The following is a 57,671-nucleotide window of genomic DNA, read 5'->3' as shown; positions in this document are numbered from 1 at the left end:
GTTGACCTTATCAAAATGAAGGCTATCAACTGGAGCGAAAACGACATGGGTATGACATTTACCTATGAAGACGTTCCTGCTGACCTTCAAGATCAAGCAGACGAATTGCGCACTGAGTTAGTTGAAGCTGCGGCTGAAGCTGACGAAGAGCTAATGGAAAAATACCTTGAAGAAGGTGAGTTAACTGAAGAAGAGATCAAACGTGGTCTTCGTAAAGCAACTTTGGCAAATGAAATTGTTTTAGTTCAGTGCGGCTCAGCGTTCAAAAACAAAGGTGTTCAGGCAATGTTGGATGCGGTTATTGAATTCTTACCGTCGCCAACAGAAGTTAAGCCAATTACCGGTATTTTAGACGACGATGAAACAGAAGGCGTTCGTAAGTCTGATGACAACGAACCATTCGCAGCATTGGCGTTTAAAATTGCGACAGACCCATTTGTTGGTACATTGACTTTCGTTCGTGTTTACTCTGGTGTTCTAAATCAAGGTGACGGTGTTGTTAACCCAGTTAAGAACAAAAAAGAACGTATCGGTCGTATGGTACAGATGCACGCAAATGACCGTCAGGAAATTAAAGAAGTTCGCGCCGGTGACATTGCTGCACTAATTGGTCTTAAAGACGTAACTACTGGTGACACGCTGTGTGATCCAAACAACAAGATCATTCTTGAGCGTATGGAATTCCCAGAACCAGTTATCTCTGTTGCGGTAGAGCCAAAAACTAAAGCTGACCAAGAGAAAATGGGTATTGCTTTAGGTAAACTAGCAGCAGAAGATCCATCGTTCCGAGTTCAAACGGACGAAGAGTCTGGCCAAACCATTATCTCTGGTATGGGCGAGCTTCACTTGGACATCATCGTTGACCGTATGAAGCGTGAGTTCAAAGTTGAATGTAGCGTTGGTCAGCCTCAGGTTGCATACCGTGAAGCAATCCGTAAGGCGGTTGAAGTCGAAGGTAAATTCGTACGTCAATCAGGTGGTCGTGGTCAATTCGGTCACGTATGGCTGAAACTTGAGCCAATGGCTATCGAAGAAGATGAAGACGGCGAAGACATTACTTACGAATTCGTTAACGAAATTGTTGGTGGTGTGGTACCAAAAGAGTACATCCCAGCAGTTGATCGTGGTGTTAAAGAGCAAATGGAGCAAGGCGTATTAGCTGGCTACCCAGTATTGGGTGTTAAAGCAACCCTATATGACGGCTCTTACCACGATGTTGACTCGTCAGAAATGGCGTTTAAGATCGCTGGTAGCATGGCATTCAAAAAAGGTGCAATGCAAGCTGACCCAGTTCTGCTTGAACCAATGATGAAAGTCGAAGTTATTACTCCAGAAGAGTCGATGGGTGATGTTGTTGGCGACCTGAACCGTCGTCGTGGTCTCATCGAAGGTATGGAAGAAGCGCCAGGTGGCTTGAAAGCGGTTAACGCTCAAGTTCCACTGTCTGAGATGTTTGGTTACGCAACTGACTTGCGTTCACAAACCCAAGGTCGTGCATCATACTCAATGGAATTCTTGAAGTACGGTGAAGCACCAAACAACATCGCTGAAAAAGTGATGGCTGAGCGTAACGCTAAAGGTTAAGTAAGGTCTGGTCCGGTCTTACACAGGACCGGGCTTTCAACTTAAATTTGAGGATATATCATGTCTAAAGAAAAATTTGAACGTTCGAAGCCGCACGTAAACGTCGGCACCATTGGTCACGTTGACCACGGTAAAACTACACTAACTGCTGCTATCACAACTGTTTTGGCAAAAGTTTATGGTGGTGCGGCGAAAGACTTCGCAGCCATCGATAACGCGCCAGAAGAGAAAGAGCGTGGTATCACTATCTCAACTTCTCACGTTGAGTATGACACGCCAACTCGCCACTACGCGCACGTAGACTGCCCAGGGCACGCTGACTATGTTAAAAACATGATCACCGGTGCTGCACAGATGGACGGCGCAATCCTGGTAGTAGCGGCAACTGACGGCCCAATGCCACAAACGCGTGAGCACATCCTGCTTTCACGTCAGGTTGGCGTACCTTACATCGTTGTCTTCATGAACAAATGTGACATGGTAGACGATGAAGAGCTGTTAGAGCTGGTAGAAATGGAAGTTCGTGAGTTGTTGTCAGAGTATGACTTCCCGGGCGACGACCTGCCAGTTATCCAGGGCTCAGCACTGAAAGCGCTGGAAGGCGACGAAGAGTGGGCGAAGAAAATTGTTGAGCTAGCAGATGCGCTTGATAACTACATCCCAGAGCCAGAGCGTGACATCGATAAGCCATTCATCATGCCAATCGAAGACGTATTCTCGATTTCAGGTCGTGGTACAGTTGTTACCGGTCGTGTAGAGCGCGGTATCATCAACACTGGCGACGAGTGTGAAATCGTTGGTATGAAAGAAACGACTAAGACGACTGTGACTGGTGTTGAAATGTTCCGTAAGCTGCTTGACGAAGGTCGTGCAGGTGAGAACATTGGCGCCTTGTTGCGTGGTACTAAGCGTGACGAAGTTGAGCGTGGCCAGGTATTGGCGAAGCCAGGTACAATTACTCCGCATACTAAGTTCGAAGCGGAAGTTTACGTACTGAGCAAAGACGAAGGTGGCCGTCACACGCCATTCTTCAAAGGCTATCGTCCACAGTTCTACTTCCGTACGACTGACGTAACGGGTGCAGTAGAATTGCCGGAAGGCGTAGAAATGGTTATGCCAGGCGACAACCTGAAGTTCGTTGTAGAGCTGATTGCTCCAATCGCAATGGACGAAGGTTTGCGTTTCGCAATCCGTGAAGGTGGTCGTACTGTAGGTGCAGGCGTTGTATCTAAGATCATAGACTAATACGGTTTAAGTATCGTATACAAAGCCCGGCTTTATGCCGGGCTTTTTTATGGCTGTTGAACGGCTCGTCTTTACAGTTCTTGACATTCAAGCCTCAAAAGTGAAAGATGAAATGTCATGATTTTCATCAATAACAGTAAAGTGTGGGGCTTTTGAGTCGTTTTTTACTGCTTTTCGCAGCATTACTCTGTAGTTTTCCTATAGCAGCACAGACAAAGGTCTATGTTGCCGCTTACGACTACCCGCCTTATTTTTCTGATGTTCTGGAAACCGACTTAACCCGCGAGCTAATTAACCGCCTTAATAATCATCAGAGCAATTACGAATTTGTGATTGAAGTGATACCACCTTCTGCGCGTTATGAAGCGCTAAGTAAGGGCGGTTGTTGCGATGTTATATTTTTCGAGTCACCGAGTTGGGGCTGGCAAGGCCGAGAAATAGAAGTTGACGCAACTTTCCCTTTAGTGAGAGGGAAAGAGCGGCTAGTTACAGCGCAAAAAGAGGGGCGTTCACAAAAATTTTTTAATAACTTTAAGGGTAAAAGCCTTGCCGGGGTAAAAGGTTATCACTATCTTATAGCCGGAGAACTCAAAGCCTCTAATGAGCTAAAAGATGATTATACTGTTTATCTAGCGGACTCAAGAATAACAAATATTCGAATGGTTCTAGGTGGACGGGTTGACTTAACAACGGTCAATGATGAGTTGCTTGCTGCTTTGGAAGGTTCACGTCAAATCAATATTGATAACTTATTACTTTCGGAAAAATCAGACTTCACGTATGAACTGCATTTATTGGTCGGTAACACCGGGAAAATTGAAGCCTCAACCTTACAGAGGCTTTTAAGTGAGTTAGGCAGAAAAGGGGAAATTGACCGGCTTTTTCGACGTTTCAATATGGAACGCTTTCAATTATATCGACCGTCCACAATTCGCTAAAGCTTAATAAACGCTTAAACCCAGTTTATTCGCAACTTCTCGCACCATAAACATACCGCGAGCGCTGTTGCCAAACTCGTTTAAGCGCGGACTCCAGGCTGAAATAACTCCAAAGTCAGGCACAATAGCGACTATGCCACCGCCAACACCACTTTTCGCTGGCACGCCAACAGTAAATGCAAACTCACCACTTTGATCGTACATACCGCTGGTGGAAAGTAAGGCATTAATTCGTTGAGAATCACGCTTGGACATAATTTCTTTTTTAGAAAACGGGCAAACGCCGTCATTTGCTAAAAAAGTAAATGATCGCGCCAAATTTTCACACGACATTGACAGCGCACATTGCCAGAAGTAGTGATCGAGCAGCTCGTCGACATCTGAGTCGATATTGCCAAAGCTTTTCATCAGATGGGCTAAAGCGGCATTCCGGTGCCCGTGGTCTTTCTCTGATTCATGTACTTCATGGTCAGCATAGACTTCTTCGTTACCACAAAGACTGCGTACAAAGCTTAGAACCGCATTTTTACTGGCCGAGTAATGGCTAACAAGGACATCGCTGACCAAAATAGCACCGGCATTAATCATTGGGTTACGAGGTATGCCTTTTTCCCACTCAAGCTGAACAATCGAATTAAATGCCTGACCTGATGGTTCCATCTTGACTCGTTCCCATAACTCATCGCCAAGCCTTTCCATAGCCAGAATAAGCCCGAAGATTTTTGAAATGGATTGAATAGAAAACTGTGTCTGAGTGTCACCAAAGGTAAATGTCTCACCATCTAAGGTTGCGACGGTTAAAGCGCACTGCTCAGGGTCAACCGCGGCAAGGGCGGGTATGTAATCCGCCACCTTGCCGGTATTTATAGTCATTGCTTGCTCATGAATGTCTCGCAGCAGGCGGGTTAAATCGTCAGGCGCATGTATGTGCTGCCCGCCGCTGACTATATCACGCGTCACGAGGGTGCTCCGGATGCGTTATTGTAGCCAGTCTGTCCCTTATATCCTGAGGTAGCTTCACTGAACACTCCTTCTGATAATCGAAATAAACCAACACAGACTTACCCTTAGCGCAGAGTTTGTCTTTTTGCCAAACCTCGGTCGTAATATCAAATGAGCTGCCGCCCATTCTGGTGACGTAAGTGTTTACTGTAACCGGGCTGCCAAAGTAAATTGGAAACAAATAGTCTACTTCCAGTCGCGCTACAATTAAGCTTTGAGTTTCTGGCGACATTTCACCGAAAAACTCGAATATCGGTAGCCGGCCGGTTTCAATCCAGCCGGGTATGACCGTGTTATTCACATGGCCTAGCGCGTCGGTTTCATAAAATCGAACTTTAAAGTCTTCCGTTAACATACTGCTTCCTTTTATTTTAGCATCGGCTTTAAAAAACGTGCCGTATGCGACTGTTTATTCTCACAAATGGCTTCTGGTGTGCCTTCGCAGAGTATCTCTCCGCCCCCTGAACCGCCTTCAGGACCAAGGTCAATAATCCAGTCGGCGGTCTTAATGACATCTAAGTTGTGCTCTATGACAACGACCGTATTACCATGGTCTCGTAAGCGATGAATCACGGCTAATAACTGTTTAATATCGTGGAAATGCAGGCCCGTGGTTGGCTCATCCAGAATATACAATGTTTTACCGGTGTCTCGTTTGGATAGCTCACGCGACAGTTTGACGCGTTGCGCCTCACCGCCGGAGAGCGTCGTTGCCGACTGTCCTAAGCGTACGTAAGACAAACCTACATCCATGAGTGTTTGTAGTTTACGTGCTATTGCCGGAATTGGGTCGAAGAACTCACGAGCGTCTTCTATGGTCATTTCCAGCACTTCATGAATGTTTTTGCCTTTGTACTGAATTTCCAGCGTTTCGCGGTTGTAGCGTTTACCTTTACAAATATCGCAAGGTACGTAGACATCCGGCAAGAAGTGCATTTCAACTTTAATAACGCCGTCGCCCTGACATGCCTCACAACGACCACCGCGGACGTTAAAGCTAAAACGGCCTGGTTTGTAGCCACGAGCCCGCGCTTCAGGAACACCAGCGAAAAGCTCGCGAATAGGCGTGAATATGCCGGTATAAGTCGCCGGGTTAGAGCGTGGTGTCCGACCAATCGGGCTTTGATCGATATCGACAACCTTATCTAAATACTGGAACCCATCGACACTTTCATAAGGTGACGGAACATCGGCTGTTGCGCCATTAAGCTCTCTGTGGGCTATTTTAAACAGCGTGTCATTGACCAGAGTCGATTTACCCGACCCTGATACTCCGGTAACGCAGGTCATGATGCCAAGCGGCAGCTTCATAGTGACATCTTTGAGGTTATTACCACTGGCACCCTTTATTACGAGTTGGCGGTCATCAGGCTTATGTCGTTCTGCAGGCACATCAATCACTTTACGACCAGACAGGTAATCCCCGGTTAGCGAGTCCTTACTTTCAATAATGTCGTCAACGTTGCCCTGAGCGATAATCTCACCACCATGAACACCGGCGCCCGGACCTATATCAATGACATGATCAGACTGACGAATCGCGTCCTCATCGTGTTCTACGACAATAACCGTATTACCTAAGTCCCTCAGGTGCGTCAGGGTATTTAACAAGCGTTCATTGTCGCGCTGATGCAGACCAATACTGGGTTCATCAAGAACGTACATAACACCGACTAAGCCGGCACCAATTTGACTGGCTAGGCGAATTCGCTGAGCTTCGCCGCCAGATAAGGTTTCTGCACTGCGAGATAGGCTCAAGTAGTTGAGACCTACGTTCACCAAAAAGCGCAGGCGGTCGTTAATTTCTTTAAGAATTTTCTCGGCTATTTGAGCACGCTGACCTTCCAGGTCTAATTGCTGGAAGAAGGCCATAGCGTCACCAATGGACTGCTCGACCACTTCCGGTAAGGTCACATTGTTAATAAATACGTGGCGGGCCTCGGTGCGCAGGCGCGTGCCATGACAACTCTTACAAGGTTGTGTTGCAACGTACTTCGACAGCTCTTCGCGAACCGCTTGAGACTCAGTTTCGCGATAGCGGCGCTGCATGTTCGGAATAATGCCCTCGAAGGCATGCTCGCGGACGACTTTATCACCGCGGTCATTCATATAAGTAAATTTTATCTCTTCTTTTCCGCTGCCGAACAGAATGATATTCCGAATATCTTCCGGTAAGTCTTTAAAGGGCTCAGATAGCTTAAATCCATAATGCTTAGCCAGTGACTGCAGCATTTGGTAGTAATAAAAGTTACGTTTGTCCCAGCCACGAATAGCACCACCGGTTAAGGAAATCTCGTCGTTAACAATGACCTTTTTCGGGTCAAAAAACTGTTCAACGCCTAAACCGTCACAAGTGGTACAAGCCCCCGCTGGGTTATTGAATGAGAACAGGCGAGGTTCCAACTCCTGCATACTGTATCCGCAATGCGGACAGGCGAAGTTTGCTGAGAACACTAAGGTGTCTCCGTCGCCTTCCATAGGGGCAACCAGCGCAGTACCACCACTTAACTCTAAAGCGGTTTCAAAAGATTCGGCTAAGCGTTGCTCTAAACCTTCGCGAACTTTAAAACGGTCTACAACCACTTCAATGGTGTGCTTTTTCTGCAGTTCTAAAGGCGGCGGATCACTTAAGTCGCAAATTTCACCGTCAATGCGTGCGCGGATAAAGCCCTGTAACGCGAGGTTTTCTAGAACTTTTAAATGCTCGCCTTTGCGGTTTTGAATAATGGGCGCTAATAACATGCGCTTCTCGCCTTCTGGCGCATCAAGCACTTTGTCGACCATTTGCGAGACCGTTTGTGCAGCCAGTGCCACGTCATGCGTTGGACAGCGAGGCTCACCTACGCGTGCGTACATTAAGCGCAAATAGTCATAAATTTCGGTAATAGTACCCACAGTTGAGCGCGGGTTATGAGATGTCGACTTTTGCTCAATGGAGATAGCAGGAGACAGACCTTCAATACTGTCTACATCGGGTTTTTCCATCAGCGATAAGAACTGACGAGCGTAAGCTGATAGTGACTCAACGTAACGGCGCTGACCTTCTGCATAGAGTGTATCAAACGCTAACGACGACTTACCGGAGCCGGATAAGCCGGTAATGACAATAAGCTTGTCACGGGGTATCGTCAGATTGAAATTTTTCAGGTTGTGCGTTCGTGCACCGCGTACTTCAATGTTTTCCATAATTCCCGTCTGTTTTTCAGCAAATCTTCAACTTGTAGGAAGTCGACGACAAAACGCTATTATCGCACAGTGTATGCCTTCTGGTACAATATCAGCATGATTCATTCTGATACTAGCGCAAACGCAGTAACATGACGCAACACTCGTTAAATAAGACCGAACGTAAAGCCGCATTCTCACTGGCGTCCGTATTTGGTATACGGATGTTAGGGCTGTTTTTGATCATGCCGGTATTGGCGGTTTACGCACAAGCCTATCCGGATTATTCACCATTGCTTGTTGGTGTTGCATTAGGTGCTTATGGTCTGACCCAAGCGCTGCTGCAAATTCCATTAGGTATGGCGTCCGACCGTATCGGCCGAAAGCCCATTATTATTGGCGGTTTAGTGGTGTTCGTGCTGGGTAGTATTGTTGCAGCATTAGCCGATAGCCTGGTAATGGTGAGTGTTGGTCGAGCGCTGCAGGGCGTTGGTGCGATAGCTGCTGCTATTTTGGCGTTGGCGTCGGACTTATCGCGTGACGAGCAACGACCGAAAGTCATGGCTATTATTGGTATGTGTATTGGCTTGGCGTTTGCCGTCTCGTTGGTTGTCGGACCGCTGCTCGGCGGTGTTATTGGTTTGTCAGGGCTTTTCTGGTTTACCGCTGCAACCGGAGTGTTGGGTATTGTTGTGCTGGTTATGAGTGTGCCTAAAGTGGTAACAACCTCAGCGAGACGGGAGTCTCTGCCGGTGGCTTCCGAGCTGAAAAAGCTCTTAAAGCATAAACAGCTTTGGTGTCTGAACACGGGTATTTTTGTTCTGCACGCTATTTTAACAGCTTGGTTTGTGACTATTCCCACACAACTGCAAAGCGCAGGGTTTGAGAGTCAAACACACGCTTGGTTTTATTTACCAACGCTTGCTGCATCGGTTGTATTAATGGTGCCTATGATTATTCGAAGCGCCCGAAATAATAGCTCAGTACAGTGGTTACGAGCATCTATCGCTATACTCATTATTTCGCTGGCGACGGTTTTTTACGCCGGTGAGTCAGCCGTTTGGTTGGTCGCAGCGTTAGTCGTATTTTTTACAGGCTTTAATTTTATTGAAGCCAGCTTACCTTCTTTGTTAACCCGCATAGCTCCCGCTGGTAGCAAGGGTAGCGCCAGTGGCATTTATTCAACCAGCCAGTTTTTAGGGGCGTTTGTTGGTGGTGTTGCAGGCGGTTGGGTCTTACAAAACTATCAGACATCGGGCATTGTGGTATTCTGTTTGATCTTGCTACTATGTTGGTTTGTTATCAGCTTCCTGATGAAGAACCCGGAAAGCGTCACCAGCTTGTCGGTAGCAACCCCAAACTTGACGAAAGACAAAGCGATACGTTTAAGTGAGCAGTTACTAACCATTACGGGTGTAAAAGAAGCTCGCTGGGTCGAAGACGATCAGGCAACTTATTTAAAAGTCGATAAAAAAGCGTACGATGAAAAAGCAGTGAATGAACTGCTTAGTGCATTAAGAACAGGAGAGTGAAATGGCCAGCCGCGGTGTGAATAAAGTTATTTTGATTGGTAATCTGGGTGCAGATCCCGAAGTGCGTTATACCCAGAACAGCACGGCGATAGCCAATTTATCGATTGCGACCAGTGAAACCTGGAAAGACAAGCAAACCGGAGAGCCACGCGAGCAAACCGAATGGCACCGTTGTGTGGCGTATCGCCGTTTGGCAGAAATTGCTGGTGAGTACCTTAAGAAAGGTTCTAAAGTTTATGTTGAAGGGCGCTTGCAGACACGCAAGTGGACTGGACAGGACAATGTAGAGCGTTACACGACTGAAATCGTTATAAACGAAATGCAGATGCTTGACTCACGCGGAGGTCCTCAAGGTGGCCCTCAGGGCGGACCTGCTCAAGGTCAGGGTTATGGCGGTGGTCAACAAGGTAACTATGGCGGCCAACAGCAACAACAACGTCCGGCACCACAGCCGTCTCAACAGAGTCAGCAGCCGCAACAGAAACCGGCTGAGCCGGCACCGTTCTCACCGGACACCGACTTTGACGATGACATTCCCTTTTAACGGGAAACAAAAATTAATAGGTAGACATCTAATAAAGAAAGGCTCCCTGCGGAGCCTTTTTGTTAAGGTTTTATTACGCTTTCCTTGTCAGCGCATTGTTTTCCCTCTAAATTTGTCAGTATGAAACTGACAATACAACTTCTGCTTACCTTAGTTATATCACTCGCATTGACGACAGGCGTTTATGCGCAGGACGACTCTATCTCTTTAGAAGAACTAGAGCAGTTGCCGCCTATTCCGGCTGAGTACGGTACGCTGAGTTACCTTGAAAAAGTCAACTGGCTGAATGAACGACTGAATGAAGACATCAATGTTGTAGAAGAATACCGATTGCAACGTATGCTCGCATTTGAATATGACGACAACGGCGAGCCAACGTTAACCAATTCAATTTGTGAGTCTCATCCACCTCAAAGCTTTGACTTTTATTATCGCTATACTTGTTTAGCGGTAGACGACCTTAGTTACGAGCAACGAATTTCCAAACTATTTGAGCTGCACGAAAAGCTTCTTGAAGAAGGATGGGTGGAATTTGCGGTGTCAGTTCTAGCTGAAATTGGTTGGATGCAGTCGAGTAGCGGTAATATTAAGCAAGCCTTTCAGAGTTTTGAACAAGCATTATCACTTGCGAAAGACCAACGTGTACCTTGGCTCGTGTTAAACGGTGTCATGCAGGATACCGCTACGCTTTATATTATGTACGGTGACGCGAACTATCGGCAAAAAGGTATGCAACTGCACAAGCATATCCTGGAACGGACAAAGGCATTAAGGGACGATAACCAGCTACCGCCTGAGCACGCACAAAACACCATTGATTTAACGTACTTTAACCTCGGTGTAGCCAATGCATTGCATGAACGAGACTATGAAAAAGCCTTAGACTGGCTTGGAAAAGTTAATTTGGAACAAGCTGTACAGGCGAAGTCTGCTTTGGTTTTTTCTGCGTTATCCGCAGTTGAATTAGGTAAGGCAGAATTAGCGGCTAATTACCTTGACCAATCCGCACAGCTTGAAGATCAAGACCCCGTTGTTGAACGGTACCTGGCTTGTTATCAACAGTTGGTCAATCATAAGTTGAATAATCAAGATGACGTGCCCGCCTGCCATAACCTGCACCCGGACACTCAATTAGAAGTGAAGCTGGATGTCTATAAGCGGATGTCCGAGTTGGAAAGCTCAGATCTTCGGATTGAAGGGCATGAGAATTTTTACCAGTTGTACAAAAGCACACTGCAAAATCAGTTAAAGCAAAGCAGTAGCGCTATGGCGTCGAGTGCAGAGCTCAGTCGCTTGCAGCTCGAGTCAGAGTTACAGAAAGATTTGCTGGAAAAAGAAGAGCTCTTAAAAGATGCAGAGCGCGAACGACGTGAGACCCAGTCGAATCTTATGTATGCCATTATCGCTATTTTTATACTAGTGGTGGTTTTCGGTTTATTGCAGATACGGCAGAAGCTGCGCCAGGCCAAACGGTTTAAAGCGCTCAGCCAGAGGGACTCTCTTACCGGACTACATAATCGGCTTTATTTCGAAGGCCGTATACAGCGCGAGCTAGACGCTGTTAACTTAGCGAATCGCGAAGAAGACAATAAGCGCCTTGCGGTGTATCTGTTCGATATTGATTACTTCAAAAAGCTGAATGACTCTTATGGTCATGACATTGGCGATGAGGTGTTAAAAGAATTTGCCCGCCGCGTCACGCACGCACTAAGAGAGCAGGATATGCTTGTACGCTGGGGTGGAGAAGAGTTCCTTGTGGTTGCAAAAGTCGATGACGAGGATGACTTTCACAATATTGCTCAGCGCATTCACAAGGCAGTTACGCAAAAGCCGTTTATTCTGCCAAATGGTTTAGAGTTACCTGTTACTTGTACGGTCGGTGGGGTCATTTGTCCGTACTTGACCGATATTGACCAGGTACCGCATTGGCGAACCCTGGTGCAATTGGCTGATACAGCTATGTATTATGGCAAGTCACAAGGTCGTAATAGGTGGGTTTGCATTAACGAAATACCCACGAAAGAGGTGGAAGAAAAGGTGCTTAACGAAGGATTCAAAAGCCTTGATAAGCACCAGGGTGTGAAACTGAAAACATCAAACGACCAGTAACTCGTTAATCGTTTAAACCAAACTGCTCGACCACCTTGTCAAAATACGCCAGGTTCTGCTTGGCGTATTTACGCTTCTCAACATAACGGCCTGGGAAAAAGTTCTTTTTAAAGCCGTAAGCGACAATATCCTTTAAGCGTTTTAACGAAATATCGAAGTTATCCAGTGCTAGTTGGTACTCGTTAGTCACTGTTGTGCGTGACACCAAACGGTTGTCGGTACAAATAATGGTGGCTAAGCGATTATCCAGCATGTGCTTGAAGTTGTGGTTTTTGATATCGCCAATTGCTGGGTTTGTCTGCAGGTTACTGGTCAGGCAAACCTCAACCGCAATGCGTCGATCAGCAATATAAGATGCCAAACTCTCACCGTAGGCTTTTGGATCTTCAATGGATGGGTCTTCCGTCATTTCTGGCGAGAACAATGAATATCCGTGCCCCAATCGGTCTGCATGACATTTGGTTAACGCTTCAAAGATACTCTCCGCGCCATAAGCTTCACCCGCATGCACGGTTTTCAGTAAAAAGTTCTCGTGCGCGTATTCATACACCTCTTTAAATTCGCCCGCCGGATAGCCAATTTCCTGACCGGCAATGTCCAGCCCGACTATCGGCATACCTTCTTCGTCACGCATACGAACGCTGGCACGCACTAAATCCATTGCTGCCGTTTTAATCACTTGCATCGGTTCAAAGTCGCGCATCAACTGAAATATTTGTGTGTAATAGGGCGAAAATCCCTTTTTGCCGAACATGCGCATGGCGCAGTTAATAATGCCGTAGTCAAACGGAGGCTTATCGCCGTTTTTAACGTCCGAACGATTGTTGTACTCTTTCTTCGCCCGCGATAAGCCGTCATTAACTACGTGCATAATGGTATCGAAGGTAACGCCCTTACTCGGATCCATCAGTAGCTGCGGCGCAAACCGAACCTCTATGTAATTAACGCCTTCTTCCTGATTATCAACCGCCAATTCATAAGAGGCTTGCTCTAAGTTTTCGAGGTCACGCAGTACCGCGCAGGTGTACTGAAAGCCGTTGAGATATTCACCCAAATTGTTGTAGTGCGACTTAAATACCTTTTCGAACAAGCCTTCTTCGGTATAGCTGGGAAGTTCAATACCCGAGCGCTTTGCCATATCGACAAGGCTACTGGCACGTAAGCTACCGTCTAGGTGCAGGTGCAAGTCTGCCTTGGGAATGGCTTTAATAAATTCGGGGGAATAGTGCATGGGAAGAGCTCCTGAATTGCGTTGCTTTGTCACATTTTGGCATAAAATCGTGCTAATCTCTGCATCAATTCTGACAGCGTATTAAAAATAACAAGAATAGAAATGGCTTCACTTTATTTCACCTATTCCGCTATGAATGCGGGCAAAAGTACATCCTTACTGCAGGTTGCGCATAATTACGAAGAGCGTGAGCAGCATGTCTTGCTAATGACGCCGGCAGTCGATGATCGCGCGGGGCATGGCAAAATTGCATCGCGCTTAGGCATCGATCGCAAAGCACTGTCTTTTACCCACAAGTGTGATTTAACCGAACTTGTTCGGCAGGAGCATAAGCGTAAAGCTATTGATTGCGTCTTGATTGACGAAGCCCAGTTTTTAACCGAGCAACAAGTTTGGCAATTGACAACTCTGACTGATACCGACGACATTCCAGTTATGTGTTACGGCATCCGCACCGATGCCTTTGGCAGCGCATTTCCGGGCAGTGCTGTGTTGTTAGCCGTTGCCGACAAGCTGGTGGAGATGAAAACCATTTGCCATTGTGGGCGCAAAGCCACGATGTCGTTGCGCGTCGACGAAAAAGGGAATGCGGTGCGCATGGGACAGCAAATAGCCATAGGCGGTAACGACCGCTATGTGTCTTGTTGTCGAAAACATTGGAAAGAGGCTATGCAGCTGCGCTAACAAGCGACTGAATAATACGCTACAATAGGGCATCATTTTTCAGTGGCGTATGACTATGCAAACTTTCACAATTCCAACCCCCGATGACTGGCACTTGCACCTACGTGACGAGGCGATGTTAGCAACAACGGTACCGGCTTCTGCGGCGGTATTTAACCGCGCGGTTATTATGCCAAACTTGGTTCCGCCGGTAACCACTGTCGAAGCAGCTATGGCGTACCGCCAGCGCATTTTACAGCAGCTACCTGAAACCTACCGCTTTCAGCCAATGATGGCGCTTTACCTGACCGCTGAAACTACCCCCGAACTGGTTGCCGAAGCAGCTGCCAACGAGCATATCATTGGCTTTAAACTGTATCCGTCCGGGGCAACAACAAACTCCGCAGCCGGAGTTAAGTCGGTTGATGCGCTGGCGCCAGTGCTAGAAGCCATGCAGCAACACGAGGTGCCGCTGCTGGTGCACGGAGAGGTAACAGACGCTGACGTGGACATTTTCGACCGTGAGAAAGTCTTTATTGACCGCCACTTACGTCCTATTACGGAAAAATTCCCGACTTTGCGTTTGGTACTCGAGCATATAACAACGGCAGACGCTGTTGCCTTTGTTGAAGAGTCGTCTGAGTATGTGGCTGCGACAATGACACCACAGCACTTGCTGATGAACCGCAACGACTTATTGGTTGGAGGCGTGCGCCCTCACAATTATTGCCTGCCCATTTTAAAACGTCGCTCTCATCAAATGGAGCTGCAAAGAGCCGCCCTGTCGGGTAATCCGAAGTTTTTTTTAGGAACCGACTCTGCGCCACATACACAAGACAAAAAAGAAACAGCATGTGGTTGTGCGGGCTGTTATTCCGCACCTGCGGCTATTGAGCTCTACGCTGAGTTTTTCGATGCACATGGTGCGCTGGATAAACTGGCCGATTTCGCCAGTGGCTTTGGTGCAGACTTTTACCGTATGCCAAGAAATACCAACGAATTGACTCTTGTGAAAGAGACTTGGCAGGTACCTGCAACGGTGGATACCGCAAACGGACCTATGGTGCCGTATTGGTCGGGTGAATCACTTAACTGGAAGGTTCAGAGCTAAGAGTGAAAGAGCCCATAGAAATATGGGTTATGATATTAGTTATATTTGAGTGTTTAAAGTGCATTTTATAATGTGCTTTGCAAAGATTCTGATAAGATGCTTTAAAAATAATAAAAAGGTGTTGCCGGGTGTTTGGATTTAAGCAACAGAAAAAAAATGCTCATCACGTTTGCTTCCAAATTACGCAAAAAAGTGTGCGTTTATTAGTCGCAAAGAGTTACGCTGGAAAGTGTGAGCTCATTGTGAACGATCAAGAAGACGCGCAGCCCGGCAACCTCATTGAAAAAGTGGCTCATATTCTAAAAAAATACAAACGGCTGTCATTGAAAGATGCTTCCGTGACACTGGTATTGGGAACTGACTGTTATGAATCTGTGCTAGTTGACCGCCCCATGGTCGACCAGGAAGAAATTGCAGAGAGCCTGAAATATAGTTTAGATGATCTCGTGTCTTTATCAGCAGACGATATTATCGCGGATTACTACGAGTTTCCTGAGCAACCAACGGGACAGGATAAAGTCGTGGCGGTGGCAGCGAGTAAGCAGTTGCTCAAACCATGGGTCGACTTTTTGGAAGACAATGACCTGTCATTGGTGGCTATTACTGTATCTGAGCTGACATTACCGAGCCTAATTAAGCCGGCCTCTTATCCTGAAATGGTTATTTACCAAACTCAGGAAAAGCAGTATTTGGCTCAAATTTACACCTCGAAAGGACTGCTGTTTACCCGTATTTTGCGCGGCGTTGCCGCAATAGATAGGTACACCGAAGAAGAAATAGAAGCAGGCGCGCTGGAGCCATTAGCGACGGAGTTACAGCGGTCAGTCGACTACTTTGAAAGTCATTTACGACAAGCGCCAATAAAACATATCCATATTGCTATTGAGCACGTGAAACAAGATGTCGTAGCAATGAGTTTGGCGCAAATGCTGGCCGTAGAGTGCAGTGTTTATCATTATCCACAGTGGTCACAAGAATTAATAGAGGGTGACTTTACTGACTTGCCAGGTTTAGCTGTATTCGAGGAGTTACCGCAATGAAGCAAAGCGTTAACTTATATCGTGGCGACTTAGTCCCTGTTAATCAGCGCCTAACCCTGGGTAAGTTAACCGTGGGTTTAGTGGTTATTGCGGTAGTGATTCTTGCTTTAGTGACTATTGCGGGGTGGCAACAAAGCCAGGCTCAAGCTAAGAATGAAAGGCTGACCGAGCAGTTAAACACCGCCAATAACCAATTAACGTCGTTGCGAGACCGTTTAAGTAACCGTAAACAAAGCCCCGATTTGGTTGCTAAGAAAACGGAATTACAAACCTATATTCAAGACGCAAGAACGTTTCGACAAAGTATTAGTGACTTTGAAACGTCGGCTTCGTCTGCGGTGGCTTCTTTATTGAGAGAGTTGTCAGAAATCACTCCGCAGGGTATTTGGCTGGAAAACTTCGGACTTAATGGCGAAAAGATTTACTTGCAAGGTTACGCAACCGACACAGAAAAGTTAGTGTTGTGGATGGATAAATTTGAACAGTCTGAGCTATTGGCCAGTAAACGTTTTGCGGTCGTTGAACTGTCACGTAGTGAAGAAGGCTATCAGTCTTTTCAGTTACGCACAGAAAGACTTGAGGAAACTTCAGAAGAATGAGTCGTTGGCAGCAGTTTGAAGATAATTTTGGAGCACTTCCGGCGCGGCAGCGGGTGATGATAGCTATTGCGGCGGTTCTGATTATTGTGCTGCCAATGCTCAGTTATGTGATTATGCCTGACTTAGAGAAGGCATCGACGCTGAACACTGAAAATCAGCGTTTAACTCAACAAATTGAACAGGTCAGTACCGCTGTAGAAGAGCTGAAAGCGGAGTTCGATAAAGATATTAACGAACCTTTGCGCCAGGAAATAAAGCAGCTCCAAACGTCTGCTAATAACGCACAGCAGTCCATTGAGCGTAGCGAAGCATTGCAAGAAGTTGCACAGAGAAAGGCGTTTTTAAATACGGTTTTAAATACTTCAAAATCTCTGAAAATGCAGACTTTAACAGCCAAAGAGCCGCGTAAAGTCTTTGAAACGGGCAGCATTGCTTTATATGAGCACGCCGTTGAAGCGACGTTCGCAGGTACTTACTTTGAAACCCTGGCGTTTGTCAAAGAGCTGCAAAGTAAGCATCCCAATGTCATTTGGGCGCACTTTGATTATCAGGTGCAAAGTTATCCGCAGGGGCAAGTGACTCTGGAATGGCATTTGCTCAGTACTGATAAGGAGTTTATCAGTGGTTAGATGGTTATGCGTTATTTTGACCTTGACCGTGGGCGCAACTGCTAGTGCGTTTGCTCAGCAGAACGATCCAACACGACCGCCTGTGGATGCGGTAACGCCTGTGTCATCGGCTGAAGCTGCTGATATTCAGCTGTCGCAGATAATTTACTCGGACTTGAAGAAGCTGGCGTTAATAAATGATAAACGCGTAAAAGAAGGCGATAGAGTGGGTGGTTTTACGGTGTCAGAAATTTTACCGAATAAAGTGTATTTAAACCGAAGTGGTGAGCGTATTACTTTAAGTGTTTTTCAGCCGCTAACGGAATTGAAGTCGGGAGCTGAACAATGAGAATACTATTACTGGTGATGAGTGTCGCCTTAACGGGGTGTGCGTATCAACCAGGTTATACTCCGAATAAAGAAAAAGAAGCAATGACCCCCGACAATGCAACGAATGAAGCTGCGCCTGAACAATCCGGAGGTATGCCTGCAGCTGTCAGTGATTACTTGCGTCAGGACGTTAGCGCACAAGAGCAGCAGGGTATTGAGCTTTTAGAAGAAGACCGCTTTGTACTGCAGGCGGAAGGCATTGACGCAAAACAGTTCTTTTATGGGCTAGCGGCTGACACGCCTTATAACATGCTGGTGCACCCCGACGTTTCCGGCAGCATTTCTTTGAGCTTAAAAGACGTAACACTGAATGAAACGCTGAGCGCCGTTCAGGATATTTACGGCTTTGAAATTCGCCGTCAGGGACGAACTATTCAGGTGTACCCGGCGGGTGTGCGAACCAAAACATTCTCTCTTGATTACTTATCGCTAAAACGCTTTGGTATGTCGCAGACCGAAATTTCAGGCGGCGGCGTGAGCGAAGAGCGTGACAATAATCGTCTGGGTGGCAGTAATAATAACTCCAGTGCGTACAACTCAACAGGAACACCCTTTACTGGCAATGACAGTGGCCAGTACAACAGAACGAACCAACAGTTGCAGGGCAACGGCTCCAGTATTAATACCCAGTCTGAAACAGACTTATGGGGTGACTTGAAAGAAGTGATAGAGGGTATTATTGGTGGTGGCAATGTTGTTTTATCACCGCAGGCGGGCATCGTCAGTGTTACGGCGTCGCCGGATAAATTACGAGCGGTGGGTGACTTTATTGAAACCCTTGAAAGCCGCTTACAACGCCAGGTGATATTGGAAGCTCGCATTATTGAAGTGACCCTTAATGACGGTTATCAGCAGGGCATTAACTGGAGTGATTTGGCTTCAGGGAATGCAGGTTTTGACGTTGAATTTAATGGTGTTACTCCAAGTAATGCAACGTCGGCAGCTATAGGCGGTTTGTTTGGTCTTAGCTACAGTGACGAAGCGAACGGCTTTAACGGCATGATAGAAATGCTGCAAACTCAGGGAACTGTACAAGTACTGTCTAACCCCCGTGTAAGTGCATCGAACAACCAAAAAGCGGTTATTAAAATTGGTGAAGACGAGTACTACGTAACCAACGTAGATTCCACCACGAATCTTGCTGGTGGAACCGGTGCCGCTGTGTCCAACTCCAATGTCGACTTAACACCGTTCTTTTCAGGGATCTCGTTAGATGTCACCCCGCAAATTAGTGATGACGGTGAAGTTATTTTGCATGTGCATCCATCGGTTGTTGAAACAGAAGAGCAGCAAAAGGTCATTACTTTAACAGACGGAGAACTCGTATTGCCGCTGGCGCGCAGCAATATTCGCGAGTCGGATACTATCGTTAAGGCGCGTAATGGCGAAATTGTTGTACTGGGCGGATTAATGCAAACCGTGAACTCGGAAGAGGTGGGTAAAGTGCCGCTTCTGGGCGATATTCCGCTGTTGGGTGAGCTTTTCACGAATCGTCGTAATCGTCAGGAGAAAAAGGAGTTGGTTATTCTATTGAAACCGACTGTTGTTGGCGTTGACACTTGGCGTGATGAGCTAAAACGTTCCCGAGAACTGTTGAATGAATGGTTCCCGGATATTGAGCAATAGCGAGTATGTACCTTTACCACTACGGCTTACGTGAACTGCCTTTTACTATAACGCCGAACACGCAGTTCTATTACGATCTCAAAAGTCACCATGAGGCTTTTGAGGTGGTTTTAACTGCGCTCAAAACCGGTGAAGGGTTTATAAAAATCACCGGCGAAGTGGGCACCGGAAAAACCTTATTGTGTCGGCGCTTGCTTAATGAAATGCCGGACTTCTTCAAAGCCGCTTATGTTCCGGACTCGTACCTTGACCCTGCCGAGCTTAGGTTGGCAATTGCACAAGAGCTCGATGTAGAGACCGACAAGCTCGGTAATCAGCAGCAGTTAGCCAGAGCATTACAGCAGCGGTTATTGGATATCAGCAAAAGTGACCAGTCAGTGGTTATCATTATCGACGAAGCGCAGGCACTGCCGGAAGAAAGCCTCGAAGCATTAAGGCTATTGTCGAACTTAGAAACAGAGCGCCGGAAACTGGTACATATTGTTTTATTAGGTCAGCCGGAACTCGACGAACGCTTATCTCAAAAAGCTTTTCGGCAACTGCGTCAACGTATCAGCTTTTCCCATAAGCTAACGGCGATGAACGCGGATGAAACAGCGGACTATATTGCGCACCGCATGCAGGTTGCGGGCTACAAAGGTACGCCAATTTTTAACTGGAACTTAATTAAACACATTCATCGGTGTAGCCGCGGAGTGCCACGGTTAGTGAATATGTTGTGCCATAAAATGATGCTACTGGCCTACGGCGAGGGGCGTCATAAATTGACAAGTCGTGACCTTAGGTTCGCTGTGAAAGACACGGAAGACACTCGTCTAGAGTCCGGGCGCTGGCTGCCTTTAAGTATTGGTATTGCGGCAATTTGTTTGTTAATCGCGGTCATGGGCTACTGGCAAATTACTGAGGGTGGGCTATGAGTTTAATTAATAAAGTCCTGAAAGACCTCGATAAGCGCGGGCAGGAGCCATTCGACCGTGACGCAGGCGGCAGTGCTGTTGAACGCTCGGAGCCAAAATCGAAGTTGCCTTGGGTCATACTTGTACTCGCTATTGTGGGCATATCGTTCGGGGTCTTATTGTGGCCAGCGAACGACAACCAGACAATGACGGTTTATGAAGGGGGGCAATCGCCTCAGCCTGAAGCGGCTCAACAGAAGTCGGTGCAATCGCAAAACCAGCCAGATGAAACCAGCTCGGTGGATAAAGCGAATGAGGTTAAAAAGCCTGCGCCTAAGCAAACCAAGCAATTAGCAGAAGCGAAAATAGAGAAAGAGTCGGAAAAAATTAGCAAGGATAGTGACGGCGTCTTCGTAAAGAAGTCTGTTGAGTTAACGCCTGAAGAGATCGCACAACAAAACATTGAAAAGGCAGAAAAGGCCCAGCAGCAAGGGCGTTTGACTCAAGCTGAAGAGTACTGGCGCCAAGCGTTATCGGTAACACCGGACAATAAGCGAGTGCGTAAGCAATTGGCGGCTTTACAATACGGTCGTAATAAGGTGACTGATGCGTTGGCAACGTTGGAAGTCGGTTTTCAGCGCGACAGAACAGATACCGATTTTAGGATGCTGAGTGCGCGTATTTTGGAGCGTGAAGCAAGACCTGGTGCGGCGCTAAACGTCTTGTTAAAGAGCTGGCCTAGCGCGGATAAAAAGCCAGGCTACTCGCAAAAAATTGCTTTGTTGGCGCAAGACACAGGTAATTATGAAGTGGCAGAAACAGCCTATACACGGCTGATAGAAGCGCAGCCCACTGAAGGCCGTTGGTATGTTGGTAAGGCGCTCGCACAAGAGCAACAGGGGAGTAACGCCGCTTTAAGTACTTACCAGCAGGCGCTTCAACGCGTGACTCATGAGCCGACCCGGCAATTTATCGAACAAAAAATAGCTGCGTTGTCAGCACAAGCAAATTCAGCAGGTAAGCCATGAAACGTCCTCGCCTCAAAATGCGGTTGGGTGATTTACTCGTTCATGAGCAAATCATCAGCGAGAAAGAGCTGGAGACAGCACTGGAGAAGCAACGCGAAACCGGGCGTAAGCTCGGTGCGACGCTAATCGACCTTGGCTATATTACCGAGCAGCAACTGTTGGAGTTTCTGGCGCAACAGTTAAAACTGCCGTTGTTGAGTATTACCGAGCGACGTATTCCCCCAGAGGCTTTTAAGCTTTTACCGGAAGTGCAGGCTCGTCGCCACCGTGCGTTAGTTATTGAAGCAGACGACAGTGAAGCCCTAGTCGGAATGAGTGATCCGGCGGACTTATCGTCTATTGATGCTATAAACCAATTGTTGGCACCGCGGCAGGTTGAGTTGGCTGTTGTGCCTGAAGGCGAACTGTTAACCGCTTTCGATAACCTCTACCGCCGCACGAAAGAAATAGAAACCTTTGCCAGCCAGCTGCAGGATGAGTACGAAGAAACCTCAGAGTTTGAACTGGGCCAACTGAGTCTGGACGAGGAGGGTGAAGAAGCAACCGTAGCCAAGCTATTGCAGTCTGTTTTTGAAGATGCAGTTCAGGTTCGGGCATCGGATATTCATATAGAACCCGATGAAAACAAACTGCGTATTCGTCAGCGCATCGACGGTGTGCTGCAGGAAAACGTACTTGATGAAACGAATATAGCCAATGCGCTGGTGCTGCGGTTAAAACTGATGGCGGGGCTGGATATTTCCGAACGTCGTTTGCCTCAGGACGGTCGCTTCAACATGAAAATTCGCAAGCACAATATTGATGTGCGTGTGTCGACCATGCCGACTCAATATGGTGAGTCATGCGTCATGCGTTTGTTGGATCAGTCCGCGGGATTGTTGTCGCTGGAGCAAACCGGTATGCCAGACAATATCTTGAAGCGGGTACGGTCGTTAATTAAGCGTCCCCACGGCATGTTGCTGGTGACTGGGCCTACAGGCTCGGGTAAAACAACCACGCTTTATGGTGCGCTCAGCGAGCTGAATACGGAAGCGAAAAAAGTCATTACGGTCGAAGACCCGGTGGAGTATCGGTTGCCCCGTATTTCGCAGGTTCAGGTGAACAACAAGATAGGCCTCGACTTTGCTCGAGTGCTAAGAACCACCTTGCGTCAGGACCCTGACATTATCATGGTGGGTGAGATGCGCGACCATGAAACCGTAGAAATTGGGCTGCGAGGCTCTATCACCGGGCACTTGGTTCTATCGACGTTGCACACCAATGACGCCATAACCAGTGCCATGCGATTAATTGATATGGGAGCTCCGTCTTACCTGGTAGCCGCAGCGCTACGCGGCATATTAGCACAGCGTTTGGTGCGTCGAGTCTGCGAAAAGTGTGAGCAAAGCTATCAGCCGGATGACGCCGAGCAGCAGTGGCTAGAACATTTATTGGAAGGCAGTAGCAAGTTTGAGTTTAAGCATGGCGTAGGTTGTCAGAACTGTAATCATACCGGCTATCACGGACGTATCGGTGTGTTTGAGCTTCTCGAGATGAATGGCGAAATGATGGATGCGCTGCGAGACAACGACACCAGAGCCTTTGCCCACGCGGCTAAAAAGCACCCGGGGTATCAGTCGATGGCGTCTGTTGCATTAGAGTACGCGCGTCAGGGCGTGACTACCGTCGAGGAAGTCTTGTTCCTGGCGGAAAGTGTTGAGGACAACATTTAATGCAGTTTCGTTACCGAGCCCGCGACAAACAAGGTCAGTTGCAAACTGGCGCGGTGGAAGCCGGTGACGAACGCAGTGCAGCTGATACGTTAATGAAACGCGGCTTAACGCCAATAGCCATAGACCGAAGTGCGCCAACGAGCGCGGCGCTTCCGGGCTGGGACAACATAAAGGCAAAGGTTGCTGACGCCTTGCAGCCCAAAGTGTCGCTCGACGAACTGATTATATTTTGCCGACAAATGTACTCGTTGACGCAGGCGGGTATCCCTATGCTTCGTGCGATAGAGGGGCTGGGAGACACTACGCAAAATAAGAGTTTGCGTAAGGCACTGAAAGACATTCATGAACAGCTCGAGCGCGGTCGAAATTTGTCAGCAGCCATGGCTAAGCATAAAGGCATTTTCCCAAGGCTTATTATTGCTATTGTCCATGTCGGCGAGAACACTGGCCAATTGGAAGAGTCGTTTCAGCAGTTAGCGGTCTATTTAGAAAACGAGCAAGACACCCGTAAGCGTATTAAAGCAGCGACGCGTTACCCCAGCTTTGTGCTTATCGCTTTGGTGGTGGCAATGTTTGTATTGAACATTTTCGTTATCCCCACGTTTGCGTCTATGTTTGAACGTTTTAATGTGGAGCTGCCCTGGGCGACTCGAGCCCTGCTAGGGTCCTCCCAGTTTTTTGTTTCGTACTGGCCGCTGCTATTGGCGCTTATGGTCGGCGCTTTTTTCGGTTTGCGGTATTACAAAGAAACCCCGCCCGGACGGCTTATGTGGGACACGTTAAAACTGAAAGTGCCGGTTATTGGGTCTATTTTACGCCGCGCCATGCTCGGACGTTTTGCACGAAGCTTTTCTGTCATGCTGGGAGCGGGCGTACCGCTAACACAAGCTCTGTCGTTGGTTGCGGAAGCCGTTGATAATGCCTGGATGGAAAATCGAGTGATTGAAATGCGTCGAGGTATTGAGCGCGGTGAGAATTTGTCGCGGGTGGCTAAACAGTCAAACTTGTTTACGCCGCTTATTTTGCAGATGATATCAGTGGGTGAAGAAACCGGACGGGTAGACACCTTGCTATTGGAAGTGGCGGAATATTATGAACGTGAAACCGACTATGATCTTAAGACCCTAACAGCGCGTATTGAGCCGCTGATGATTGCTGTTGTCGCGGTTATGGTGCTGATACTGGCACTAGGTATTTTCACGCCAATGTGGGACATGATGAGTGCCTACCAGGGGCGTTAATAATGACGGCAAACGACGTGGAAGAACGGAAAGGTCTACGGCGACTGCAAAATGTGCTGGTCGTCGCTGTGTTCTTGGTTTTATCAGCGGTTGCTGTGAGAATGCTGCTTATTGACGAGCCACAGCACTGGCGGGAAACAGAGAAAGACGTCGCGCTGTCGACATTTTCAGAAGCCGTCAGTTTGGTTCGGGCAGAATGGTTGCGCCAAGGAAAGCCCGCTACAGTGGCACTGTTTGAACGTGCTGATTCGCCGGCAGGCTTTATTAAGGTGAATGATAAAGGATGGCCGTCGGTTGGTAATGATTGCTTGGGCTTGTGGCGTAAGTTAGGTGGCGAAATACCCCCTAGTGCGCTAAGCGCAACGCGCGAGGGAAATCGATGCTTTTATGCAATAAATGATAAAGCCTGGTTTTGGTTTGATGCAGATCAAGGCCGTATAGAGCGAGAAAAACGCCGGTAGGCATTGTTGATAACTTGTTATAAAATGGATTTATAGAGGCTAACTATGAGTGGGAACATGCGCAACAGACAGAAGAAACAACAGGGCTTCACCATTATTGAGCTGATAATCGTGGTAGTGATTCTCGGCCTATTGGCTGCGGCGGCTATTCCGCGATTCACTGACGTTTCTTCTGATGCCGAAGATGCCGCGCTTGAAGGCGTTGCCGGGGGCTTTGCTAGTGCCGTTGGTATCGTTCGTGGTGAGTGGGAGCTGAGTGGACGTCCTAAAGGAGCTGCGTCTACCGGCGCTGGCGCTGAAGTGTCTATGGACCAGGTATTGCTGTATGTCGATGGCAATACGGGTTATCCGGTGAGTGGCGATAATAACGCTGCGCACGATGAAAATATTCAGGCAGCTGACTGTGCAAGCATCATGCAATCGATATTGCAGGGCGCACCGACAGTGTCAGAAGACTTTGCTAATCTGGAAGAAACGCGTTACTTCACTTATGTGACGCAGGACTCCACAACGGGCAATGATATGTGTGTTTACTATTTGGCGAACACCATAAAAAATGAAGCGAATGCGCCATCTGGTGATGATTATCTGACACTGGGCAACGCTTTCGTTTATAATCCACGTAATGGCGGCGTGAGTATTCACAGCAACAACCAATAATTTTTTTAAATCACAACTGAGAGTTTTAATTATGCGCAATCAAAAAGGTTTTACTCTGATCGAACTGATCATTGTCATTGTAGTTTTGGGGATTTTGGCTGTAACCGCCGCACCTCAGTTTATTAATTTTTCGAGTGATGCTCGAACATCGACCGTAAAAGGTTTGAAAGGTGCACTTCAAGGCGCTTCGCAAACTGTTTACGCGAGAGCTGCAATTGATGATGATTTGAATGGTACTTCGGCTACTCCCGTGCAGGTTAATGGTGTAGCTACCGTTAATGGTTACCCAGCAGCCACACAGGCAGGAATTGCGACTGCCGCAAATTTGAGTGCCTATGATACAACCTCTACAGATGATTTTGCCGGGGAAGACTGGGTTTATACAGTTGATGGAACTACAATTTACATCGCTCCAGCTGAATCAGTTGACGATACAGGTACGGATTTGGCCAGCGCTGGGGACTGTCAGGTTAGTTACACTGATGCAACTGACGCAAATACTCCTCCGGTAATTACCGTAGATACATCTGGCTGTTAAACTGTTATCAAAAGATGCGCGTAAGCTGCGCGCATCTTTGCTCTCGGGGCCTCTCATGAAATCCCAAGGCTTCACCCTCATCGAGCTCATCATCATACTGGTCATTATCGGTATTCTAGCTGTATCTGCCAGCCCTATTTTTATTAGTGATTCCGGTACGAAAAGCCAAACAGTCCGCTTACAAGCCATGAGTATTTTGCGAGCCGTTCAACAGCAGGCGATGCAAGATACGATGAACGACTATAGCGTGTCTGTGACAGAAAGCACTTTGGGCAACCCACCTTACAACGAAGACAATAGCCTTCAGCTCAGCAACCTCGATGACATTACGTTTTCGCCCGCTAATATCACTATAGGATTTAATGCACTCGGACAACCAACGCTTGATTGCGACGGTGGTTGCACAGTAACCATTACCGAAAGCTCAGGCGTTAGCCGCACCATCAGCATTAATAAAGAGGGCTTTATTGATGCGCAATAAACAAGAACAAGGCTTCACCCTCATTGAGCTTATTGCGGGCATTGTGGTTATTGCCATTGTGACCTTGGTTGTTACAACCGGCTTAGGTCAACTATTTCGGCAAAGTGTTGATCCCTGGCAACAGGTAAGAGCGACTGAAGTTGGTCAAAGTTTGATGAATGAAGTAATGGCGCGCCGTTTCGATGAGAACTCTAATGTCGGGAACCAATATGTACGTTGTTCTGAAGGCTCGGGAAGTTGCACAACACCAGCACCATGCCCCAGTGACGGAAGCACGCCTAATGCAGAAGAAGCTCAACGAAAACAGTTCGATGATGTAGACGACTACAATGGCTTGAGGTTGACTGGTGCAGAGCTTAGTGGCTCAGCACCTAACCGTTATAACGGCTTTGAAGCCCAAGTGTGCGTTGCCGAAAAAGAAGCGAATGAGCTAAAGAGAATTACAGTCACAGTAACGACGCCTCAAGACGAGAGTATCGAGTTCAGCGCCATTAAGGGAAACTGGTGATGAGCGTGCAAAGAGGCTTCACTTTAATAGAGCTCGTCATCGTCATTGTTTTGCTGGCGATAGTTGCTGGTTTTAGCTTTCAATTTGTGGGTATTGGCGCACAAATGTTCAGCACGGGCTCTGAACGTTTACAAACTATCGAGAAAAGCCGCTTTGCTATTGAGCGGCTGACGCGGGAAATACGTGGTGCGGTTCCGAATAGTGTACGTGTGAGTGGTGACTGTATTGAGTTTGTTCCGATTGTAGTGGCTGGAACATATTATAATGCACCCATTCAGTCAGATTCAGGTAATGAAATGACGTTGGTGACTTTTGCTGACAGCCCTGATGACATTAATGGAAATGAACGTGTTTTTATATATGCGACACGGCCTAATTTTATTTACGGAGATTCTGGGCGTAATGCTGATATTCAAAGTTATGAGAAAGCAAATAAAATTGAGTTTGAATTAACATTTAATGAAGAGATTCGCTTTGCGAAAGAGTCACCATTAAAAAGAGCCTACATAGGCAGCACACCAGTCAGTTTCTGTCTGAGCGCGGGGACTCTATTTAGAGTCAGTGATTACGGATGGAGTCAAGCTCAAACAGAGTGGACTAACGGAGATTTGATTGCAACAGGAGTGAGCTCCGACGAACCCTTTGACGTAACCGCTAATAATCAGCAAAGTAATAATATTGTCACCATACAGCTTCAGTTTGGCGAAAATGCTGAAGAACAAGTTTTCTATTATCGCGAGGTGCACATTCCCAATGCGCCATAACAGCCCTTTAAACTCTATGTATAGACAACGAGGCAACACCTTGGTTATCGCGGTGTTTGTGATTGTCGTGCTCGGAGGACTGGTTGCGGCGCTGGCAAGCTTGCTGAGAAGCTCCTCTGAGAGTGTAGTCATCGAAGTGCTCGGTGCGCGCAGCTATTTAGCTGCTCAGTCAGGTTTGGAACAAGCGATGATGACGGTTTATCCTTTATATAATGCTCCTGATACCAGCTGCGGCGTTGATGGCACCGAATATACTTTCGCAGGGAACCAAAGCTTGAAACAGTGTCGCGCTAAAATTAGTTGTGACAGTGCAACAGTTACTGATGACTCTAATACGACATATATCCATATGGTTCGCACTTCTAGCGCAGAGTGCGAAGCTGGTGAACAGCGAGCGTCACGAGAGCTGCAAATAGAAACGCGAGTGGAAAATTAAAATGTATATTCGTTACTCACCACTCATGGTTTTAGCATTTTTATTATTTACACCCTTAGTGGAAGCTAAAACGTACCAGATACCTCCTCCCGGCAACTCTGGAAAAGAAGTGTTTCCTGATTGTGATTACGATAGAAACACGAGTACATTTCAATGTGACTCTGGTCTGGAACTCAATGACGGCGATATCATTGAGTTTAGAGGAAACCCATCGTTACCAATTACTATAAATGTAAAAGAAGACGTTTCTCTTGGTGATCGAGTAAAGGTCAACAGTGGTGGCAGTGCGCAAGACCTTCAATTTGATATCGGTGGCAACTTCACGGTTGGCGACGATGCGTCTGTAGCTGCAACTATTAAAAAAGCTGACGAAGTCTCTATAGGCGATAGAACGAAAGAGCTAGGAGCTATATCGGCAAATAATGTAGGGCTCGGAAGTCAATCGCAAATAACTGGCGGTATAGGAGCCTCTTCTGATGTTGAAATTGACAGCCAGGCTAATGTTAGTGGAACAGTGCGAGCTGGCGGGAAAGTATCAATAGAGAGTCAGGCCAAAATTTTTGGCGATGTGATATCCGGAGGTGAAATAGAGAGCGACAATGGCGTCGAATTCGGTGGAAGTATTCAATCAGGTGATTCAATTGAACTGGGAGATCGTTCAGAAATTGCCGGGAGTATTATTTCAACTGATGAGGTGAAAATTGGTGAGGGTTCCAATGTCCAGGGAGGAATAACCACACTTTCTTCCAAAGGTGACATTGATATCGGGAATAGAACAAAAGTAATAGGTGAAATAAATGGTTCAGCTGATTTCAGCGCGGGAAAAGGAACTGTATTTGAAAATAATATAAATAGCTCTGGGAAAGTAGATTTAGAGGATAGGGCGCGCGTTGATGGTTATGTAGATGCTGGTGGCGATCTGTCGCTGGGGCAACAAGGAAGTGTGAAGGGAGACATTAAAGCTGGAGGTAAAGTTGATTTGACCTTCCTGGCGGAAGTAGATGGTTCGATTGATGCCGATGGCAATGTTTCGCTAGGAACACAAGGGCGTATTAAGGGGAACATTAACTCGCGTGGTGATGTTGAACTAGAGGTTCGTTCGACAGTAGAGGGATATGTTAATGCGAAGAATGGTGATGAAGACGGTGATCTGGGAGAAGGCTCTGTTATCGGTCTAACATGTAACAGGAACAATAACCGGGGGCCTTGTGATGGTGAACCTCCCAGTCCATCGTTAGGAAAGTTAGGTTACTGGAAGTTTGACGAGTCTCAGTGGCAGGGGAGTTCAGGAGAAGTTTTGGATTCCTCAGGTAATGACTTAAACGGTGTGGCATTAAGAGGAGCTAGTACCGAAGGGAGTGAACCTGCAATTTCCGGAAGTCCAGGTACTTGTGGTTACGGGATGTTTGACGGTAACAATGCGGTTCGCGTGAATAATGCGGCTTCAATTGCTAGTGCTGAATCTATTTCTGTGGCTTTTTGGTTTAAGGGAGAAGCACGAGAGCAGGATCAACGGGAAAGCTACCAGACTTTACTCATGATGGGTGACGGGCCTACAGAAAGTGCATTTGGGCGATTTGAAGTTTACCGACAAGACCGCTCGGATGGTGGTGGAATTTATTTCGAGATACGCAACGATAATGGCAGCCTTTTTAAGGTCGAGGCAGGTAACGCGCAGCGAGGCCAAGATAGTTTATTTGATAACACCTGGCACCATTTAGCCGCATCTTACGATAAAAGTGCACGTCGTTTAAGGCTTTATATCGATGGGCAATTGGTGGACGAAACTTCTATTAATAGAAGTTATACTTTAAATCCAGTATCGGATAATTTGTACATTGGCGGCCAAGGAACATCTGACTTTAGTTTCAATGGTGAAATTGACGAAGTTTTTATTGGAAATAGATCTCTAACCTCAGATGAGGTTACTACTTTAAAAGAAAGAACCAGGCCATGTGGCAACGAGAGGCCCCTTTGTGAAGCCGTTTGGCCGGAACGCGGCACCTCAAATAACTCTATTCCTATTCCTTTTAGCTTGCCAGGTAGTCAGTGGGAAAATCAATTACCCGCAAACCTCCAGCCTATCGATTATTTGAGAACGGGAGATTTTGAGGATGTTGGTGAAAATTATTCAACTAACGGCCAAACATCACGTGTTTATATTGACGGAGATTTAACCATCAAGTCGGGCCGAAGAATTAATAGAAATGGAGATGCTAACGAACTAATACTTGTTGTGACGGGTGACCTGAATTTAGAACAGAATGTTAAAATTAACGGTTATATTTATGTCGCAGGTGATTTGTCGTATGAATCAAGCATTTTCTATCAAACGGAAATCACAGGCAGTATCAGTGTCGGTGGAAGGGTTCAGGGAAATGATTGGTGGGACTGGTGGAATGTATTTGGCCCAGATATAACCTATCAACGACCAACTGAGCCGATTGAAGGCGGAAGTTTTTGTCGAGCGACAGATAGTGAACCGCCTGTACTTTCGTTGCATCATTATCAACTATCATATAGTAGTCCGGCTTTAACTTGCAGTGGTGCGCCTGTGGACATAAAAGCATGCGCTAATTTTGATTGCTCAGAAACGTACCCTGCTGAAGCAACTGTTGAACTGAGTACTTTGGTTGGTGAGTGGTCAAGTAATCCTGTAGCCGTATCACCTTTGAGCCGTTCAACTCTCAAGCAAGTGAATGCAGGCACTTATACCTTAGCCATTGATAATGGAGAGACTTCACCTCAGCCACAGAACTCAGCGAGGTGCATCGTTAACGGCAGTTTGTCTGAAAATTGCAATATTGAGTTCCGCGATACTGGCTTTATTTTTACTAACGGGGACAACTTAGATAGTAAGGATATACCTCGGCAGATTTCAGCGGAGCCATACAACAACCTTAAGCTCTGGGCAGTAGAAACTAATACTCAGACCTTTGCTTGTGAGGCTATTCTTGAACCTCTAAACTCCGTCTCTATGAGTATGAACTGTGTCGATCCTGATGAATGTTTAATGGGGACAACAGTCAATGGTCGTGAAGTCGTGGAAAATACATTCAGCGATGTAGATATTGATTTTGATGACGGAAAAGCAGATTTACAAGTGAACTACGCAGATGCTGGGGCCATTACGTTAACGGCGAGAGCGGAACTGGCTAACGGCGAAATACAAGGAACCTCGGAGGCTTTTGTCTGGGCTCCTACTTCGATTCGAGTCGAGCCGTTTCAGAGTTCCCCCGGCAGCTACCAAAGTGGTATTCTGGCTAAAGCTGGAGAGGAGTTTACTGCGAAGCTGACAGCTCGTAATAGTCAAGGTGATATAACTCCAAACTTCGGTAATGAAACAGTCCCTGAAACTTTGCAACTTAAACCAGAAACTCAAGCAATCGGTCCGGCTATTCGGGATGGAATGCTCAGTAATGCTAATGGCTTCGATAAAGTCGGAAATGGTATTTTTAGGAATGAGGGGTTGAGTTATTCTGAGGTGGGTTTAACTCGCGTAACTGCTTATATTGAAAGTGAGAACTACCTACCGGGATATCATTCGTTGGGATTTGAGCTTGAAGTTAGCAGTGAGTTGACTGAAATAGGCCGTTTTATTCCGTATGAATTTGAGCCGCTCACCGCTAAATTTACTGGAACTTGTACCGATTTCCATTACATGGAGCAGGCGCAACCTATCGAGCTGTCAGCACAAGCGATTAATGCATCAGGTAATAAAACGTTTAACTACACCGGCTCTTTAGCAAAAGCCGAACCGCTATTTTACGCTTATGACTCGTCTGGGAACCAACTCGTCAATCACGCCGTCAGTTATAACGGTGTCTGGGAATGGGGCGAGGGTGTAGGTCAGTTTACCGGAAGTGCTTCAGTAACGGTTTCGCGTTTAAGTTCGGGACAACCCGATGGTCCATTTAAAGATTACATTCTGGGATGGCAGCTTGATGACCAAGAAAATGGGAACTTTTACTCGACGCTTCAAAATAGTGTTTTGCCAGCATCGAACGGAGCGACGGAGCTAGATTCAGCAAATCTTTACTATGGTCGTTTGAATCTTCAGGACACATACGCGGCAATGGATGATGTCATGCCAATTGCTGGCGCAGTGGAATATTGGGAAAGCGGTGAATTTTATGCAAACGACGCCGATAACTGTACGGTTGTTGATAGAAGCGATGTAAGCCTGCTCGATGAATCAATGGCAAGTCTGGAGCCAGCACCGACTAACGTAAAACTCACTAACGGTTTGCTAAGCTCGCCGAATAAAGAGATTAACCAGTTATTCAGATGGGTGTCGTCAGGTGCAGAAGATCCTTATTCGTTTATTTTCGAACTCGATACTGATTATCTTAAATATGATTGGTCGGGCGATGGCTCGTTTGATGAAAACCCTCAAGCCGAAGGAACCTTCGGTATTTACCGAGGCCGCGATCGCCAGATTTACTGGCGTGAGTTAGGATGGTAGTATTCTTTTAACGAATAATCGACAATTCGGTGACAATGCCTCTTGCTCTTTTGTTAACAAGCAAATAGCATAAAGCAGAGTTTAAACAAAAAATGCGCGACGTTGACGAACGTTCATTATTATTACAATAACGATAGCGCGATGACGGCTTTGGCTTTTACGCCGCTTTGTTATTTTTTCAAGCTTGGAATGGAAACATGATGCGATTGGCTCGACTGGCCTTAATTATGGCCTCTACATTGACTCTCGCCTCGACGGCTCTTGCTCAGCAAGAGATGACCGTCGAAGAAATTACAAATCAAATTTCGACGCTAGAGAGCGATTTTGAAAACTTTTCCGGTACCGTGAATCAACTTCAGCAAGAAGAGCGGGAGCTAAGGGATAAGTTGCAAAATCTACGCGAGCGTAATAACGAACTTGAGCAGAAAAGAGAGTCTACCCTGGCGGAAATGAATGACCGCTACCAACGCTTAGTAGAAGACCCCACAATTGATATTGCTGGCGCTCAGGAAGCGTACAAGCAAGCGGTTATGGCTCATCAGCAAAACAAAGAAGACATAAAACAACAAGTCAGCTTGGTGAACCAAAAATCGAAAGAAGTGGAAGAAGCACGGGTTAGCAAACATAGCCTAATTAACGAAATTGAAACGTTAAAAGAGCAAAGAAACATTGCTCGAATCGACCGATTAGAAGACGAGTTCAATCGCACAGGCGATCTTGAAGTGAGTCAGTCGATTAGCTGTGACAGAAATGAGACTCTGGGGCAGTGTGAAAATCGCGGTAAGTTAATGGCAAAGCAGAAAGCGTCTAAGCAGTACCTCGATGAAATACTTGCAAGCTTAAGTGAGTCGTCATTAGTAAGTGAAAACCTTGAAAAAGCTAGCCCAAATGTTCAAATTTTAGGTTCAAAGACTATTAGCAACGGTTTTAGCGGCGCTGGTAACTATGGTGTTAAGTTAGCGGTAGAACTTCGTGGTCAGTTACCACAGAGTCAGGCGTGTACGTTACTCGGTGTAGACATGCGTTATTGTGCCGCAGAACAACGTCCAGGAAACATAGAGACGGCTCAAGAAGACACGGTTGATAGCTCCGTCATGCACCCGTTAACAATACGCTCAAACGTATACGACGACGAAGTTATCATTGATGGTGTCAGTTATGGTTCAACACCTATCGAAGTCATGTTGCCAGGTGGCGAGCACGAAGTTGAAATCTTGAAGTATGGCTATTCAGCTTATGCTGAAAAAATTCGCCTAAAAGACGCTATGTCTATTCGAGCGGAGCTGGAAAAATCCGAATACTCTTTTACTCGTGGCGAGAAAATCCAGGATATTTTGTATCGTGACGTTCGAGGTCCTGAACTCGTAGTTGTTCCTGCAGGAAAGTTTAAAATGGGTGATTTAGCAGGAAACGGCTTGCCGAACGAACGCCCAGCAGAAACTCGTGAAATACCTAGTGCGTTAGGTATTACCGATACTGAAATCACCGTAAAGCATTTCAGAAACTTTGTTGAAGATACGGCGTATGTAACCGACGCAGAAAAGCAAGGAACTTGCGCCATATTAAAAAATGGCCGTCCTGAGTTTAACGAAAAACTTAGCTGGAAGAACCCTGGCTACAAACAGTCTGATAACTCACCCGTTGTATGCGTAAGCTACAACGATGCGAAAGCTTATGCTGACTGGCTGACAACGAAAAGCGGATTTAAATACAGCGTACCAACCGAAGCTGAGTGGGAATATGCCGCTCGTGCTGGAACTGAAACGGACTTTTGGTGGGGTAACGATGTTGGTTTTGGTAAGGCAAACTGCCGCAACTGTGGCTCTGACTGGTCTAATCAACGTCCTGCACCAGTAGCCAGTTTCCACCGTAATCCTTGGGGATTATTTGATACCGTTGGTAATGTCTGGGAGTGGGCGCAAACTGACAACGGTGTCGTTGTGAAAGGCGGTGCGTGGAACTTTACGCCAAGTCTTGCCCGAGTTTCGACAAAAATGGAACTTCCGGCAGATTTCAACTCTAACTACATTGGATTTCGTGTTGTAAGAGCGCAGTAAGTACTTACTGCGCTCTTTGCTGTCACTCTGTTAGCTTTATAAGTAGGGATATACCGCTTCATGTTTAAAAAAATTCGCGGCCTTTTTTCAAACGATTTATCTATTGACCTTGGTACCGCCAACACTCTTATTTACGTTAAAGACGAAGGTATTGTCTTGAATGAACCTTCGGTTGTCGCTATTCGACAGGAGCGCTCAGGCGGACCTAAGTCTATTGCGGCCGTTGGTTCAGCCGCTAAGCAAATGTTAGGTCGTACCCCAGGCAATATTCGTGCTATCCGCCCAATGAAGGACGGTGTTATTGCAGACTTTTATGTGTGCGAAAAAATGCTGCAGTTTTTCATTAAACAAGTGCATGACAGCCATTATTTCCGCCCAAGTCCTCGGGTTTTAGTGTGTGTTCCTTGCGGGTCAACTCAGGTAGAGCGCAGAGCGATTCGTGAGTCAGCTTTAGGGGCTGGGGCTCGTGAAGTCTACTTAATAGATGAGCCTATGGCCGCAGCAATTGGTGCTGGCTTGCCTGTGTCAGAAGCTACTGGCTCTATGGTTGTAGACATTGGTGGTGGTACAACAGAAGTTGCGATTATTTCGTTGAATGGTGTTGTTTACTCCTCGTCAGTCCGCATCGGTGGTGATAAGTTCGATGAAGCTATTATTAGCTACGTTCGCCGTAACTTTGGTGCGCTTATTGGTGACGCGACAGCGGAGCGTATTAAGCATGAAATTGGCTCTGCGTACCCGGGTGAAGAACTGAAAGAGATTGAAGTTCGCGGTCGTAACTTAGCGGAAGGTGTTCCACGTTCATTTACACTGAATAGCAACGAAATTCTAGAAGCTTTGCAAGAGCCTTTGATGGGGATCGTGAGTGCAGTCATGGTTGCGCTAGAACAGTCACCACCAGAGCTAGCATCGGATATCTCAGAGCGTGGCATGGTATTAACCGGCGGTGGTGCGTTACTGAAAGACTTAGATCGCCTGCTTGTCGAGGAAACGGGTATACCGGTAATTATTGCTGATGACCCGCTTACGTGTGTAGCTCACGGTGGGGGTAAAGCATTAGAAATGATAGACATGCACGGTGGTGATTTATTCAGTTATGAGTAAGTCATGAAAACGCTGTTTGCCCGCGGCCCGTCTTTACTCTCCAGGCTAGTGCTCGCACTAGCCTGTTCGTTTCTGCTTATATTTATTGATCATCGGTTGCAAGCTATGCAGCCTGTTCGCGTGTTTCTGAATTCATTAGTTGCTCCCGTCCAGTATTTAGCAATACTTCCCGAGCAAATGTTGGATAACTTCTCTGAGTCAGTAAAAACAACCGAGCAATTAAGTGCGGAAAACAAAGCGTTAAAACAGCGGATATTAAAACTTCAAGGCCAACAGCAACAGCTACAGTTTCTACAGAATGAAAATCGCCGGCTTAGAGAGCTATTAGGCTCAGATGCGCGGGAGTCTGCTCGCCGCATGGTCGCTGAAGTCATTGCAGTGGCGTCCGAACCATTTTCTCAGCAGTTGGTCATTAATAAAGGCACCTTAAGCGGTGTCTATGAGGGCCAGCCAGTGCTCGACAGCAGTGGTATTATTGGGCAAGTGCAGGATGTTGGTGGAAATACTGCTAGGGTGTTACTTATCTCCGACCAAAGCCATGCCATTTCTTTACGCTCGGAAAGAAACGACATTCGCGTGCTCGCTCAGGGTACCGGCGATATAGGTCGGTTAGAATTGATGTTTATTCCTCATAGTACAGAGCTACGAGAAGGCGACTTACTGATGTCTTCAGGATTAGGTGGCGTGTTTCCGGAGGGATACCCCGTAGCGCGTATCGCCAGTATCGTGAGAGACGAGTCACTGCCTTTCGCTACCGTTTTTGCTGATCCGGTAAGCGCTTTAGACAGAGTGAGAAATGTCTTACTACTATGGCCAACTGAGAGCGAGCAACAGCCGATTTACGAGGACGACGAATGAAGGTTGTGAAGCCAGGAATAGTGACTTTACTTGTCACCTATGTCATTGCGCTAACATTGATGGTCATGCCAATGCCGGCCACGTTTGATGTGTTTCGCCCCGACTGGGTGACCTTGGTCATGCTTTACTGGATTATAGCTCTACCACATCGCGTTAGTATGGGGACTGCACTTATTCTTGGTGTACTGAGTGATGTACTTTTAGGCTCCATCGTTGGTGTTCATGCACTTGGAATGGTTATTGTTGCTTACCTTGCGGCCAGAAACTTTCAACGCCTTAGAAATTTTGCATTGATTCAGCAAGCTGTTGTTATCGCGGTTCTTATACTGTTAAAGCGGTTCATTGTCTTTGAAGCTAATGTATTCCTACATGACGCAGAGTTCACTTTATCCTATTTTTGGCCGGTACTTACCTCGGCGGTTTTTTGGCTCTGGGTATTCCCGTTATTACGAAAAGTACGCCGTCAGTTTGGAGTGTCATAATGCGCATTGTACTGGCGTCTTCGTCCCCCCGCCGACGTGAACTCTTACACTTTCTGCATCGCCCATTCGACTGCGATGTGCCCGATATAGAAGAAAGTCGCACTAACGGTGAAGACCCCGAGGACTATGTATTGCGGCTAGCCAACGACAAAGCGTTAGCCGTAGCCAAACGACAGCCCGATGAATGCTTGGTCATTGGCTCAGACACACTGATTCGATGCGACCAAGACGTCATGGAAAAGCCGTTGGATTTTGAGCATTTCCAAAAGATGATGCGTCAATTGTCTGGACGTACCCACGATGTGCTGACATCGGTTGCTGTTTGTCACTGGAGTGGGCAGTGTTTAGTGGCGAGTGAGTCAGCACTTATTACCACGAAAGTTGAGTTCGCCGCATTGGCAGACGACGATATAGAGAGTTATTGGGCAACTGGCGAGCCACAAGATAAAGCCGGTGGTTATGGTATTCAGGGCTACGGCGGCAAATACGTAAAGCGCATTGAAGGTAGCTACTTTGCGGTGGTTGGCTTACCCTTATATGAAACAGAGCAATTACTTCGCATGTTCGAAGTAACAGGTGGTTGAGATGAGCGTTGAAGTTCTTATGAACGTCACCCCGACAGAAACGCGGGTGGTTCTTGTTGAAAACGGTATTTTGCAGGAAGTTCATATTGAGCGACAGGCGAAACGTGGTCTGGTGGGGAATATCTACATGGGCAAGGTGTCTCGTGTTTTGCCGGGCATGCAGGCGGCGTTCATCGATATTGGTTTAGATAAAGCCGCCTTCTTACACGCATCCGACATTGTCGTGCAAGTTGATGGTGACGACATACCTCAGCCTGACCGCCCGGAAAGAAGCATTACCGAGCTGGTTCATCAGGGCCAGCAAATTATGGTGCAGGTTGTCAAAGACCCCTTAGGCACGAAAGGGGCGCGGCTAACGACGGACATTACATTACCGTCCCGTTACCTGGTGTTTATGCCGAAAAGTGACCATGTGGGTGTTTCACAGCGTATTGAAGAAGGTGAAGAACGAGATCGCCTCAAGGAAATTGCGGAATCGGTCAGCACTGACGACGGTAAGTTTATCGTTCGTACTGCGGCGGAAGGCGCGTCCGAACAGTCATTAAAAAGCGACGCAGACTTCCTTTTTCGGCTTTGGGAAAAAATTAAAGCGCGCAAGAAAAGTCAGCGTAAAGTTGGCATGCTGTACGAAGACCTGAACCTGTCATGCCGTGTGTTACGAGACTTTGTCGGTGAAGAAATAGAGCGCATTAGGGTCGACTCAAAAGTCACTTTTGACACTCTCAAAACCTTTACTAAAGACTTTATTCCAGAATTAACCAGTGTACTTGAATACTACACTGGGGACCGGCCTATTTTCGATTTGTTCGATATTGAAAATGAAATGCAGCGCGCGCTCGATCGCCGTGTTGACTTAAAATCTGGCGGCTCGTTAATTATTGATCAAACCGAGGCGATGACCACTATTGATATCAATACCGGTGCTTTTGTTGGTCACAGAAACCTCGAAGAAACCATATTCAACACCAACATAGAAGCAACGCAGGCAATTGCCCGGCAGCTACGACTGCGTAATTTGGGCGGTATTATCATTATCGATTTCATCGATATGCGCGACGAAGAGCATAAACGTCGGGTTTTACATAGCCTTGAGCTTGCCTTGTCTAAAGACCGGGCAAAAACCACTATTAACGGTTTTACCACGCTTGGGCTTGTTGAGATGACTCGTAAGCGCACCCGCGAGAGTCTCGAACATGTGCTGTGCTCGGAATGCCCGGTTTGCCAGGGGCGCGGCACCATGAAAACAGTAGAAACCGTCTGCTATGAAATTATGCGAGAGATTGTCCGGGTACATAAAGCCTATGAGGCCGATAAGTTCGTTGTGTACGCGTCAGCTAAAGTCAGCGATGCCTTAGTCAACGAAGAATCTCATGCATTGGCTGAACTTGAACTGTTTGTTTCACGTCAAATTACAGTACAGACCGAACCTTTGTATAATCAAGAGCAATTTGACGTGGTAATGATGTAGGTTAATGCGAGCACTGTCCTGGGTATTAAAAAAACTATGGCTACTACTGGCTATTGCGCTGGTATTGGTTGCTGTTGCTCTGAGCTTGCTCCGTTACAGTCTGCCCTATCTTCCCGATTTAACTCAACCTCTTGAGAACGAGCTGGAAGCGCGTTTCCAGCAACCCGTTAGTATCAGTGACTTGTCCATGGCCTGGACGCAGCAAGGTCCATCTGTTGTGCTCGAGAATTTATCGTTGTCAGCAGACGACAACGCCAAAGTGAAGTTCAAAGTTGCCGAAGTGCATGTGGTTTTGAATTTTTGGCAAAGCATTGTTCAACAGCAATTTGTGGCCGATGAGTTTATTCTGGACAACGCCAATGTTGCTATTGATCTTCGCCAGTTAAACGATGTTTCGGGTGATGACACCTTCGATATCGATAACCTTAGTGAGCTTTTCCTACATCAGCTTGAAAAATTCTCGATTCATCAGGGGCAGGTGTTTTTAACGAACTTACGAGGGGTTACTCGACGTATTGATCTTGAGCGTTTGTCTTGGGTCAACGAAGGGGCCCGGCACCGCGCGGTTGGCAGTCTTAGAATGGATGACTTTGCGACGAACGCACTGGATGTCATTGTCGACCTTAAGGGGGATACGTGGTCGGACTTAACCGGTCAGTTTTATGTTAATGCACAAAACATCGATATCAGCCCTTGGTTAGAAGAGCGGTTGGGTGATATCGATGTACAGCAATCTGATGTCAACTTTACGGGCTGGCTGGATATGCAAAACGGTGAGCTTTTTGAAGGGCTGTTGCAGCTTCGTCAAAATCGTATTACTTGGCAGTATAAAGACGCCGAGCAATCGCATTGGTTGGACATTCCGGGCGGTAAGGTCATTTTAAGGCCTCTTGAGAACGGTTGGTTAATGAATAGCCTGCCAATGACTCTGGACTCTTCGGCTGGCAGTATTCGGGTTCCGAGAATTGCCTGGCAGAATCAAAATAGTATCCATGATATTAGTGTGTCGAATGTGGACTTAGATGACGCCACGTCATTATTAACGCTACTCCCGTTTACCTCGGAAAAAGCGGGTCAATGGATTAAAAGAACGGGTATTAGTGGTCAGGTTGACGGCCAATATCGATTGCACCCTATTGTCGGCAGCCAGTGGCGTGTTGATGGTAAAGGGTTATCTATTGAAGGTGGTAATAACACGCCCAGTGTAAGCGGCTTACGTATGAGTGTGAGCCAAATAAGTGATAAAGCCCAATGGCGTTTGTATGGCTCTGACGTTTCTCTGGCCAGTCGACATTTATCTCCAGAGCAGGCCTGGAACATAAATGAGCTGGATTTGTCCGGATCGTGGATGACGAATAATAATGGTTGGTCTGTTTCGTTAACTAAAACACAACTACAAATCAATGACTTAAGATTGTCCGGAAGTGCTCAACTGTCTTCAAATAGCGCTTCAGGAAAAATGCATATTGATTCCTTCATTTATTCAAACGAACCGTTTTCGGTGGAAACCGCCCGTCAGTTATTGCCTCAGGCAATGGGCAAAGGCGTGCAAAGCTACCTGTCCGGAGCCTTGCAAGCCGGCCAGTTAAGCGGAATTGAAGCCGTGTGGCGTGGTGAAGTTGATAGTTTTGCCAGTGACGGTTTTGAATCAGTGTTTAATGCCCGGATGGGCTTTGAATCATTAAATTTTAAGTTCCAGTCCGACTGGTTAGCGCTTGAGAATACTCCTATTCATTTAGACTTTTATCAGAACAGCTTATTCATGCACGCCAAGACGGGAAGTATTGGTTCAGCTCGTGTCGATAATGTTTCTGCACAGATTCCAAACCTAACTGATGGCAGTGTTGGTTTACAAATACAAGCGCAAGCGTCGGGAGAAGCCCAGCAAGTTTATGAGGTTTTCCAAAACTCTCCGTTGGACTCAGTAACTGAAACCTTTAATCAGCTGAATCCGGAGGGTAAGGTCACGGGTCGTATGGAGCTCGACATTCCGTTCGATGAGTCGCGTGAGGTTGGAGTCTTTGTGGAAGCACCGCTTTCCGGTGTTCAGGTAACAATTGATGCAATAAAGCAAGAATTTAACGTTAAACAGGGCGTTTTAACGATTAACAACGCCAACGTCAGCACCTCTGACTTAGTCATGAATTGGTATGGCATGCCGGTGACGGCGTCTGTTAATGGAGATGAGAGTAGCCAGGGTTATGAGCTGACCATTGACACGGCGTTAGACTGGCAAACAGAGCCACTGTTTAAGCAATTTCCTTATGACCAGTGGGAAGAGTTTTTCTATGGAGCCGTCAATGGTGAAAGCCGCGTGGTTTTGCGTTTCGCTGGTGATAACTTCAATGTGGAGGCTGATGGTCAATACGACTTAACCGGCTTAGAAACCTATTTACCGGCACCCTTACAAAAGAGCTTTGGCGAAGGTTGGCAGTTCCGCTTTTCTTTAAACGGACAGAATGACGACTATGCGATAACGGGTAACATTGATGATCGAGCAAATTTCGAAGGGGAGTGGCAACTCGATAACGCAGGCTGGCAGAAGGCCACGTTAACGGTTGGCAATGACAATGAAACGGACGATATAGGTCGTGGCTTTGCTGTGTTAGCTCAGTTGGATGAGGCGGATATCGGTCGCTGGTATTCTCTTATTTATGCATTGGCGGGTGGAGAGTCGTCCTCCGAGCCCGCCAGCTCTGCAAGCAACCCTTGGTTACCCGACTCGATACACGTGTCGACCCTTAACCTGAAATGGGCAGAGCAAAGCTTTGGTGCCGCCGATGTACGCAGTTGGCCAGAGCAGAATAAATGGCAGGTGCAGGTGAACTCTGACAAAGCGGTGCTGAACGTCGGTATTCCTAAAGAGTTTATGAACGAGGGTATTGATGTCAGAGCAGATTACCTGGTGCTATCGACTGATATTGAACTGCCAGACCCAGAGGGCGACGACGAGTCTAAGTGGAACTGGCTTGGAAAAGTGCCACCGGTAACGGTCAACTGCCGAAGCTGCAGGATTAACGAGCATAACCTGGGGGAAGTCGATTTAGCCATTTCTCCAATAGAGGCTACGCCGCAGGTTAAAGGCTTTACCATTGACCGCCTAAACGTGACCCGAAATGGAGATAGCATTCAGGCAAACGGAGTTTGGCGTTATGAAAATGAGCAGGCATATAGCGAGTTAAATGGCCGCTTGAATACCAGTGATTTAGGTGAGCTATTGCGCCAATTCGGCATTGAAACTGCAATTCGCGACAGCTCCGCGAATATCGAATTTGATTTAAGCTGGGATGACCATCTGCATCAACCGAGCTGGCCATCTCTGGATGGCGAAATTTCCTGGGCGTTAGGTAAAGGCTACCTTGCGGAAGTAAGCGACGGCGGTGCTCGAATATTCTCGATACTCAGCCTGGACAGTATTTTACGCAAGCTCACTTTGGACTTCCGTGACATATTTTCTCAGGGCATGTTCTTTACTGAGTTATCGGGTAGTGCCGCTATCGAAGACGGCGTTGTTCAAACCGATGATGCGCGGCTACTTGGCTCTGCTGGTGATATGGATATTCGCGGCTGGACAGACATGGCAAGTGGTGAGTTGAACTACAACCTGACGTACGCCCCTAAAGTGACCTCGAGTTTGCCGGTTATTCTTGCCTGGATGGTCAACCCACCCAGCGGTTTGGCAGCGTTGCTTATCGATAAAGTACTGCATGACGCCAAAGTCATTTCGAAATTACGCTATGAAGTGAGTGGAACCATAGAGAATCCGGTTGTTCAGGAAATAGAGCGTGACAGTCGCCCCGTTGATTTGCCAGAATTGGAGGAAGACTCAACTGACTCAGAGGTGAATGATGAAGAAGGTGCAACTGACCGCGGTGCAAATGAGCAGCCGCTCTAAACCTGAAGACAACCTCGACATTGTCAAAAAGCTTCTTAACAATCTCCCGTCTTCCAACTACCCCCATTTAGTGGTCCTTCCTGAAGCTTTTGTTTGCTTCGGCGCTGGTGACAGAGCGCAACTGGATATGGCTGAAAAATACAAAGATGGCGCTGTGCAAAGGGAGCTCTCTTCGCTCGCGAAGCAGCACGGCGTGTATTTGATAGGTGGTACCATTCCTATTGACGCGGGTGAACGCTTTTCAGCCGCATCGTTAATGTATTCGCCAACGGGAGAGCTTGTTGCGCGCTACGACAAAATACATTTGTTCGACGTAGATGTGGCGGACAGTACTAAGCAATACCGCGAATCAAAATGGACTCAACCGGGCAGGGAGGTGGTTGCTGTAGACACTGACTGTGGTGTTGTCGGTATGTCAGTGTGTTATGATCTTCGCTTTCCGGAATTGTTCAGAGCGCTGCGTCAGGCAGGCGCCAATATTATTGCTTTGCCGTCCGGTTTTACTCGGGTGACGGGCGAAGCGCACTGGCACGCATTGGTTAGAGCGAGGGCGATTGAACAACAAGCCTACGTGGTAGCGCCAAATCAGGTTGGAGTGCATGATAACGGACGCGAGACTTACGGGCACTCCATTATTGTCAGCCCCTGGGGTGAAATTTTAGCGGAACAGGCAAAAGGTGAAGGCATTATTTCGGTCGAAGTCGACTTAGACCGAACCGAAGAAATACGTCAACAAATGCCGGTCGCCAAACAAAATCAATTTGAGGTAGTAAATATACATGACACTAAATGATTATTCGTTGTCTGAGAGCGATATTAGTAAAGCGTTGGCAACGTTATACAGCGGTACAATTGATTTTGCAGACATTTATCTGCAACACAGTGTCAATGAATCCTGGGTACTGGAAGACGGTATCATTAAAAATGGCGCATTCCATATTGAAACCGGTATGGGCGTTCGAGCGGTGCAGGGCGAGAAAACTGGCTTTGCTTACGCTGATGAAATTACACTGGAAGCGCTTAAGCGCACCAGTGAAGCTGCCCGCGGTATTGCCCGTCAGGGACAGAGTAAGTCGGTAGCGGCGTTACAGTCTGTGCAGGCCGCATCACGATATGAAGGCATTAATCCTTTAAATACGCTGTCGGAAGATGAAAAAATTGAGCTGTTAAAACAGACTGATGCTCATGCGCGTGCGCAGGACAGCCGAGTGTCGCAAGTGGTTGTCAGTTTAAGTGGCAGTTATGACGATGTACTGGTTGCTGCGACAGATGGCACCTTTGCTACCGATAAGCGCCCGCTTATTCGTTTGAACTGCTCTGTTATTGCGGAGCAAAACGGTCGTCGTGAGCGCGGTAGCGCCGGTGGTGGAGCGCGCGTTGGTTACGAATTTTTTATTGAAGACACAAACGGCAGTACCCGTTGGAAGCACTTCGCCGAAGAGGCGGTTCGCCAGGCGCTGGTGAATTTAGAAGCGCGCCCGGCACCTGCAGGTAACATGCCTGTCGTTTTAGGGGCAGGTTGGCCTGGAGTGTTACTGCATGAGGCGGTTGGTCATGGACTGGAAGGAGACTTTAACCGTAAAGGGTCGTCAGCTTACTCTGGTCGTGTGGGTGAAAAAGTGGCGTCAGAGCTGTGTACTATTGTTGATGACGGCACTATGAATGACCGTCGTGGCTCTATGACCATAGACGACGAGGGAACACCGAGTGGTTACAATGTTCTGATTGAGAATGGCCGCCTACGTGGTTATATGCAGGATAAAATGAACGCGCGTCTAATGAAGCAAAGCGTAACCGGTAATGGTCGCCGGGAAAGCTTTGCTCATTTACCCATGCCTCGTATGACGAATACTTATATGCTGCCGGGCGAAAGTACGCCGGATGAGATTATCAGCAGTGTCAAAAAGGGCATTTATGCGCCTCAGTTTGCCGGCGGACAAGTCGACATAACCTCAGGGCAGTTTGTGTTTTCAGCGTCAGAGGCTTACTTAATTGAAGACGGTAAAATTACCGCGCCAATAAAAGGGGCTACCTTGATTGGTAACGGACCTGATGCTATGTCACAGGTTTCTATGGTCGGCAATGACCTGGAACTGGACGCCGGCGTTGGTGTTTGTGGTAAGGACGGTCAAAGTGTTCCTGTTGGTGTCGGACAACCAACCTTGAAACTGGATTCAATGACCGTTGGTGGTACGGAGTAATTAAAGAATAACGCTGCGCAGATAAACAAAAAGCTCGCGGGCCGCCTTAGGTGGCTTTTCCTGGGCTTTTTGCTGCTCAGCTAAGCGCATAAGTTGTCGGATTTTTTGACGATCGGCCTGAGGGTAGTTCTCGATAAAGCTTTGCAAGGCCTCGTCTCCACCGTTGAGGAGCGAGTCCCGGGCGTCTTCGACAGCGTGAAACTTAGTGGTTTCCTGCTGGTGCGCATTACGAAGGTCTGACAGCGCTTGTTCAATGGGCTCAATGTCCCGGGAGCGCATCAGTTTACCAATGAATTGAAGCTGGCGTCGGTAGCCTTCGTGTTTATTACGAATTTTACGAGCCAGTAATACGGCGTCACGAAGCTCATCGTCTAGTGGCATGCTCTTTAACTGAGCATCACTGAGCTCGACTAAGTCGGTACCGACCTTTTGTCGCTCTGCCATTTCGCGCTTTTTTTGTGACTTACTGACGAAATCGTCATTGTCATGAGCGTCGATATCAGAGGATGGTTTTTGTGATTTTCGTTTCGACATAATTACAACTCGATTAGCGCTAAAGCCGCTAGTTTAGCAGTGAGGAGAGTTTTTTGATAGTACAACTGGATGACCTTAATAAAGAGATGGGGCAGGTTGAGGCTGCGGTAAAAGAAGCCTTGTCACTGGCGAAGCAAAAAGGAGCCAGTGATGCGGAATGTTCTATTAGCCAAACTTCAGGTATTTCTGTGGGGACTCGTTTGGGTGAGGTCGAGACTGTCGAGTTTAATCAGGACGGCGCATTAGGTATCACAGTATACCGGGGGAATCAGAAGGGCTCTGCTTCGACTACGGACCTGTCAAAGCACGCTATTGAAGCGGCGGTCGAGAAAGCCTGTGACATTGCTCGTTTCACGTCGCCAGACCCATATAATGGCTTGGCCCCGGCAGAGCTCATGGCAACCGAAATTGCGGACTTAGATTTGTGTCATCCGGGTGACCAAAGCGCCGAATATGCGATTGAGCAAGCGCTTGCGTGCGAGAAGCACGCACTGAATCTCGATGACCGTATTGTGAATTCCGACGGCGCACACTACGGAAGTCATACCGGTTTCCGTGTTTATGGAAACACACACGACTTTATCGGCGGGTTCCTGCAGTCTCGCCACAACCTGGGCTGTGCGTTAATTGCCCGTGAAGGCGATAAAATGCAGCGGGACATGAGCTACACGGTAGCGAGAAAAACGTCGGACTTGTGGACGCCAGAGAAGGTGGCAGAAGACGCCGCCAGTGAAACGTTGTCTCGCCTGGGAGCCAGACAGGTACCAACCGCCAAAGTCCCGGTCATTTTCCGCGCCGATATCGCTGGCAGCTTGTTTGGGCATTTAGTGTCAGCTATTAGTGGTGGCAATTTGTATCGTAAGTCGAGCTTTTTACTCGACCACCTCGGCAAACAGGTGTTGCCAGAGTGGCTGACCATTCAAGAGCGCCCACATATTGTGGGAGGCCTGGCAAGCTCACCATTTGATGCGGAAGGCCTTAAAACTCAAGACAGAACCATTGTGGACAAGGGAACACTCGAAACCTACCTGTTGACGAGTTACGCAGCTCGTAAAATGGATATGCAACCAACCGGCCATGCAGGCGGCATACATAACTGGCGTGTAAGTCAGCAAGACAACTCGTTGCAGCAGTTGTGCCAGCAAATGGGAACCGGGCTTCTTGTAACCGAGGTTATGGGACAGGGTGTTAATCTGGTCAATGGTGACTACTCACGCGGTGCCGCTGGTTTTTGGGTAGAAAATGGTGAAATTCAATACCCTGTAGAGGAGGTGACTATCGCCGGAAACTTAAAAGATATGCTGGCGAATATAGTTGCTATTGGTAACGATACGGATGATCGCCATGCGTTGCACACCGGCTCTGTACTGTTAGAGCAAATGAGTGTGGCAGGTCACTAAGCCTGCCTTTACGCACCTAGGGCGGTTAAGAGAGTAACAGGGTTGCTGAGCCAAGGAAGGCGAAAATACCCACTACATCGGTGACCGTCGTCAGAATAACACCGCCGGCAAGAGCCGGGTCAATGTTAAACCGTTTCAGTATCAGCGGTACGGTTGCACCGGCCAGTGCTGCTGCCAGTAAGTTCATCATCATGGCAAAGGCGATAATACCGCCGACCAGTAAATCCTGCTTCCAGAGCGCGACAACCGCCGCAATAAGTACCGACCAAATAACGCCGTTCAGAAAGCCTATTGCGAGCTCTTTACCGATTAACCAGCGAGAGTTACTGGAGCCTATATGGCCGAGCGCCATGCCCCGAATCACCAACGTCAGAGTCTGACTACCGGCAATTCCTCCCATACTTGGAACTATGGTATTGAGAATAGCCAGCACCGCCATTTGCGCTAAAATATCTTCGAATAATGAACTCACCATGGCGGCGAGCAAGGCGGTAACTAAGTTGACGGCTAACCAAACAGTGCGGCGGCGGGTACTTTTCAGTACGGGCGCGAAGGTATCTTCGTCGTCTTCCAAACCTGCCATACTCAGCATAGAGTGCTGAGCATCTTCGCGAATAATATCCACCACATCGTCGATAGTGATACGACCAACGAGCTGCTGATCACTGTCCACAACCGGTGCGGAGACCCAGTCATGACGCTCGAAGAGCTTAGCAACTTCGGTTTCGTCCATATCGACGGGTATGGTCGTAATATCTGACGACATAATTTCATCGATACGGCGGCTGGGATCTACGGTCAGTAATTGCGTTAGAGATATTTCACCGGTAACTTTTTCATTACGGTCGACAACATAGAGCTTGTCTGTTGCTTCCGGTAACTCCCCTTTAAGGCGCAGATAACGCAATACAACGTCGATGGTGACGTCTGAGCGCACCGTAATGGTATCAGTATTCATGATACCACCAGCGCTGTCTTCGGCGTAGGAAAGAGCGGTTTCAGCCCGCTCCCGGTCGCCTTCGTCCATCGACTTTAAGACTTCCTGATACACTGGCTCGGGCAAACCCCGTAACACGTAAGCCAAGTCGTCGGTATCCATGCCTTCAGTCGCGGCGGCCAGATTTTCCGGCGCCATCTGACGAATAATATCTTTCTGAACCTCTTCGTTCAGTTCTTCAAGAATTTCGCCGTGCTCGTCAATGTCGACAAGCTTCCAGATTTTCGAACGGCTTTTCGGTGGCGACGACTCCAGAAGTAAGGCAACGTCGCAGGCAGGCATGTTGTGAAGCATGCGTCGAGCGGCCACGAACATACCGTCGGCTAACGCAGAGTTAACCTCCTGAATTCTTTGCATGGCATATTCTTTATCGGACAGCTCGGCTATCATGTGTTACTCGTTTTCCTCAAAGCGATCTTCGAACAATTCACTCACTGCTACTAATGCGTCTTCTGCGTCATCGCCTTCAGCACAAACCTCAACCGACTTGCCCTGTTGACTGGCAAGTAGCATTAAACACATAACACTTGCTGCGTTAACACACTGCTCGCCTTGCTGAACGGTAATTTCAGATTTGAATGACTGTGTGAGCTGCGCAAGTTTAGTGGCTGCCCGAGCATGAAGTCCTAGTTTATTTTGTATAACAAGTGTCTTGCAAGCTTTAGTCATGCTGCATTAACTCCCGATGACGAACCTGAACTTTCACCGATTTTTGTTCAAAACGCTCTGCTAACTGCTGAGAAATATAAACGGAACGATGCTGCCCGCCAGTACAGCCTGTAGCAATTGTTAAGTAGCTGCGGTTGCTGCGCTGGAAGTGTGGCAGCCAGGTTCCTAAAAAGTTTTCGAGCTGATAAATAAACTTAGTCACTAACGGCTGTTGCCGGAAATAATGCTGCACATCCGGGTCTAACCCCGTGAGCAATTTGAGCTCGGGTTGCCAGTGCGGATTAGGCAATATGCGAGCGTCAAACACAAAGTCGGCGTCTTTCGGCAGTCCATACTTAAACCCAAATGACTGAAAAACGATAATCAGTTTTTTATCTGCTCTGCCTAATACACGCTCTCGCACCTCTTCGCTAAGTTGATGCAATGACAAGTCGCTGCTGTCGAGGCGCCAGGTAGCGCGCTCCATAATGGGCTCTAACAATTTAAGCTCGGCTTGTAATGCATCAACCAGAGGTAACTCTTTTTGCGACAGCGGGTGCAACCGGCGTGTTTCACCAAATCGCTTAAGCAGGGTGTTGTCGTCGGCATCAATAAATAGCACTTCGGGTTCAACCCCTTTGGGTAGAAAATTCAGTGAATCGAGCAGCTCTTCTGAATGCTCTGGCAAGTTGCGAACGTCAATGCTTATGGCAATTTTAGAATACTGTTCCATGACCGCATGGACCAGTGTTGGTAGTAGGCTAATGGGTAAGTTGTCGACACAGTAAAAGCCAAGATCCTCGAGTACTCGAAGGGCGATAGTTTTACCCGATCCCGAGCGACCACTGACAATAATCAGTTGCATGGCTTATCTTCACCTTCCCCAATAAATAGTTGATAAAGTGCGTTGTCTGTATCAGCGTTGCGAAGTGCTCTGGTGCAATCTTTGTCGTTCATGCGACGTGCAACTGCGGCCAGTGTCTGTAAATGGTTTTCATGCTCTGACTCAGGTACTAACAGCGCAAAAATAATATCAACCGGCTGGTTATCAATAGCGTCAAATTCAATCGGCTCATCCAACGTCAATAATACGGCAACCGGATGGCTGGCTTTAGCGAGTCGTCCATGAGGTATCGCAATACCTAAACCAATGCCGGTACTTCCCAAGCGCTCGCGATTTATAAGGCTTTCAAAAATGTCATGACGGGTAATGCCTGACAGTTTCGGCGCGACAATTTGGCTAATGGTTTCTAATAACCGCTTTTTACTTGCACCCTCGACTGCACACTTGGTGCAGTCGGGGCTTAACAACTCACTTATTTGCATGGACTAATGCTTTTTCATTTTTTCTTTGTGTTTAATAACCTGACGGTCAAGCTTATCGATTAAACCATCAATGGCTGCGTACATATCATCGTGAACAGAGTCAGCAAAAATTTCACCGCCGTTCAAATGCACGGTAGCTTCTGCTTTTTGATTCGTTTTTTCAACATTAAGGATGACGTGAACGTTGGTTATATGGTCAAAATGGCGCTCTAACTTAGCAAATTTTGTATCCACATACTCACGCAGAGACTCAGTGATATCGATATGATGACCAGTAAGATTAATTTGCATAACGTCTTCCTTCTGCAGTTTACAAGTTATAAAAGACTCTTGCGTTGACTCGATGAGGGAATATTCAATGATTCCCGGTACTTCGCAATTGTCCTCCTCGCTACTTTGATGCCTTGCTCGGCTATCAGTTCAGCGATTTTGCTGTCGCTTAATGGTTTGCTACGATTTTCTGCAGCGACTAACTTCTTAATTAAAGCACGTATTGCGGTACTTGAACACTCACCTCCACCTTCTGTACTGACATGGCTTGAGAAAAAGTATTTCAGTTCAAAAATGCCTCTTGGGCAATGTAAAAACTTCTGCGTTGTCACTCGTGAAATTGTGCTTTCATGCATTTCTACCGCTTCGGCGACATCGTTGAGTACCATAGGCTTCATTGCCTCTTCGCCGTACTCAAAAAAGCCTTGCTGGCGCTGGACAATACAGTTGGCAACTTTCAGCAGTGTTTCATTACGGCTTTCGAGGCTTTTAATAAACCAACGAGCTTCTTGCGTATGGTTTTTAATATACTGACTGTCAGCGGATGATTTCGCAGCCTTGCTTAAGGCAGCATATTCTTCATTCACCTTTAATTTAGGTACGCTGTCCGGATTTAATTCGACCACCCAGCGACCATTCTTTTTCATGACCGCAACGTCAGGAACAACGTACTCGACTTCTTGCTGAGCAATTTGCTCGCCCGGGTGCGGGTGCATTTGCTGAATCAGGCGCATCACTTCCCGCAAGTCGCCTTCTGTTAGCTTTAGTTTGCGCTGAATATTGCGAAAATCGCGGTTGCCTAACAAGTCCATATGATCGCAAACAAGGGTTAGGGCGTCGTCTTTGAACGGCGTGCGGTCATCCAGTTGTTGTAACTGAATAGCGAGACACTCACTGACTGTGCGCGCACCAACTCCGACAGGGTCGAAATGTTGAATGCGCTTGAGTACCATGCAAACTTCTTCCTCGCCAACCTCGGGTAGGCGCACAGACTCTATAATGTCGTCGATATCGGCGGTTAAATAACCGTTGTCGTCAATAGCCTCAATAATGGCTTCGCCAATGGCGGTGTCTTCCTCAGAAAAGTGTGAGAGCTGCATTTGCCAAATGAGATGATCCTGCAGAGATTCGCTGGTTGAGCCTTGGTAAACCTCGTAGTCGCCGTCGTACGACTTATTGCTCGATGCTGCGCCATTGACTGGCGTAGATGACGAATAAGTATCGTCCCAGGTACTGTCGACAGGCAGGTCTTCCGGCATTTCCTGAGTTTTAATAACGTCGGATGTTTCGCGCTGGCTGTCGTCTTTATGTGAGGAGTTTACATGGTCCGCATTGTCGCTGTCCTGGGACTGCTCACTCTCTACTTCTAACAGTGGGTTATTGTCCAGAGCGTCTTGAATCTCTGCCTGTAAGTCGAGCGAAGAGAGCTGCAGCAAGCGTATAGCTTGTTGTAACTGAGGCGTCATGGTCAGTTGCTGACCAATTTTTAGCTGCAGACTTTGTCTCATGGTTATCGTCCCGGTATCACATTAAAGGGTGAACTGCTCACCGAGGTAAACGTCTTTAACCTGTTGATTCGATAATATACTTTCTGCATCTCCGCTGGCAATAAGTTCTCCATGACTAACAATATACGCGTGTTCACAAACGGACAGCGTTTCTCTGACATTATGATCGGTAATAAGTACACCAATACCACGCTGCTTCAAATGTTCAACAATTTTCTTAATATCGATAACCGAAATAGGGTCAACGCCTGCGAAAGGCTCATCTAACAGAATAAACGTGGGCTCAGCAGCCAGTGCGCGGGCGATTTCAACGCGGCGCCTCTCGCCGCCAGATAAGCTCATGCCCAGGCTATTAGCGATGTGACCAATATTAAACTCCTCCAGCAGCGAGTCGAGCTGCTCTTCGCGCTCGTTTGCAGAGAGCTCTTTGCGAGTTTCTAAAATAGCCATCAAGTTATCACGCACGGTCAATTTTCTGAAAATAGACGCCTCTTGCGGTAAGTAGCCAATTCCGCGGCGAGCACGCTCGTGCATAGGTAGAGCGGTTAAGTCGTCTTTATCCAGTAAAATTTGGCCTTTGTCGCTGTTGATTAAGCCGACTATCATATAGAAGGTGGTTGTTTTGCCGGCGCCATTTGGCCCTAACAGCCCAATAATTTGGCCCTGACTGACTTCCAGGCTGACGTCTTTTACAACCTGACGACGCTTAAAGCTTTTGGCGAGATGTTTAACTCGTAAGGTTGCCATATTAAGGGTTCTCGTTATCGTTTTTTTCGTCTTTTGTTTTCGGCGTAAATATCGTAATCACGCGTCCGTTATCGGTATCAGAACTGCTTGCCGAGATGGTTTGCTCAGCCAAGTCATAAACAATAGTATCGCCACTTGAACTACTGGTACCTTGCGAAATTTTTGCATCGCCACTTAACTCCAGCCGCTGCTCAGCCTGGAAGTAGGTTATCTTATTGGCTTGAGCACTAATTTCATTACCGTTTTCCAGCGTTTGTGTATAGGTTGCCGGAGAGCCTTCTGCAATAAAGGTGTCTGCTTGTTCACCGCTTTCACTGGCGGAGGCTTCAAGTCGGTCAGCTTTAATAAGCAAGGTACCTTGCCGAATGATAACGTTGTCAGTCAGTACTAGCTTATTATTCTTGATGTCGAACTGCTCGTGGCTCGACTCGACTTCCATTGGCTTTTTAAAATCAGCTTTTCCTTGTGCCATAACAGCCAAAGGAAGCACTAATAGCGCCAGGAAGCTAAGACTTTGGCTGGAAAACCGTTTTAACATGTCGTTTTAACTCCATTATTTCTGCGCTCATGTCGGCGCTTAAACCATCACCACGAACGACCACTTGTGGCCCTCGCATTATTACTGGGTATTCAGTACTCATGGACTCATTGGCTAAGTCTATAACCAGGTATTCTGTCATGATGCGTTGTATTGGTGAACTTTCCTGCAAAGCCTGTATCTCGACACTGCGCTCCAGAATCAGCGTTTTGTCATCGTAAAAGGTACCTTGCTCCGCACTGACTTGCCAGGTTTCAGTACCGTCTTGTGAAAAAACGGAATACTTTGGCTGTTTCAGTTCGGTCAAACCAATTTGGTTGTAGTGTGCCATTTCTTCAGAGCGAATTTGGTGCGCCAAAGCACCATCACTCTCAAATATCTTGGTCTCAAGGCCGTAGGCCGTAAAGTCCGGCTGCATCAACTTTGTCGCAGTAGCAGCGCCTTCTTCGCCGTCATCACTAAAAGGACGCAGCACAAGTAAGAGTCCTAAGCCAAACAAAAGGACAATAATACCGACGATACGCCAATTCACACACTGGCTCCTTTGGCGTCATGCAAAAGCCCCTGGCTCAACATAATTAAATCGCATACTTCACGTACGGCACCAAAACCGCCAGCGCACCGGGTAATATATTGTGCCTGTTGCTGAACAGACGGGTGTGCGTCTTTCACCGCTACGCCAATGCCTGCCTGTTGTATTAGTGCAAGATCCGGCGTGTCGTCACCCACATAAGCGGTTTGTTCCGCACTTAAGTTGTGTTGAGACAGAACCTCGTTGAACGCCTGGGTTTTATCCGTTTGTCCCTGATAAATGTGAGACACATCCAAGTGCTGCATGCGCCGCTGAACGATGTCCGATTGACGGCCAGTTATAACGGCTGTTTCTATACCGGCATCCTTTAGTGCTTTCATACCAAAGCCGTCACGAGTGTGAAAAGCTTTTAGTTCCTCTCCGTCGTTACCGAGGTAAATGCGACCATCGGAAAAAACACCGTCGATATCAAGCACTAACAGTCGAACTTGAGAAAAACGCTCGAACAATGGCTTTTCGATGTCGCCATACCAAGTATTAATGCATTCCATGTTACAGAACTCCTGCTTGCAGTAAGTCATGCATATTCATCGCGCCACAAGGACGGCCTTCCTGGTCAGTAATGATAAGGCCGTTTATCTTGCGGTCTTGCATAAGTTTTAAGGCTTCTGCGGCCAGCATATCAGCATTTGCTGTCGTGCAAGAACGAGTCATAACATCGGCAATAGAAGTGGTGTGTATATCGACTTGGTTATCGAGAATGCGGCGTAAATCGCCATCGGTGAAAATACCGGCCAGTCGACCTTGTGCGTCGGTAATTGCCGTCATACCTAGACCTTTACGCGACATTTCCAGCAATGCATCACGAATAATGGCACTTTCTGACACTAACGGAATACGTTCGCCGGTGTGCATAATGTCTTGCAAACGAAGCAGCAAACGCTTACCTAAAGAACCGCCAGGATGTGACAATGCAAAATCATCCGCCGTAAAGCCACGGGCGTTTAACAGGGCCACGGCTAACGCATCACCCATCACCAGGGTTGCTGTAGTCGAGGCTGTTGGCGCCAAACCTAACGGACAGGCTTCCTGTGCTACTGCAATGCAAACGTGTGTATCAGCCAGTCGGGCAAGTGTCGACTCGGGCTTGCCTGTCATGGCTATCAGCGGCACACCAAGGCGCTTTATAACTGGCAAAATATTGAGAACTTCTGATGTTTCACCGCTGTTTGAAATAGCGATGACAACGTCTTGAGCAGCGACCATGCCCAGATCGCCGTGGCTGGCTTCACCCGGGTGAACGAAGAACGATGGTGTTCCGGTTGAGGCGAGTGTCGCCGCAATTTTCCCGCCAATGTGTCCTGATTTACCCATGCCGGTAACGATAACCCGGCCTTTGCAGTTAAATAATGTCTGGCAGGCAGCATCGAAGTTGTCATCAAGGTACTCATACAGCCCTTCGATGGCCTGTTTCTCAATATCCAGGACTTGTTGGCCTAATTGGCGGAAGTTCTGGGTCACTTGCTTCATAGCTTTTTCCCAATCTTAACTATACTGGGGGTATAATACGTTATTCACTTAGGTTATGCCTACCGCGTAGGGAGAAATCTTGCGATTTTGCCGGAATTTAATTACTATACCAACCAGACGGTTTATAAAGTGAGTTCTTTATGCACGACAATATGCAGCATAAAAATAAGGTGGGGCGGCCTAGCAATAAAGAGCTGATTCTGGATGCTGCGGACAGCTTGGTGGCAAGCGAAGGCGCTTTACACCTGACCTTTGATGCGCTCAGCCAACAGACCGGAATTAGCAAAGGCGGCCTGCTTTATCATTTTTCTAATAAGGATGCATTGCTGCAAGCTATGTTGCAGCGGCGTGTTGAGCGTTTTGAGCGTTTGAAGCAAGAGCATTTAGAACGTTTGGAAAATGACCCAAATAAAGAACCTAAGAGTATATTACTGGCGGCTTTAGATACTGATGCTGAGTGTGCTCGATTGGGTAGCGGGATGTTGGCAGCCGCGGCGAGCAATCCAGATTTGCTCGAGCCTTTAAAACGGCATGTCAATGACACCATAAAGCAAATGGAGCGGCACCTCGGTGAACAAGTAGGGCGAATGCTGTTTTACTCGGTGCATGGAGCGCGTTTGTTCGAGCAACTGAACTTGTGCGAGCTATGCGTGACCGAACGAGAGCAATTTGCGGAATATTTACTGAATCAAATCGATAAATTAACGGAAACAAACTCCGGTAGCTGATAAACTTTGCAACAATTATTGCGGTGCAGGATGTAACCGGAAACCGTTATACTCTTCAGCTTTTATGAAGCTTGGCGGTTGAGAGAAACAGGACAGCGTGTGACACAGTTAGTTGAGTTAAAAGACGTTCATTTTGCGCATGGTGACAGACCTTTATACAACGGTTTGTCATTGACTGTGCCAAAAGGAAAAGTGATTGCGGTGATGGGCCCCAGTGGTATCGGGAAGACGACATTGCTGAAACTTATTGGTGGGCAACTAAAACCAAACAAAGGCAGCATTAAAGTTGCAGGGGAAGAGGTTCCGAAACTCAATAGAGATAAGCTCTATGAGTTAAGGAAGCGTATGAGCATGCTGTTTCAAAGCGGTGCGCTGTTTACCGACATGTCTGTTTTTGACAATGTGGCGTTCCCGTTGCGCGAGCACACCGAGCTTTCCGAAGACATTATTCGCAGTGTTGTACTGATGAAGCTGGAAGCGGTGGGGCTTCGTGGCGCGAGAGACTTAATGCCCTCTGAATTATCCGGTGGAATGGCTCGGCGCGCAGCTCTGGCAAGAGCTATTGCACTTGACCCCGACATAATTATGTATGACGAGCCCTTTGCCGGGCAGGATCCCATCTCAATGGGCGTTATCGTTAAACTGATTAAATCACTGAATCAATCGCTGGGCTTAACCTCTATAGTGGTTTCTCACGATGTAAAAGAGGTGCTTTCTATTGCTGACTATGCGTACGTTATAGCAGACAAAAAAGTGGTTGGTGAAGGCACGCCCGACGAGCTTAGAAATAACGACACCGATATTATTAAGCAGTTCTTACAGGGGAATGCGGACGGTCCTGTGGCGTTTCATTATTCTAATGACGACTTCACGACGGACTTACTCGGAGGCGAAAAATGAGTCAGTTTTTCGAAAATGTCGGCCGTCGTGTGCTCGATAGCGTGGCAGGTATAGGTTTTGCGTTAGCCATGTTTGTCAGTGCCATTATTGGCAAGCCCCAGCCACGTAAATCATGGCCATTGTTTATTAAGCAAATGTACGTTGTTGGCGTTTTATCAATGGTCATCATTATTGTCAGTGGCTTGTTCATTGGCATGGTCTTAGGGTTGCAAGGTTACACGATATTGGTGGACTACGGGGCTGAGCAGAGCTTAGGGCCAATGGTCGCATTGTCACTTTTACGTGAACTAGGGCCCGTTGTCACAGGCTTATTGTTTGCGGGCAGAGCCGGTTCAGCGCTCACGGCAGAAATTGGGTTAATGAAAGCAACCGAGCAGTTATCAAGCCTGGAAATGATGGCTGTTGACCCGTTAAGACGGGTTATTGCACCGCGCTTTTGGGCTGGTTTAATCAGTATGCCGCTGTTGGCTCTGATGTTTTCAGCAGTGGGTATTTATGGCGGTTACTTAGTAGGCTCTGGCTGGCTAGGCGTTGATGAAGGGGCGTTTTGGTCCGTCATGCAATCGGCTGTCGACTGGCAGGATGACCTATTAAACGGTGTCATAAAATCTATTGTTTTTGCATTTGTAGTCACCTGGATAGCCCTCTATAAAGGGTACCGGGCAGTGCCGACATCTGCGGGTATCAGTGCGGCAACAACGTCAACCGTTGTCACTGCGTCGTTAGCCGTTTTAGGTCTAGACTTTATTCTTACAGCTATCATGTTTGGTGGGTAACCATGGAATCA

The 57,671-nt window shown here is 47.3% G+C and carries 55 protein-coding genes (2 of these 55 cut by a window edge); 39 read left to right on the top strand and 16 right to left on the bottom strand.

Features of this window, described 5'->3' with window-relative positions; translation table 11 throughout:
* The 3 genes from fusA to BLT32_RS04550 all read left to right on the top strand — a co-directional run.
* Positions 1-1,584, top strand: partial view of an elongation factor G gene (fusA, locus tag BLT32_RS04560; RefSeq protein ID WP_053953114.1) — the 3' portion only. The gene continues 546 nt to the left of window position 1, outside the view; 1,584 of the gene's 2,130 nt are visible here — the last part of the coding sequence; its start codon lies off the left edge, out of view; its stop codon occupies positions 1,582-1,584.
* 60 nt (positions 1,585-1,644) lie between these two features.
* On the top strand, positions 1,645-2,829 hold the full coding sequence (gene tuf / locus BLT32_RS04555; RefSeq protein WP_074668889.1) for an elongation factor Tu: 1,185 nt from the start codon (positions 1,645-1,647) through the stop codon (positions 2,827-2,829).
* Positions 2,830-2,981: 152 nt separating this feature from the next.
* Entirely contained in the window at positions 2,982-3,767 is a 786-nt protein-coding gene (locus BLT32_RS04550) for a type 2 periplasmic-binding domain-containing protein (RefSeq protein WP_407716539.1), read from the top strand.
* Between the two features lie 3 nt (positions 3,768-3,770).
* On the opposite strand, the gene glsA is transcribed toward BLT32_RS04550, so the two are convergent.
* From glsA to uvrA, 3 genes are read right to left on the bottom strand one after another with little or no spacing between them, the layout of a single operon-like run.
* Positions 3,771-4,727: a glutaminase A gene (gene glsA / locus BLT32_RS04545; protein ID WP_053953111.1), complete on the bottom strand. Its 957-nt coding sequence runs from the start codon at positions 4,725-4,727 to the stop codon at positions 3,771-3,773.
* On the bottom strand, positions 4,717-5,124 hold the full coding sequence (locus tag BLT32_RS04540) for an acyl-CoA thioesterase (protein ID WP_053953110.1): 408 nt from the start codon (positions 5,122-5,124) through the stop codon (positions 4,717-4,719). Before BLT32_RS04540 ends, glsA begins: the two co-directional genes overlap by 11 nt.
* Positions 5,125-5,135: 11 nt before the next feature.
* On the bottom strand, positions 5,136-7,955 hold the full coding sequence (gene uvrA, locus BLT32_RS04535; RefSeq protein WP_053953109.1) for an excinuclease ABC subunit UvrA: 2,820 nt from the start codon (positions 7,953-7,955) through the stop codon (positions 5,136-5,138).
* Between the two features lie 131 nt (positions 7,956-8,086).
* Between uvrA and BLT32_RS04530 the strand changes: the two genes are divergently transcribed.
* From BLT32_RS04530 to BLT32_RS04520, 3 genes are all read left to right on the top strand, one after another.
* The gene (locus tag BLT32_RS04530; protein ID WP_053953108.1) at positions 8,087-9,466 is read left to right on the top strand and encodes an MFS transporter; all 1,380 of its coding nucleotides are present in this window, start codon (positions 8,087-8,089) and stop codon (positions 9,464-9,466) included.
* Between the two features lies 1 nt (position 9,467).
* Entirely contained in the window at positions 9,468-10,010 is a 543-nt protein-coding gene (gene ssb, locus BLT32_RS04525; RefSeq protein WP_053953107.1) for a single-stranded DNA-binding protein, read from the top strand.
* A gap of 120 nt (positions 10,011-10,130) precedes the next feature.
* A complete protein-coding gene (locus BLT32_RS04520; protein WP_053953106.1) occupies positions 10,131-12,119 on the top strand; it encodes a GGDEF domain-containing protein in 1,989 nt (662 codons plus the stop codon).
* Positions 12,120-12,123: 4 nt separating this feature from the next.
* Here BLT32_RS04520 and BLT32_RS04515 read toward each other — a convergent pair whose 3' ends face one another.
* Positions 12,124-13,350: an adenosine deaminase family protein gene (locus BLT32_RS04515; protein ID WP_053953105.1), complete on the bottom strand. Its 1,227-nt coding sequence runs from the start codon at positions 13,348-13,350 to the stop codon at positions 12,124-12,126.
* Positions 13,351-13,452: 102 nt separating this feature from the next.
* Between BLT32_RS04515 and BLT32_RS04510 the strand changes: the two genes are divergently transcribed.
* The 28 genes from BLT32_RS04510 (at position 13,453) to tldD (ending at position 45,226) form a co-directional block, all read left to right on the top strand.
* Positions 13,453-14,034: a thymidine kinase gene (locus BLT32_RS04510; RefSeq protein ID WP_053953104.1), complete on the top strand. Its 582-nt coding sequence runs from the start codon at positions 13,453-13,455 to the stop codon at positions 14,032-14,034.
* Between the two features lie 55 nt (positions 14,035-14,089).
* Positions 14,090-15,124: a dihydroorotase gene (pyrC, locus tag BLT32_RS04505; protein ID WP_053953103.1), complete on the top strand. Its 1,035-nt coding sequence runs from the start codon at positions 14,090-14,092 to the stop codon at positions 15,122-15,124.
* A gap of 242 nt (positions 15,125-15,366) precedes the next feature.
* A complete protein-coding gene (locus BLT32_RS04500; protein ID WP_235443957.1) occupies positions 15,367-16,164 on the top strand; it encodes a Type II secretory pathway component in 798 nt (265 codons plus the stop codon).
* Positions 16,161-16,763, top strand: a complete 603-nt coding sequence (locus BLT32_RS04495) for a PilN domain-containing protein (RefSeq protein ID WP_053953101.1) — start codon at positions 16,161-16,163, stop codon at positions 16,761-16,763. Before BLT32_RS04500 ends, BLT32_RS04495 begins: the two co-directional genes overlap by 4 nt.
* Positions 16,760-17,392, top strand: coding sequence for a hypothetical protein (locus tag BLT32_RS04490; RefSeq protein WP_053953100.1), 633 nt, complete (start codon positions 16,760-16,762; stop codon positions 17,390-17,392). The genes BLT32_RS04495 and BLT32_RS04490 overlap by 4 nt, the downstream gene beginning before the upstream one ends.
* Positions 17,385-17,720 (top strand): general secretion pathway protein GspB, encoded by a 336-nt coding sequence (locus tag BLT32_RS04485; protein WP_053953099.1) that lies wholly within the window; start codon positions 17,385-17,387, stop codon positions 17,718-17,720. Before BLT32_RS04490 ends, BLT32_RS04485 begins: the two co-directional genes overlap by 8 nt.
* Positions 17,717-19,387, top strand: a complete 1,671-nt coding sequence (gene mshL, locus BLT32_RS04480) for a pilus (MSHA type) biogenesis protein MshL (protein ID WP_053953098.1) — start codon at positions 17,717-17,719, stop codon at positions 19,385-19,387. Before BLT32_RS04485 ends, mshL begins: the two co-directional genes overlap by 4 nt.
* Positions 19,388-19,392: 5 nt before the next feature.
* Positions 19,393-20,304, top strand: coding sequence for an ExeA family protein (locus BLT32_RS04475; protein WP_053953097.1), 912 nt, complete (start codon positions 19,393-19,395; stop codon positions 20,302-20,304).
* A complete protein-coding gene (locus tag BLT32_RS04470; protein WP_053953096.1) occupies positions 20,301-21,311 on the top strand; it encodes a tetratricopeptide repeat protein in 1,011 nt (336 codons plus the stop codon). The genes BLT32_RS04475 and BLT32_RS04470 overlap by 4 nt, the downstream gene beginning before the upstream one ends.
* On the top strand, positions 21,308-23,023 hold the full coding sequence (locus tag BLT32_RS04465) for a GspE/PulE family protein (RefSeq protein ID WP_053953095.1): 1,716 nt from the start codon (positions 21,308-21,310) through the stop codon (positions 23,021-23,023). Before BLT32_RS04470 ends, BLT32_RS04465 begins: the two co-directional genes overlap by 4 nt.
* Positions 23,023-24,264 carry a type II secretion system F family protein gene (locus tag BLT32_RS04460; protein WP_053953094.1) on the top strand — a complete coding sequence of 414 codons (1,242 nt, stop codon included), beginning with the start codon at positions 23,023-23,025 and terminating at the stop codon, positions 24,262-24,264. Before BLT32_RS04465 ends, BLT32_RS04460 begins: the two co-directional genes overlap by 1 nt.
* Positions 24,265-24,266: 2 nt before the next feature.
* Complete coding sequence (locus tag BLT32_RS04455) at positions 24,267-24,725, top strand: hypothetical protein (protein ID WP_053953093.1); 459 nt, start codon at positions 24,267-24,269, stop codon at positions 24,723-24,725.
* 57 nt (positions 24,726-24,782) lie between these two features.
* Positions 24,783-25,385, top strand: a complete 603-nt coding sequence (locus BLT32_RS04450) for a prepilin-type N-terminal cleavage/methylation domain-containing protein (RefSeq protein ID WP_053953251.1) — start codon at positions 24,783-24,785, stop codon at positions 25,383-25,385.
* A gap of 31 nt (positions 25,386-25,416) precedes the next feature.
* Positions 25,417-25,923, top strand: a complete 507-nt coding sequence (locus BLT32_RS04445) for a prepilin-type N-terminal cleavage/methylation domain-containing protein (protein WP_053953092.1) — start codon at positions 25,417-25,419, stop codon at positions 25,921-25,923.
* Between the two features lie 55 nt (positions 25,924-25,978).
* Positions 25,979-26,404: a prepilin-type N-terminal cleavage/methylation domain-containing protein gene (locus BLT32_RS04440; RefSeq protein ID WP_053953091.1), complete on the top strand. Its 426-nt coding sequence runs from the start codon at positions 25,979-25,981 to the stop codon at positions 26,402-26,404.
* Positions 26,394-26,912 (top strand): type IV pilus modification PilV family protein, encoded by a 519-nt coding sequence (locus BLT32_RS04435; protein ID WP_053953090.1) that lies wholly within the window; start codon positions 26,394-26,396, stop codon positions 26,910-26,912. The genes BLT32_RS04440 and BLT32_RS04435 overlap by 11 nt, the downstream gene beginning before the upstream one ends.
* A complete protein-coding gene (locus BLT32_RS04430) occupies positions 26,912-27,676 on the top strand; it encodes a PilW family protein (protein WP_053953089.1) in 765 nt (254 codons plus the stop codon). The genes BLT32_RS04435 and BLT32_RS04430 overlap by 1 nt, the downstream gene beginning before the upstream one ends.
* Positions 27,666-28,112 carry a hypothetical protein gene (locus BLT32_RS04425; RefSeq protein WP_053953088.1) on the top strand — a complete coding sequence of 149 codons (447 nt, stop codon included), beginning with the start codon at positions 27,666-27,668 and terminating at the stop codon, positions 28,110-28,112. Before BLT32_RS04430 ends, BLT32_RS04425 begins: the two co-directional genes overlap by 11 nt.
* 1 nt (position 28,113) lies before the next feature.
* Entirely contained in the window at positions 28,114-32,577 is a 4,464-nt protein-coding gene (locus BLT32_RS04420) for a DUF6701 domain-containing protein (RefSeq protein WP_053953087.1), read from the top strand.
* Positions 32,578-32,774: 197 nt separating this feature from the next.
* Positions 32,775-34,634, top strand: coding sequence for a formylglycine-generating enzyme family protein (locus BLT32_RS04415; RefSeq protein WP_053953086.1), 1,860 nt, complete (start codon positions 32,775-32,777; stop codon positions 34,632-34,634).
* 60 nt (positions 34,635-34,694) lie between these two features.
* Positions 34,695-35,738: a rod shape-determining protein gene (locus BLT32_RS04410; RefSeq protein ID WP_053953085.1), complete on the top strand. Its 1,044-nt coding sequence runs from the start codon at positions 34,695-34,697 to the stop codon at positions 35,736-35,738.
* 3 nt (positions 35,739-35,741) lie between these two features.
* Positions 35,742-36,596: a rod shape-determining protein MreC gene (gene mreC, locus BLT32_RS04405; protein ID WP_053953084.1), complete on the top strand. Its 855-nt coding sequence runs from the start codon at positions 35,742-35,744 to the stop codon at positions 36,594-36,596.
* A complete protein-coding gene (mreD, locus tag BLT32_RS04400) occupies positions 36,593-37,078 on the top strand; it encodes a rod shape-determining protein MreD (protein WP_053953083.1) in 486 nt (161 codons plus the stop codon). Before mreC ends, mreD begins: the two co-directional genes overlap by 4 nt.
* A complete protein-coding gene (locus BLT32_RS04395) occupies positions 37,078-37,662 on the top strand; it encodes a Maf family protein (protein ID WP_053953082.1) in 585 nt (194 codons plus the stop codon). Before mreD ends, BLT32_RS04395 begins: the two co-directional genes overlap by 1 nt.
* A gap of 1 nt (position 37,663) precedes the next feature.
* Positions 37,664-39,130, top strand: coding sequence for a ribonuclease G (gene rng / locus BLT32_RS04390; protein ID WP_053953081.1), 1,467 nt, complete (start codon positions 37,664-37,666; stop codon positions 39,128-39,130).
* 4 nt (positions 39,131-39,134) lie between these two features.
* Complete coding sequence (locus BLT32_RS04385; protein ID WP_053953080.1) at positions 39,135-43,025, top strand: YhdP family protein; 3,891 nt, start codon at positions 39,135-39,137, stop codon at positions 43,023-43,025.
* The gene (locus tag BLT32_RS04380; RefSeq protein ID WP_235443956.1) at positions 42,976-43,818 is read left to right on the top strand and encodes a carbon-nitrogen hydrolase family protein; all 843 of its coding nucleotides are present in this window, start codon (positions 42,976-42,978) and stop codon (positions 43,816-43,818) included. Before BLT32_RS04385 ends, BLT32_RS04380 begins: the two co-directional genes overlap by 50 nt.
* Complete coding sequence (tldD, locus tag BLT32_RS04375) at positions 43,805-45,226, top strand: metalloprotease TldD (protein WP_082343161.1); 1,422 nt, start codon at positions 43,805-43,807, stop codon at positions 45,224-45,226. Before BLT32_RS04380 ends, tldD begins: the two co-directional genes overlap by 14 nt.
* Here the strand turns inward: tldD and yjgA are convergent, their stop codons facing one another.
* The gene (gene yjgA, locus BLT32_RS04370) at positions 45,227-45,760 is read right to left on the bottom strand and encodes a ribosome biogenesis factor YjgA (protein ID WP_053953078.1); all 534 of its coding nucleotides are present in this window, start codon (positions 45,758-45,760) and stop codon (positions 45,227-45,229) included.
* Between the two features lie 86 nt (positions 45,761-45,846).
* On the opposite strand from yjgA, the gene pmbA reads away from it, so the two are divergent.
* Complete coding sequence (pmbA, locus tag BLT32_RS04365; protein WP_053953249.1) at positions 45,847-47,160, top strand: metalloprotease PmbA; 1,314 nt, start codon at positions 45,847-45,849, stop codon at positions 47,158-47,160.
* Positions 47,161-47,185: 25 nt separating this feature from the next.
* On the opposite strand, the gene mgtE is transcribed toward pmbA, so the two are convergent.
* The 11 genes from mgtE to BLT32_RS04310 are packed head-to-tail and all read right to left on the bottom strand — an operon-like array spanning position 47,186 to position 55,256.
* Complete coding sequence (mgtE, locus tag BLT32_RS04360) at positions 47,186-48,547, bottom strand: magnesium transporter (protein ID WP_053953077.1); 1,362 nt, start codon at positions 48,545-48,547, stop codon at positions 47,186-47,188.
* A 3-nt stretch (positions 48,548-48,550) separates the two neighbouring features.
* Positions 48,551-48,826, bottom strand: a complete 276-nt coding sequence (locus BLT32_RS04355) for an HPr family phosphocarrier protein (RefSeq protein WP_053953076.1) — start codon at positions 48,824-48,826, stop codon at positions 48,551-48,553.
* Positions 48,819-49,670, bottom strand: coding sequence for an RNase adapter RapZ (rapZ, locus tag BLT32_RS04350; protein ID WP_053953075.1), 852 nt, complete (start codon positions 49,668-49,670; stop codon positions 48,819-48,821). Before rapZ ends, BLT32_RS04355 begins: the two co-directional genes overlap by 8 nt.
* Complete coding sequence (gene ptsN, locus BLT32_RS04345; protein WP_053953074.1) at positions 49,661-50,131, bottom strand: PTS IIA-like nitrogen regulatory protein PtsN; 471 nt, start codon at positions 50,129-50,131, stop codon at positions 49,661-49,663. The genes rapZ and ptsN overlap by 10 nt, the downstream gene beginning before the upstream one ends.
* 3 nt (positions 50,132-50,134) lie before the next feature.
* Entirely contained in the window at positions 50,135-50,422 is a 288-nt protein-coding gene (gene hpf / locus BLT32_RS04340; protein ID WP_053953073.1) for a ribosome hibernation promoting factor, read from the bottom strand.
* A 26-nt stretch (positions 50,423-50,448) separates the two neighbouring features.
* Complete coding sequence (locus BLT32_RS04335; RefSeq protein WP_053953072.1) at positions 50,449-51,909, bottom strand: RNA polymerase factor sigma-54; 1,461 nt, start codon at positions 51,907-51,909, stop codon at positions 50,449-50,451.
* A gap of 21 nt (positions 51,910-51,930) precedes the next feature.
* Positions 51,931-52,656, bottom strand: a complete 726-nt coding sequence (gene lptB, locus BLT32_RS04330; protein WP_053953071.1) for an LPS export ABC transporter ATP-binding protein — start codon at positions 52,654-52,656, stop codon at positions 51,931-51,933.
* 1 nt (position 52,657) lies between these two features.
* A complete protein-coding gene (lptA, locus tag BLT32_RS04325; protein WP_053953070.1) occupies positions 52,658-53,194 on the bottom strand; it encodes a lipopolysaccharide transport periplasmic protein LptA in 537 nt (178 codons plus the stop codon).
* Complete coding sequence (lptC, locus tag BLT32_RS04320; protein ID WP_053953069.1) at positions 53,163-53,726, bottom strand: LPS export ABC transporter periplasmic protein LptC; 564 nt, start codon at positions 53,724-53,726, stop codon at positions 53,163-53,165. Before lptC ends, lptA begins: the two co-directional genes overlap by 32 nt.
* Entirely contained in the window at positions 53,723-54,277 is a 555-nt protein-coding gene (gene kdsC / locus BLT32_RS04315; RefSeq protein WP_053953068.1) for a 3-deoxy-manno-octulosonate-8-phosphatase KdsC, read from the bottom strand. The genes lptC and kdsC overlap by 4 nt, the downstream gene beginning before the upstream one ends.
* A 1-nt stretch (position 54,278) precedes the next feature.
* Positions 54,279-55,256, bottom strand: a complete 978-nt coding sequence (locus tag BLT32_RS04310) for a KpsF/GutQ family sugar-phosphate isomerase (RefSeq protein ID WP_053953067.1) — start codon at positions 55,254-55,256, stop codon at positions 54,279-54,281.
* 140 nt (positions 55,257-55,396) lie between these two features.
* On the opposite strand from BLT32_RS04310, the gene BLT32_RS04305 reads away from it, so the two are divergent.
* The 4 genes from BLT32_RS04305 to mlaD all read left to right on the top strand — a co-directional run.
* Entirely contained in the window at positions 55,397-55,984 is a 588-nt protein-coding gene (locus BLT32_RS04305) for a TetR/AcrR family transcriptional regulator (protein WP_235443955.1), read from the top strand.
* 99 nt (positions 55,985-56,083) lie between these two features.
* Entirely contained in the window at positions 56,084-56,884 is an 801-nt protein-coding gene (gene mlaF / locus BLT32_RS04300) for a phospholipid ABC transporter ATP-binding protein MlaF (protein ID WP_053953066.1), read from the top strand.
* Positions 56,881-57,660, top strand: a complete 780-nt coding sequence (gene mlaE / locus BLT32_RS04295) for a lipid asymmetry maintenance ABC transporter permease subunit MlaE (protein ID WP_053953065.1) — start codon at positions 56,881-56,883, stop codon at positions 57,658-57,660. Before mlaF ends, mlaE begins: the two co-directional genes overlap by 4 nt.
* A 2-nt stretch (positions 57,661-57,662) precedes the next feature.
* Positions 57,663-57,671: the 5' end (the start) of an outer membrane lipid asymmetry maintenance protein MlaD gene (gene mlaD / locus BLT32_RS04290; RefSeq protein WP_053953064.1), read on the top strand. Its footprint extends 459 nt past the window's final position; 9 of the gene's 468 nt are visible here — the first part of the coding sequence; it begins with the start codon at positions 57,663-57,665; the stop codon falls past the right edge of the window.

It is taken from the genome of Idiomarina zobellii, from assembly GCF_900100855.1.
GTDB lineage: Bacteria > Pseudomonadota > Gammaproteobacteria > Enterobacterales > Alteromonadaceae > Idiomarina > Idiomarina zobellii.
Note: the sequence above shows the minus strand (reverse complement) of the source record. Positions and strands in the feature narration are given on the sequence as shown.

What these genes read in the sequence shown, in the direction of transcription:
- tuf (WP_074668889.1), top strand. Translation starts at nt 1,645, where the DNA reads ATGTCTAAAGAAAAATTTGAACGTTCGAAGCCGCACGTAAACGTCGGC.
- BLT32_RS04540 (WP_053953110.1), bottom strand. Translation starts at nt 5,124, where the DNA reads ATGTTAACGGAAGACTTTAAAGTTCGATTTTATGAAACCGACGCGCTA.
- uvrA (WP_053953109.1), bottom strand. Translation starts at nt 7,955, where the DNA reads ATGGAAAACATTGAAGTACGCGGTGCACGAACGCACAACCTGAAAAAT.
- BLT32_RS04530 (WP_053953108.1), top strand. Translation starts at nt 8,087, where the DNA reads ATGACGCAACACTCGTTAAATAAGACCGAACGTAAAGCCGCATTCTCA.
- ssb (WP_053953107.1), top strand. Translation starts at nt 9,468, where the DNA reads ATGGCCAGCCGCGGTGTGAATAAAGTTATTTTGATTGGTAATCTGGGT.
- BLT32_RS04520 (WP_053953106.1), top strand. Translation starts at nt 10,131, where the DNA reads ATGAAACTGACAATACAACTTCTGCTTACCTTAGTTATATCACTCGCA.
- BLT32_RS04515 (WP_053953105.1), bottom strand. Translation starts at nt 13,350, where the DNA reads ATGCACTATTCCCCCGAATTTATTAAAGCCATTCCCAAGGCAGACTTG.
- BLT32_RS04510 (WP_053953104.1), top strand. Translation starts at nt 13,453, where the DNA reads ATGGCTTCACTTTATTTCACCTATTCCGCTATGAATGCGGGCAAAAGT.
- pyrC (WP_053953103.1), top strand. Translation starts at nt 14,090, where the DNA reads ATGCAAACTTTCACAATTCCAACCCCCGATGACTGGCACTTGCACCTA.
- BLT32_RS04495 (WP_053953101.1), top strand. Translation starts at nt 16,161, where the DNA reads ATGAAGCAAAGCGTTAACTTATATCGTGGCGACTTAGTCCCTGTTAAT.
- BLT32_RS04490 (WP_053953100.1), top strand. Translation starts at nt 16,760, where the DNA reads ATGAGTCGTTGGCAGCAGTTTGAAGATAATTTTGGAGCACTTCCGGCG.
- mshL (WP_053953098.1), top strand. Translation starts at nt 17,717, where the DNA reads ATGAGAATACTATTACTGGTGATGAGTGTCGCCTTAACGGGGTGTGCG.
- BLT32_RS04475 (WP_053953097.1), top strand. Translation starts at nt 19,393, where the DNA reads ATGTACCTTTACCACTACGGCTTACGTGAACTGCCTTTTACTATAACG.
- BLT32_RS04470 (WP_053953096.1), top strand. Translation starts at nt 20,301, where the DNA reads ATGAGTTTAATTAATAAAGTCCTGAAAGACCTCGATAAGCGCGGGCAG.
- BLT32_RS04465 (WP_053953095.1), top strand. Translation starts at nt 21,308, where the DNA reads ATGAAACGTCCTCGCCTCAAAATGCGGTTGGGTGATTTACTCGTTCAT.
- BLT32_RS04460 (WP_053953094.1), top strand. Translation starts at nt 23,023, where the DNA reads ATGCAGTTTCGTTACCGAGCCCGCGACAAACAAGGTCAGTTGCAAACT.
- BLT32_RS04455 (WP_053953093.1), top strand. Translation starts at nt 24,267, where the DNA reads ATGACGGCAAACGACGTGGAAGAACGGAAAGGTCTACGGCGACTGCAA.
- BLT32_RS04450 (WP_053953251.1), top strand. Translation starts at nt 24,783, where the DNA reads ATGCGCAACAGACAGAAGAAACAACAGGGCTTCACCATTATTGAGCTG.
- BLT32_RS04445 (WP_053953092.1), top strand. Translation starts at nt 25,417, where the DNA reads ATGCGCAATCAAAAAGGTTTTACTCTGATCGAACTGATCATTGTCATT.
- BLT32_RS04440 (WP_053953091.1), top strand. Translation starts at nt 25,979, where the DNA reads ATGAAATCCCAAGGCTTCACCCTCATCGAGCTCATCATCATACTGGTC.
- BLT32_RS04435 (WP_053953090.1), top strand. Translation starts at nt 26,394, where the DNA reads ATGCGCAATAAACAAGAACAAGGCTTCACCCTCATTGAGCTTATTGCG.
- BLT32_RS04430 (WP_053953089.1), top strand. Translation starts at nt 26,912, where the DNA reads ATGAGCGTGCAAAGAGGCTTCACTTTAATAGAGCTCGTCATCGTCATT.
- BLT32_RS04425 (WP_053953088.1), top strand. Translation starts at nt 27,666, where the DNA reads ATGCGCCATAACAGCCCTTTAAACTCTATGTATAGACAACGAGGCAAC.
- BLT32_RS04420 (WP_053953087.1), top strand. Translation starts at nt 28,114, where the DNA reads ATGTATATTCGTTACTCACCACTCATGGTTTTAGCATTTTTATTATTT.
- BLT32_RS04415 (WP_053953086.1), top strand. Translation starts at nt 32,775, where the DNA reads ATGATGCGATTGGCTCGACTGGCCTTAATTATGGCCTCTACATTGACT.
- BLT32_RS04410 (WP_053953085.1), top strand. Translation starts at nt 34,695, where the DNA reads ATGTTTAAAAAAATTCGCGGCCTTTTTTCAAACGATTTATCTATTGAC.
- mreC (WP_053953084.1), top strand. Translation starts at nt 35,742, where the DNA reads ATGAAAACGCTGTTTGCCCGCGGCCCGTCTTTACTCTCCAGGCTAGTG.
- mreD (WP_053953083.1), top strand. Translation starts at nt 36,593, where the DNA reads ATGAAGGTTGTGAAGCCAGGAATAGTGACTTTACTTGTCACCTATGTC.
- BLT32_RS04395 (WP_053953082.1), top strand. Translation starts at nt 37,078, where the DNA reads ATGCGCATTGTACTGGCGTCTTCGTCCCCCCGCCGACGTGAACTCTTA.
- rng (WP_053953081.1), top strand. Translation starts at nt 37,664, where the DNA reads ATGAGCGTTGAAGTTCTTATGAACGTCACCCCGACAGAAACGCGGGTG.
- BLT32_RS04385 (WP_053953080.1), top strand. Translation starts at nt 39,135, where the DNA reads ATGCGAGCACTGTCCTGGGTATTAAAAAAACTATGGCTACTACTGGCT.
- BLT32_RS04380 (WP_235443956.1), top strand. Translation starts at nt 42,976, where the DNA reads ATGATGAAGAAGGTGCAACTGACCGCGGTGCAAATGAGCAGCCGCTCT.
- tldD (WP_082343161.1), top strand. Translation starts at nt 43,805, where the DNA reads ATGACACTAAATGATTATTCGTTGTCTGAGAGCGATATTAGTAAAGCG.
- yjgA (WP_053953078.1), bottom strand. Translation starts at nt 45,760, where the DNA reads ATGTCGAAACGAAAATCACAAAAACCATCCTCTGATATCGACGCTCAT.
- pmbA (WP_053953249.1), top strand. Translation starts at nt 45,847, where the DNA reads ATGGGGCAGGTTGAGGCTGCGGTAAAAGAAGCCTTGTCACTGGCGAAG.
- mgtE (WP_053953077.1), bottom strand. Translation starts at nt 48,547, where the DNA reads ATGATAGCCGAGCTGTCCGATAAAGAATATGCCATGCAAAGAATTCAG.
- BLT32_RS04355 (WP_053953076.1), bottom strand. Translation starts at nt 48,826, where the DNA reads ATGACTAAAGCTTGCAAGACACTTGTTATACAAAATAAACTAGGACTT.
- rapZ (WP_053953075.1), bottom strand. Translation starts at nt 49,670, where the DNA reads ATGCAACTGATTATTGTCAGTGGTCGCTCGGGATCGGGTAAAACTATC.
- ptsN (WP_053953074.1), bottom strand. Translation starts at nt 50,131, where the DNA reads ATGCAAATAAGTGAGTTGTTAAGCCCCGACTGCACCAAGTGTGCAGTC.
- hpf (WP_053953073.1), bottom strand. Translation starts at nt 50,422, where the DNA reads ATGCAAATTAATCTTACTGGTCATCATATCGATATCACTGAGTCTCTG.
- BLT32_RS04335 (WP_053953072.1), bottom strand. Translation starts at nt 51,909, where the DNA reads ATGAGACAAAGTCTGCAGCTAAAAATTGGTCAGCAACTGACCATGACG.
- lptB (WP_053953071.1), bottom strand. Translation starts at nt 52,656, where the DNA reads ATGGCAACCTTACGAGTTAAACATCTCGCCAAAAGCTTTAAGCGTCGT.
- lptA (WP_053953070.1), bottom strand. Translation starts at nt 53,194, where the DNA reads ATGTTAAAACGGTTTTCCAGCCAAAGTCTTAGCTTCCTGGCGCTATTA.
- kdsC (WP_053953068.1), bottom strand. Translation starts at nt 54,277, where the DNA reads ATGGAATGCATTAATACTTGGTATGGCGACATCGAAAAGCCATTGTTC.
- BLT32_RS04310 (WP_053953067.1), bottom strand. Translation starts at nt 55,256, where the DNA reads ATGAAGCAAGTGACCCAGAACTTCCGCCAATTAGGCCAACAAGTCCTG.
- BLT32_RS04305 (WP_235443955.1), top strand. Translation starts at nt 55,397, where the DNA reads ATGCACGACAATATGCAGCATAAAAATAAGGTGGGGCGGCCTAGCAAT.
- mlaE (WP_053953065.1), top strand. Translation starts at nt 56,881, where the DNA reads ATGAGTCAGTTTTTCGAAAATGTCGGCCGTCGTGTGCTCGATAGCGTG.